45 protein-coding genes and 1 tRNA gene (1 of these 46 running past the window's edge) are annotated in these 57,671 nt (G+C 69.9%); 23 read left to right on the top strand and 23 right to left on the bottom strand.

The features are described from left to right. The 3 genes from secA2 to NYZ98_RS16405 all read right to left on the bottom strand — a co-directional run. On the bottom strand, positions 1 to 275 hold the 5' portion of the coding sequence (gene secA2, locus NYZ98_RS16415; RefSeq protein ID WP_262843700.1) for an accessory Sec system translocase SecA2. 1,972 nt of this gene lie to the left of the window's left edge; only the first 275 of its 2,247 coding nucleotides appear in the window; its start codon is at positions 273 to 275; the stop codon falls past the left edge of the window. Positions 276 to 331: 56 nt separating this feature from the next. Next, entirely contained in the window at positions 332 to 1,861 is a 1,530-nt protein-coding gene (locus NYZ98_RS16410; protein WP_262843648.1) for an MDR family MFS transporter, read from the bottom strand. A 268-nt stretch (positions 1,862 to 2,129) separates the two neighbouring features. Then, on the bottom strand, positions 2,130 to 3,125 hold the full coding sequence (locus NYZ98_RS16405; protein WP_262843647.1) for a DMT family transporter: 996 nt from the start codon (positions 3,123 to 3,125) through the stop codon (positions 2,130 to 2,132). 432 nt (positions 3,126 to 3,557) lie between these two features. Between NYZ98_RS16405 and NYZ98_RS41375 the strand changes: the two genes are divergently transcribed. Beyond that, positions 3,558 to 5,156: a phytoene desaturase family protein gene (locus NYZ98_RS41375; protein ID WP_316249571.1), complete on the top strand. Its 1,599-nt coding sequence runs from the start codon at positions 3,558 to 3,560 to the stop codon at positions 5,154 to 5,156. On the opposite strand, the gene fxsT is transcribed toward NYZ98_RS41375, so the two are convergent. Together fxsT and NYZ98_RS16390 are read right to left on the bottom strand one after the other, a co-directional pair. Then, entirely contained in the window at positions 5,144 to 9,049 is a 3,906-nt protein-coding gene (fxsT, locus tag NYZ98_RS16395) for an FxSxx-COOH system tetratricopeptide repeat protein (RefSeq protein WP_262843646.1), read from the bottom strand. The genes NYZ98_RS41375 and fxsT overlap by 13 nt on opposite strands. Then, the gene (locus NYZ98_RS16390; protein WP_262843645.1) at positions 9,046 to 10,332 is read right to left on the bottom strand and encodes a TIR-like protein FxsC; all 1,287 of its coding nucleotides are present in this window, start codon (positions 10,330 to 10,332) and stop codon (positions 9,046 to 9,048) included. The genes fxsT and NYZ98_RS16390 overlap by 4 nt, the downstream gene beginning before the upstream one ends. Before the next feature lie 205 nt (positions 10,333 to 10,537). Between NYZ98_RS16390 and NYZ98_RS16385 the strand changes: the two genes are divergently transcribed. The 4 genes from NYZ98_RS16385 to NYZ98_RS16370 all read left to right on the top strand — a co-directional run bounded on the left by NYZ98_RS16385 (position 10,538) and on the right by NYZ98_RS16370 (position 12,508). Continuing rightward, positions 10,538 to 10,669 carry a hypothetical protein gene (locus NYZ98_RS16385; RefSeq protein ID WP_262843644.1) on the top strand — a complete coding sequence of 44 codons (132 nt, stop codon included), beginning with the start codon at positions 10,538 to 10,540 and terminating at the stop codon, positions 10,667 to 10,669. A 21-nt stretch (positions 10,670 to 10,690) separates the two neighbouring features. Continuing rightward, positions 10,691 to 11,572: a DUF4231 domain-containing protein gene (locus NYZ98_RS16380; RefSeq protein ID WP_262843643.1), complete on the top strand. Its 882-nt coding sequence runs from the start codon at positions 10,691 to 10,693 to the stop codon at positions 11,570 to 11,572. A gap of 148 nt (positions 11,573 to 11,720) precedes the next feature. After that, positions 11,721 to 12,086: a hypothetical protein gene (locus NYZ98_RS16375; protein WP_262843642.1), complete on the top strand. Its 366-nt coding sequence runs from the start codon at positions 11,721 to 11,723 to the stop codon at positions 12,084 to 12,086. A gap of 89 nt (positions 12,087 to 12,175) precedes the next feature. Then, positions 12,176 to 12,508 (top strand): VOC family protein, encoded by a 333-nt coding sequence (locus NYZ98_RS16370; protein ID WP_262843641.1) that lies wholly within the window; start codon positions 12,176 to 12,178, stop codon positions 12,506 to 12,508. Between the two features lie 62 nt (positions 12,509 to 12,570). Here the strand turns inward: NYZ98_RS16370 and NYZ98_RS16365 are convergent, their stop codons facing one another. Next, positions 12,571 to 14,751 carry a heavy metal translocating P-type ATPase gene (locus NYZ98_RS16365; RefSeq protein WP_262843640.1) on the bottom strand — a complete coding sequence of 727 codons (2,181 nt, stop codon included), beginning with the start codon at positions 14,749 to 14,751 and terminating at the stop codon, positions 12,571 to 12,573. Positions 14,752 to 15,031: 280 nt separating this feature from the next. Between NYZ98_RS16365 and NYZ98_RS16360 the strand changes: the two genes are divergently transcribed. After that, positions 15,032 to 15,916 carry a DMT family transporter gene (locus NYZ98_RS16360; RefSeq protein WP_262843639.1) on the top strand — a complete coding sequence of 295 codons (885 nt, stop codon included), beginning with the start codon at positions 15,032 to 15,034 and terminating at the stop codon, positions 15,914 to 15,916. Here NYZ98_RS16360 and NYZ98_RS16355 read toward each other — a convergent pair. After that, complete coding sequence (locus tag NYZ98_RS16355) at positions 15,891 to 17,078, bottom strand: FAD-dependent monooxygenase (RefSeq protein WP_262843638.1); 1,188 nt, start codon at positions 17,076 to 17,078, stop codon at positions 15,891 to 15,893. The two genes, NYZ98_RS16360 and NYZ98_RS16355, sit on opposite strands and share 26 nt — an antisense overlap. Positions 17,079 to 17,133: 55 nt before the next feature. Between NYZ98_RS16355 and NYZ98_RS16350 the strand changes: the two genes are divergently transcribed. The 5 genes from NYZ98_RS16350 to NYZ98_RS16330 all read left to right on the top strand — a co-directional run bounded on the left by NYZ98_RS16350 (position 17,134) and on the right by NYZ98_RS16330 (position 22,547). Then, a complete protein-coding gene (locus NYZ98_RS16350) occupies positions 17,134 to 17,706 on the top strand; it encodes a TetR/AcrR family transcriptional regulator (RefSeq protein WP_262843637.1) in 573 nt (190 codons plus the stop codon). A 248-nt stretch (positions 17,707 to 17,954) separates the two neighbouring features. Next, positions 17,955 to 18,941, top strand: a complete 987-nt coding sequence (locus NYZ98_RS16345) for a phosphotransferase family protein (RefSeq protein WP_262843636.1) — start codon at positions 17,955 to 17,957, stop codon at positions 18,939 to 18,941. Next, positions 18,941 to 20,152, top strand: coding sequence for an acyl-CoA dehydrogenase family protein (locus NYZ98_RS16340; RefSeq protein WP_262843635.1), 1,212 nt, complete (start codon positions 18,941 to 18,943; stop codon positions 20,150 to 20,152). The genes NYZ98_RS16345 and NYZ98_RS16340 overlap by 1 nt, the downstream gene beginning before the upstream one ends. Before the next feature lie 39 nt (positions 20,153 to 20,191). Then, positions 20,192 to 21,370: an acyl-CoA dehydrogenase family protein gene (locus NYZ98_RS16335; RefSeq protein WP_262843634.1), complete on the top strand. Its 1,179-nt coding sequence runs from the start codon at positions 20,192 to 20,194 to the stop codon at positions 21,368 to 21,370. A 70-nt stretch (positions 21,371 to 21,440) separates the two neighbouring features. Further along, complete coding sequence (locus tag NYZ98_RS16330) at positions 21,441 to 22,547, top strand: acyl-CoA dehydrogenase family protein (protein ID WP_262843633.1); 1,107 nt, start codon at positions 21,441 to 21,443, stop codon at positions 22,545 to 22,547. A gap of 75 nt (positions 22,548 to 22,622) precedes the next feature. Here the strand turns inward: NYZ98_RS16330 and NYZ98_RS16325 are convergent, their stop codons facing one another. Next, positions 22,623 to 23,201: a TetR/AcrR family transcriptional regulator gene (locus tag NYZ98_RS16325; protein WP_262843699.1), complete on the bottom strand. Its 579-nt coding sequence runs from the start codon at positions 23,199 to 23,201 to the stop codon at positions 22,623 to 22,625. Between the two features lie 292 nt (positions 23,202 to 23,493). Between NYZ98_RS16325 and NYZ98_RS16320 the strand changes: the two genes are divergently transcribed. The 3 genes from NYZ98_RS16320 to NYZ98_RS16310 all read left to right on the top strand — a co-directional run bounded on the left by NYZ98_RS16320 (position 23,494) and on the right by NYZ98_RS16310 (position 27,413). After that, positions 23,494 to 24,258 (top strand): nuclease-related domain-containing protein, encoded by a 765-nt coding sequence (locus tag NYZ98_RS16320; RefSeq protein ID WP_262843632.1) that lies wholly within the window; start codon positions 23,494 to 23,496, stop codon positions 24,256 to 24,258. A gap of 157 nt (positions 24,259 to 24,415) precedes the next feature. Further along, entirely contained in the window at positions 24,416 to 26,026 is a 1,611-nt protein-coding gene (locus NYZ98_RS16315) for an FAD-dependent oxidoreductase (RefSeq protein WP_262843631.1), read from the top strand. Positions 26,027 to 26,153: 127 nt separating this feature from the next. Further along, the gene (locus tag NYZ98_RS16310; protein ID WP_262843630.1) at positions 26,154 to 27,413 is read left to right on the top strand and encodes a cytochrome P450; all 1,260 of its coding nucleotides are present in this window, start codon (positions 26,154 to 26,156) and stop codon (positions 27,411 to 27,413) included. On the opposite strand, the gene NYZ98_RS16305 is transcribed toward NYZ98_RS16310, so the two are convergent. Together NYZ98_RS16305 and NYZ98_RS16300 are read right to left on the bottom strand one after the other, a co-directional pair. Further along, positions 27,394 to 28,779 carry a vWA domain-containing protein gene (locus NYZ98_RS16305; protein ID WP_262843629.1) on the bottom strand — a complete coding sequence of 462 codons (1,386 nt, stop codon included), beginning with the start codon at positions 28,777 to 28,779 and terminating at the stop codon, positions 27,394 to 27,396. The two genes, NYZ98_RS16310 and NYZ98_RS16305, sit on opposite strands and share 20 nt — an antisense overlap. A gap of 127 nt (positions 28,780 to 28,906) precedes the next feature. After that, the gene (locus NYZ98_RS16300) at positions 28,907 to 29,773 is read right to left on the bottom strand and encodes an AAA family ATPase (RefSeq protein ID WP_262843628.1); all 867 of its coding nucleotides are present in this window, start codon (positions 29,771 to 29,773) and stop codon (positions 28,907 to 28,909) included. 95 nt (positions 29,774 to 29,868) lie between these two features. On the opposite strand from NYZ98_RS16300, the gene NYZ98_RS16295 reads away from it, so the two are divergent. Next, a tRNA-Lys gene (locus tag NYZ98_RS16295) sits at positions 29,869 to 29,945 on the top strand. Between the two features lie 158 nt (positions 29,946 to 30,103). On the opposite strand, the gene NYZ98_RS16290 is transcribed toward NYZ98_RS16295, so the two are convergent. The 5 genes from NYZ98_RS16290 to NYZ98_RS16270 all read right to left on the bottom strand — a co-directional run bounded on the left by NYZ98_RS16290 (position 30,104) and on the right by NYZ98_RS16270 (position 35,024). Next, entirely contained in the window at positions 30,104 to 31,078 is a 975-nt protein-coding gene (locus NYZ98_RS16290; RefSeq protein ID WP_262843627.1) for a threonine ammonia-lyase, read from the bottom strand. A gap of 208 nt (positions 31,079 to 31,286) precedes the next feature. Beyond that, positions 31,287 to 31,889, bottom strand: coding sequence for a hypothetical protein (locus NYZ98_RS16285; protein WP_262843626.1), 603 nt, complete (start codon positions 31,887 to 31,889; stop codon positions 31,287 to 31,289). Continuing rightward, positions 31,862 to 32,515 carry a hypothetical protein gene (locus NYZ98_RS16280; protein WP_262843625.1) on the bottom strand — a complete coding sequence of 218 codons (654 nt, stop codon included), beginning with the start codon at positions 32,513 to 32,515 and terminating at the stop codon, positions 31,862 to 31,864. Before NYZ98_RS16280 ends, NYZ98_RS16285 begins: the two co-directional genes overlap by 28 nt. Positions 32,516 to 32,558: 43 nt before the next feature. Beyond that, positions 32,559 to 33,227, bottom strand: coding sequence for a DUF6879 family protein (locus tag NYZ98_RS16275; RefSeq protein ID WP_262843624.1), 669 nt, complete (start codon positions 33,225 to 33,227; stop codon positions 32,559 to 32,561). A gap of 1,023 nt (positions 33,228 to 34,250) precedes the next feature. Continuing rightward, positions 34,251 to 35,024, bottom strand: a complete 774-nt coding sequence (locus tag NYZ98_RS16270) for an SMODS-associated NUDIX domain-containing protein (protein ID WP_262843623.1) — start codon at positions 35,022 to 35,024, stop codon at positions 34,251 to 34,253. A 262-nt stretch (positions 35,025 to 35,286) separates the two neighbouring features. On the opposite strand from NYZ98_RS16270, the gene NYZ98_RS16265 reads away from it, so the two are divergent. The 4 genes from NYZ98_RS16265 to NYZ98_RS16250 all read left to right on the top strand — a co-directional run bounded on the left by NYZ98_RS16265 (position 35,287) and on the right by NYZ98_RS16250 (position 43,309). Continuing rightward, positions 35,287 to 36,966, top strand: a complete 1,680-nt coding sequence (locus tag NYZ98_RS16265) for a hypothetical protein (protein ID WP_262843622.1) — start codon at positions 35,287 to 35,289, stop codon at positions 36,964 to 36,966. Between the two features lie 394 nt (positions 36,967 to 37,360). Then, positions 37,361 to 37,882 carry a hypothetical protein gene (locus NYZ98_RS16260; RefSeq protein ID WP_262843621.1) on the top strand — a complete coding sequence of 174 codons (522 nt, stop codon included), beginning with the start codon at positions 37,361 to 37,363 and terminating at the stop codon, positions 37,880 to 37,882. A gap of 78 nt (positions 37,883 to 37,960) precedes the next feature. Beyond that, positions 37,961 to 39,184, top strand: a complete 1,224-nt coding sequence (locus NYZ98_RS16255) for a hypothetical protein (protein WP_262843620.1) — start codon at positions 37,961 to 37,963, stop codon at positions 39,182 to 39,184. Between the two features lie 96 nt (positions 39,185 to 39,280). Then, positions 39,281 to 43,309 carry an nSTAND1 domain-containing NTPase gene (locus tag NYZ98_RS16250; protein WP_262843619.1) on the top strand — a complete coding sequence of 1,343 codons (4,029 nt, stop codon included), beginning with the start codon at positions 39,281 to 39,283 and terminating at the stop codon, positions 43,307 to 43,309. 45 nt (positions 43,310 to 43,354) lie between these two features. Here NYZ98_RS16250 and NYZ98_RS16245 read toward each other — a convergent pair whose 3' ends face one another. Both NYZ98_RS16245 and NYZ98_RS16240 read right to left on the bottom strand, forming a co-directional pair. After that, complete coding sequence (locus NYZ98_RS16245; RefSeq protein WP_262843618.1) at positions 43,355 to 44,305, bottom strand: endo alpha-1,4 polygalactosaminidase; 951 nt, start codon at positions 44,303 to 44,305, stop codon at positions 43,355 to 43,357. 348 nt (positions 44,306 to 44,653) lie between these two features. Then, positions 44,654 to 45,058, bottom strand: coding sequence for an STAS domain-containing protein (locus tag NYZ98_RS16240; RefSeq protein ID WP_262843617.1), 405 nt, complete (start codon positions 45,056 to 45,058; stop codon positions 44,654 to 44,656). Between the two features lie 185 nt (positions 45,059 to 45,243). Here NYZ98_RS16240 and NYZ98_RS16235 point away from each other — a divergent pair, with 185 nt between their 5' ends. Beyond that, positions 45,244 to 45,987, top strand: coding sequence for a MerR family transcriptional regulator (locus tag NYZ98_RS16235; protein ID WP_262843616.1), 744 nt, complete (start codon positions 45,244 to 45,246; stop codon positions 45,985 to 45,987). Positions 45,988 to 46,033: 46 nt separating this feature from the next. Here the strand turns inward: NYZ98_RS16235 and NYZ98_RS16230 are convergent, their stop codons facing one another. The 5 genes from NYZ98_RS16230 to NYZ98_RS16210 form a co-directional block, all read right to left on the bottom strand. Beyond that, a complete protein-coding gene (locus tag NYZ98_RS16230; protein ID WP_262843615.1) occupies positions 46,034 to 46,651 on the bottom strand; it encodes a hypothetical protein in 618 nt (205 codons plus the stop codon). Continuing rightward, complete coding sequence (locus NYZ98_RS16225) at positions 46,648 to 48,294, bottom strand: PHP domain-containing protein (protein WP_262843614.1); 1,647 nt, start codon at positions 48,292 to 48,294, stop codon at positions 46,648 to 46,650. Before NYZ98_RS16225 ends, NYZ98_RS16230 begins: the two co-directional genes overlap by 4 nt. 328 nt (positions 48,295 to 48,622) lie before the next feature. Beyond that, on the bottom strand, positions 48,623 to 49,339 hold the full coding sequence (locus tag NYZ98_RS16220) for a hypothetical protein (RefSeq protein WP_262843613.1): 717 nt from the start codon (positions 49,337 to 49,339) through the stop codon (positions 48,623 to 48,625). Positions 49,340 to 49,529: 190 nt separating this feature from the next. Then, entirely contained in the window at positions 49,530 to 49,781 is a 252-nt protein-coding gene (locus NYZ98_RS16215; RefSeq protein ID WP_262843612.1) for an acyl carrier protein, read from the bottom strand. Positions 49,782 to 49,833: 52 nt separating this feature from the next. Further along, complete coding sequence (locus NYZ98_RS16210; protein WP_262843611.1) at positions 49,834 to 50,760, bottom strand: ACP S-malonyltransferase; 927 nt, start codon at positions 50,758 to 50,760, stop codon at positions 49,834 to 49,836. Positions 50,761 to 50,934: 174 nt separating this feature from the next. Between NYZ98_RS16210 and NYZ98_RS16205 the strand changes: the two genes are divergently transcribed. Further along, positions 50,935 to 52,038 (top strand): glucose-1-phosphate thymidylyltransferase, encoded by a 1,104-nt coding sequence (locus tag NYZ98_RS16205; protein ID WP_262843610.1) that lies wholly within the window; start codon positions 50,935 to 50,937, stop codon positions 52,036 to 52,038. Between the two features lie 329 nt (positions 52,039 to 52,367). Further along, the gene (locus tag NYZ98_RS16195) at positions 52,368 to 54,668 is read left to right on the top strand and encodes a glycoside hydrolase family 6 protein (protein WP_316249570.1); all 2,301 of its coding nucleotides are present in this window, start codon (positions 52,368 to 52,370) and stop codon (positions 54,666 to 54,668) included. A gap of 167 nt (positions 54,669 to 54,835) precedes the next feature. Here NYZ98_RS16195 and fdhA read toward each other — a convergent pair whose 3' ends face one another. Then, positions 54,836 to 56,059, bottom strand: coding sequence for a formaldehyde dehydrogenase, glutathione-independent (gene fdhA, locus NYZ98_RS16190; RefSeq protein ID WP_262843609.1), 1,224 nt, complete (start codon positions 56,057 to 56,059; stop codon positions 54,836 to 54,838). A gap of 143 nt (positions 56,060 to 56,202) precedes the next feature. Here fdhA and NYZ98_RS16185 point away from each other — a divergent pair, with 143 nt between their 5' ends. Further along, positions 56,203 to 57,645, top strand: a complete 1,443-nt coding sequence (locus NYZ98_RS16185; protein ID WP_262843608.1) for an MFS transporter — start codon at positions 56,203 to 56,205, stop codon at positions 57,643 to 57,645. Positions 57,646 to 57,671: the final 26 nt, after the last annotated feature.

The raw sequence follows: 57,671 nt of genomic DNA, 5'->3' as shown, positions 1-57,671 counted from the left end.
TTGCCCTCGCCGGTGGCCATCTCGGCGACCTGGCCGGACAGCAGGGCGAGGGCGCCGACGAGCTGCACGTCGAAGGGACGCATGTCCAGGGTGCGGCGGGAGGCCTCGCGGGCGACGGCGCAGAACTCGGCCAGGTCGTCCATGGCCGGGCGGGGAAGGTCGGTGAGCGCGGCGACCCGGTCCTCAAGGGCGCCCGCCTGCGTGGCCACGCGTTGAAAAGGACTGATGTTCGCGCTTCCCGGACGATCCAGGAGATTTCTGATCACTTGCGTTATCGAGGCCACGTACCCTCCAACGCCTCCTATTCTAACGGCGTTCCCGACCCTGATCGTCAGCCGCTGTGCGCGGGGACGTCCCGATGGGCCGAGGCGGGGCGGTTGGAGAGCGGGATCTCCTTGATGAAGAACGCGAGCACGAACCCGACGGCCACGATGGGCGCCACGTACAGGAAGATCGGCGGCAGCGCGTGCGCGTAGGCCCGCGCGATGGCCTCTCGTACGGGCGGCGGCAGGTGGTGGACCATCTGCGGGGTGATCGCGTTGACGTTGCTCACCGGCAGCCGGGTGCCGCTCGACTTCAGGGCGTCCGACAGGCGGTTGATGAACAGCGCGCCGACCAGCGAGGTGCCGAGGGAGGCGCCGGTCTGCCGGAAGTAGTTCACCGCGGAGGTGGCCGCGCCCACGTCGCGGTGGTCGACCGAGTTCTGCACGATGAGCACGAGCGTCTGCAGCACCATCCCGAGCCCGAAGCCGGCGACGAACATGTAGCAGCTGTTGACCACCATCGAGGAGTCGGCGGTCATCCGCGACAGCAGCACCAGGCCGGCCGCCAGCAGGCCCATGCCGAGGATCGGGAAGATCCGGTACCGCCCGGTCGCCGAGATGACCCGGCCCGAGCCGATGGAGGTGATCGTCATCCCGGCGACCATCGGCAGCATCAGCAGGCCCGACTGGGTGGCGCTCGCGCCGTTCACCATCTGCAGGAACGTCGGCAGGTACGCGATGGAGGCGAACATGCCGACGCCGACGAACACCGAGAGCGCGGCAGGGAACACGAACAGGTTGGCGCGGAACAGGTGGAGCGGGATGATCGGCTCCTCCGCCGCGCGCTCGGCCAGCACGAAGCCGACGGCGAGGACGACCGCCCCCGCCGCCAGAGCGATGATCATCGGCGAGCCCCAGGCGTACTCCGTGCCGCCCCAGCTCGTGACCAGCACGACGCAGGTGGACGTGGCGGCCAGCAGGGCGGTGCCGAGGATGTCCAGCTTCGGGTGCTTCTGCGGCCGGGGGAGCTTCAGCCCGACCACGGTGATGACCAGGGCCAGCAGGCCGAGCGGCAGATTGACGTAGAAACACCAGCGCCAGCTCGCGTGGTCGGTGAAGAACCCGCCGATCAGCGGCCCGATCACCGACGACAGGCCCCAGACGGCGCCGATGATGCCGGTGTACCTGCCGCGCTCCCTGGGGGAGACGAGGTCGGCCACGATGGCCTGCACGCCGATCATCAGCCCGCCGCCGCCGAGTCCCTGAAGCGCACGGAAACCGATCAGCTCGGGCATGTTGCGCGCCAGCCCGCACAGCACGGACCCGACCAGGAAGATCACGATGGCGGCCTGGAAGACGATCTTCCTGCCGAACAGGTCGCCGAGCTTCCCGTAGATCGGCAGGCCGATGGTCGAGGCCAGGATGTAGGCCGTGACGATCCAGCCGATGTGCTCCAGGCCCTTCAGGTCGCCGACGATCGTCGGCAGGGCGGTGGACACGATCGTCTGGTCGAGTGCCGCGAGCAGGAGGGCCACCATGAGCCCGGCGAACACCAGATTGACCTGATGGCGGTTCAGCCCCGCCTCATCGGCACTCATCCAACGCCACCTCTCCCATGGGGCTGGACGATCCTATCCAGCGTACGCACCAGAACAACCTTCGTACCGCGTCCGGCCACCGGTTGCCCTCCTGTCCACAACGTCTAGCATGTCCGACCCCGGCACCGGGCCCCCGCTCCCGGTATTTGCCCGCCTCCGAGACACGACATGACCCACTACGAGGCCCCGACCGGTTCACCGGCCGGCGCCGACCGGCTCACCGGCCCCGAGGCGGTCGGTGGCCCGCCCCTGCCACGCTACGAGGGCTTCACAAGGCGCGGCGTGACTCGCCGAGGGTCAGGAACGCCACCGAGGCCAGCAGCACGGCCGCGCCCGCCGCCGAGGCCGGCGTGAGCCGCTCGCCCAGCGCCAGGACGCCGATCGCCGTCGCGCCCGCCGGCTCCAGGAGCGCCACCATCGAGGCGGTGGTCGCCCGTACGGACGCGAGCCCGGTGAAGAACAGGCTGTAGGCGAGCGCCGTGGGCAGGGCGCCGAGGTACCCGAGCAACGCCAGCGTCGTCACCGGGCCCCCGCTCGGCACCAGGCCCTCGACGGCCGCGATCGGCAACAGCAGGACCCCGCCGACGGCGAACCCCCACATGGCCGTCCCGTACGCGTCCCCTCGGCCCATCGCCACGTCCCCTTCGGTACGCCCCGTGGGGCGGGCCGAGGCGCGGGAACGCGGCGTAACGTCTGCGGGCCGGGTCGAGGCGCGGGAATGCAGGGTGACCCCGGCGTAGGCGACCGCCGACAGCAGGGCCAGGCCGGCGCCGGCGGGCGAGACGGCGGACGGGCCGCCGACCATGAGGACCAGGCCCGCCAGGGCCAGCCCCATGCTGAACGTCCCGACGCGGCCGAGCCGCTCCGCCAGGGCCAGCCGCGCCCCGAGGGCGACCACCGCCGGGCTCGCGCCCAGCGTGATCACGGTCGCCATGGCGACGCCGGTCTCGGCGACCGCGGCGAAGTAGGCGGCCTGGGAGATCGCCAGCCCGGACCCGACGAGCAGCAACCCGCCCCAGCGCGCCCTCGGTACGGCCACGCGCGCGGGCGTGCCGGGGCGCGGGAGGGTGGTCGTGCCGGGGCGCGGGAGGTGGGCGGCGGCGAACAGCAGGGCGGCGCCGAAGACGAAGCGCCAGAAGGAGACGGCCACCGGGCCGAGGCCGCTGACCTTGTACAGCAGGGCCGCCGCGGGGCCGCCGGTGCCCCAGATGGTGGCGGCGATGGTGACGTACAGCATGCCCCGTCGTACGGAGACGTGCGTCATGAACTCTCTCCATGGAGGTGGTGGGAAAGAAGGGCCCGTGAAACGGGCAGCCGCCACCGACCGGACCTACCAGGTCCGGATTTATGGAGAGAAACCGCCCGTTATCGGGCGGTGGGGGGAGAGGTGATCAGAGTCCGGCGCATACGCCCCAGGCTAACCACCGGCCACCCCCACCGACCACCGGATTAGCCCGCCGCCGAATGACCGGCCGCCGGATGATCGCGCTGGATGGTCGGCCCCTCTTGCATCCTGACTGACTATCCAGTCAGTCTATGGAAGGACACCACACTGGGCCCGCGCGGCGGCCGGACCATGAGCGGGACGCCCCGTCCGATCGTCGCCGCCGAAGGAAAGCGGGATCTGCGAGATCCGGGATCCGGGATCTGCGGGATGTGCGGGATATGGGCGGAAGGGATGCGGGATATGCAGGCAATGAACGAGATCGCTGAGCGGCTGGGCGTGGTCGGGCTGCCCGAGCCGGTGCGGTCTCTGGCCGCACGGCGCTGGGACGTGATAGTCGTCGGCGGCGGGCACAACGGGCTCACCTGCGCGGCCTACCTCGCCAGAGCCGGCAAATCGGTGCTGGTCCTGGAGGCGCGCGAGCGCCTCGGCGGCGCCGCCACGCTCGACCGGCCCTTCCCCGATCCCCGGTACGTCGTCAGCCCGTGCGCGTACGTCGTCGGGCTGCTCGACGAGACCGTGATCCGCGACCTGCGGCTGCACGAGCGCGGGCTGGAGGTGTACCTCGCCGACCCGCAGCTGTGGGTGCCGTTCGACGACGGGACCGCCTTCGCGCAGTGGCTGGACCACGACCGGACGCTTGCGGGGCTGCGGGACCTCGGCTTCTCTCAGAAGGACATCGACGGATATTTCGCTTATGAGGATCTGTTCGACCAGATCCGCATCCGGCTCCGCAAAGGGGCGCGGGACACCTGGTCGGGCGACTCCCCGTCCAGGGCCGAGCTGGAGGAACTGCTCGGCGGCGAGCGCCTGATGACCGACGTGCTCTTCCACGCCTCGATCGCCGAGGTCCTGGACGAGTTCGTCGGCGACCAGCGGCTCAAGGACGCCCTCTTCGGCCAGGGCATCATCGGCACCTACGCGGGCCCGAAGGACCCGGGCACCGCCGCCGTCAAGTTCATGCACTTCGCCGGCGAGGTGAACGGCGAGGGCGCCGTCTGGGGCTACGTGCGCGGCGGCATGGGCGTCGTCAGCTTCGCCATCGCCGACGCCGCGCGCGAGGCGGGCGCCGTACTGGCGACCGGCGTCCCGGTGGGCGAGGTGCTGCCCGGCGAGGGCGTCAGGCTGGAGGACGGCACGTTCATCGCCGCCGCCACCATCGTCAGCAACGCCGACCCCAAACGGCTGATGACCATGCTCCCCGGCGACGCCGTGCCGCAGGACTACCGGCGGCGCATCGAGGACTGGGACATCCGCAGCCCCGTCGTGAAGTTCAACGCCGCGCTCAGCCGGCTCCCCGACTGGACGGCGGCCCCCGGCGAGACGTTCATGGCCCGGGGCGTGGTCAACACGACCACCGGCTTGGAGGACGCGCAGAAGGCCTTCGAACGCTGCGAAACAGGCGAACCAGCCGTCGGCTTCGGCGAGATCTACGTCCAGACCGGCCACGACCCCTCACCCGCCCCCGAAGGCCGCCACCTGATGAGCGTCTTCGGGCAGTACGCCTCCTACGACCTCAACGGCGGCTGGGACAACCGCAGGGAAGACGTCGCCAAACAGTTCATCGACCTCATCGAACGCTTCGCCCCCGGCTTCTCCGACTGCCTGGAAAGCTACGAGGTACTCGGCGCCCCCGACATCGAACGCCGGGTAGGCCTCACCGGCGGCCACATCTTCCAGGGCGAAGTCCGCCCCAACCAAATGTGGACCAACCGCCTAACCCCCCGCACCCCCATCCCCCACCTCTACCTCTGCGGCGCCGCCACCCACCCCGGCGGCAGCGTAATAGCCCTAAACGGCAAAAACGCCGCAATCGCCATCCTCGCTGACCAGCAGCGTCACCATGGTTGAGGTTCCAGGTCGCGATCGTTCCTGTGCCATTCCGCGAGCGCGATGACGTGCGGATGGTCGTCGCCCAAGGTGTGGCGCATCGCCCGCACCACACGTTCCCGGAGTTCACGTGCCTCTTCGGCTTCGCCGAGAGCGTTCAGGGACACGGCGAGATTGCCCTCACAGATGAGCGTGTCGGAATGCCCGGGTCCCAGCATCCTCGTGAGCCGGGTGAGCGTGGTCCTTTCAAGTGACTCGGCGGCCTCGGGCAGCCCTGACCAGGCAAGGCAGTTCGCCATGTTGATCGCGCAGACCAGCGTCAGCGGGTGTGCTTCGCCGACCCCGGCGATCAGTGCGTCCAGAGTCGCCTTCGTGAGCTCCTTGGCCTCGTCGAGGCGGCCGAGCAGCCGGAGATAGATGGCGACGTTGTTCGCTGTGGCCAGGGCGAGAGGGTGATCGCGACCGAGACTCTCCTGGAACCTGGACATCGCGTCGGTGGCCAATTCGAGGGCGCGAATAGTCTCACCGGCCGCCGCCAGACAGGAGGTGAGCTCCAGACGGCACGACAGGGAGTCCGGTGCCCCGGTTCCGTAGCGGGCGACGTAGCGTTCGTATGTTTCCTCGATCAGGACACGCGCCTCCGCCATGGCCCCGGATCTGCGAAGCGATGTAGCGAGACTCGTGGCGGTCCGGAGGGTATCGATCATGTCGTCACCGAGTACGCGTCGATGGTGCTCAAGATTGACTCGTAACATCTCGACAGACTCGGCGAAGTGCCCGAGTTCCCTGAGATCGTGGGCGAGATCACCTATCGAGTAGAGCGTGTACGGGTGCATCTCGCCGATCATCTGACGCCGGCGATCGACGGTCTCCAGATCGAGTTTTCGCGCCTTCGAGAACTCGCCCGCCAGCCTCAGGCTGACACCCAGATTGTGTGCCGACATGAGCGTGCGTGGATGGTCTTCGCCGAACGACTCCCTGACCCGTACGTACGTCAGATTGTCCACCCGCAAGGCTTGGTCGAAATCGCCGAGGGCTCTCAGATCGGCGGCCAGACCCCCTGCCGTCATCAGAGTGAACGGATGGAACTCGCCGAGAGTGCGAGTCTGAGCAGACAGAACCTCGGTGTCGACCTGGAACGCTTCCTCGTACCTGCCCATCGAACGCAAGGTGTTGGCGATGTGGAAGCGCAGATGAGTCGTTTGCCGGTCATCTTCGCCCAGCTTGATGTTCCATCCGCGAACGAGCCGGTCACCGAAACTCAAGCTCGCCTCGAAATCACCCCGTTTCCACAGGTAGCGCACTCGATCGATCAGCAGGCTCCGGGTGTCCTCCTTCCCGCATTGGTCCGCCATCGAGGGCCCGAGATGAGGCCAGATCTCGTCGTACCGTGGCCAGTTCCCGGGGTCGTCGGTGGCCCCCAACTCTGGCGCGGCCGCGACGAGGATACGGTGCACGTCATGCGCGGTCTCGTCCCTCCGTTCGGGGTCCATTCGATCTCTCACGACACCCTGAATGAGACGATGAACCTGGACGGACCTGTCAACTTGGTCCACTTTGGCCAAGGCGTAGCGGCCGAGGTGACGGATGACAGGACCGAGCAGGACCTTCTCGTTCACCGCACTGTCGTACGGCTTGAGGAGTCCCACCATCGCGTCGCAGTAGACCAGGTCCAGGGAGATCGGCTCCGACGCGAAGAAGGACAGCAGTTCGAGCATCCGTACCGATGCGGGTGAGTGCTCTTTGAGCCGTTCGATGGAAAGGTTCCACGTCGCCGCGACCGCCGTTGGATAGCCTGGCGACAGTTCACCCAGTGACAGCGTCTCGGTCACCTGGGTCCGGAGATGCTCGACGTACTGGCCGGCGGGCATCCCGGTCTGCTCCAGCCAGGCACTGGCGTTCTCGATGGCGAGCGGCAGGTCTCCGAGGGTGGACGCGACCCGATCCGCGTCCGCTGGATCGACTCCTGGTGCGCGGCGAAGCAGGTGCTCCACGCTCTCTTCACGGTTGAAGACGTCGACCTCCAGCGGATCGGCGACGCGTGACCATGCGGGGTTGCGCGATGTGATCAGGATGTGTCCGGATCCACTGGGCAGGAACCTTTCGAGATCGTGTGGATCATCCGCGTTGTCGAAGATGAGCAACCATCGGGAGAAAGGATCGCCGCGACGCAGCGCCTCGTGCGCGGCCCTGGACGATTCGCTCACGCTGTCATTGACCCCCGTTCCAAGCGACCCGGCCAGTTCGGCCATCGTTGGATTGATACGGTCAAGATGCTCTGCGGCGATCCACCAGACGACGTCGTAGTCGGCCATGAACCTGTGGGCGTATTCCAGGGCCACCTGGGTCTTGCCGACACCGCCGAGACCGTGCAATGCCTGCGGCCGGACCACTGCCTTACCACCACTGATGATCCGGTCACGAAGCTTGTCCAGAACGTCGTTTCGTCCGGTGAAAGCGGCGTTCCTGTTGGGGACGTTCCACACCGTCGGACGGGTTCCGGGGAAGCGCGGGCCACCAGGGGGGTAACCCAAGTCGTGGTTCGGGTGATGCGGCCTGCCGAGTTTTCGCAACAATGTCTCGGTGGCCTGCTCCTCCTCCATGAACATCAGATCAAGGGTCACACGGTCACCAAGGACGGCGGGCGGTCGTACGTCGGCGACTCGGACGGGCACCAGCTGGGAACGGATCTCCGTGGCCTCGAACGTTCCCCACAGAGCCTGGGCCTGGGGGGAACGCATATAGGAGATCGAGAGAAGCGCGATGGTGGCGACGATCATGTCAGGCCCGGCGCCGGGACCAGCGGTGGGAGATGCCTCGTCCTGTCGCTGGATCTGGAAGCCCGAACGTCGCAGCAAGGCGGCTATCCAATCCGCCCACATCCGGTCCTCAGGCACGTAGCTGAGGAGCACTCTCGGGGAGGTCGTGGCGGACTTCCGGGCATACTGCTCTCGAATCCGCAGACGGCGGTTCTCGTCGAACGGCGGCATCGACGTGACCTCACCCCAGGTGATCACACCGACCAGACGTTCGAACGCCGCCAGAAGCGAGGTCGGTGAGCCTGGTGCGTCCCCGAACGCGGCCAGTGTCTCCTCGAAGGCGTAGAAGGGTTTGTAGGGAATCTCAATCGCACCCCAGTACTCACGGGTCTCAGCCGGGCTCATGCCGACGGGGAAACCGTCGAAGCGGCGCCTGGCGAGTTCGCGCCCGGCGTCGAGCTTGACCTTTTCTCCGTCCTCGACGCGCATGGGAACCGGAAGGATCCGGATGTGCCGGCTGCCGTACCTGCCATCGATGTGGCGGGCGACGGCGGAGGCGCCTTCGATGCTCTGGTCGTTGAGGGAGAAGCACGTGACGAGAGTGTCCGGAAAGTGGATGGTGCAGATGTCGGCGATATCGCTCAGGCCGGTCCGGCTGTCGATCAGGATGTAGTCGTAATGGCGCTTCATGTCGGCTTTCAACGCGTCGAGGTACTGCCCGCCTCGGCGCCGCGTATAGAAGTCCTCCCAATCCATTGAGGCCACGAGCGAGGTGTAGTCGCGACTCTGGCGACCGGCGAAGACGACGTCGACCGTTCCCTCGCCCGGAAAATCGCTCCAATCGACGGACACCGCGTTCTGCTGCACTTTGGCGTAGTCGACATGCCAGTCTCCTGGACGTGGATCACGAGACGTCGCGATCACGTACTCGGTGATCATGTCGACCACCCCTCCGGTCGAGCTCATGATGTTGGCGTCGAGGAAGGGATGGAAGTACTTGTGCAGTCCGGGGGATTCAAGATCCCAGTCGAGCGCCAGCACCCTCTTGCCGTTGCTCGCGAGGATCCACGCCGTGTTGGCGAGAGCCATCGTGCGTCCGGTTCCTCCCTTGTAGGAGTAGAACGTGATGATGTGGCCCTCGGGAGTGTCGCTCATCGCCGAGCCTCCGTATCGTCGTCGCCCAACGGGAACGGGACACCTTGCAGTCTGGGAAATTCGAGGGACGGGAATCCTTGAGGGGGATGCGCCGGGGATCGTAGACGGTGCTGGATCACGGCGGTCTGTGCCACTTCCGGGATCGCCTTGGTCAGCTGAGGAAGGGTCTCGATGTCCATGGCGATCGAGAGCTGCGTGGGCCGCCCTTCCGCGGCTTTGTTCTGCAAGATCGACATGAGATTCGCCCGCAGCCGGGATCTGGCGTCCATGGTCTGTGCGTCATCTGGATTCCACGGCGCCAGCACTGTCAGCCACGGTCTTCCGGCCTCCCCCAATCGGCGTAACTGTTTCAATGACCTGTCCGAAACCGTCGCCCACGCGTCTACGAGAACGATCCCGGGACTCGTTCGTGCCGCGTCGCCGAAGAAGTCGCCGGCGTCCTCCTCTGATGTTCCGAATTCCACTCTGAAGCCGTGCTGCCGTACGACCTCGGCGACATGTTCGGCGAGGGGTCTGCCGAGCACCGGCCGGTAGGGGTTCCATTCGAGCGGCGTGTACCCGTAGTGGTAGGGAAGGCGGTCCTCCGGCAGATGAGAGATATCCGGGGCGATCACCGAGATTCGTATGCTGAGGCCGTCGGCACGGTGGGGATCCAGCTGTCCGAAGGCATTGCTCAGAGACTCGTAGTCGGGTGGTGGATCGCTCGGTGTGAGCATGGCGGCCTGCCCTACCTCGACGATTCGGCGCGCCAGCCGGTAAACGGCCATCTGGTATGCGTCACGAAAGCGCCGTAATTTCATGATTCCGTAGAATCCATGCTCCAGGTACGAGGTTCCAAGTCCGGAGTGACCGAACTGGATGGATCGTGCGACCTCCGGCAGGTCGTCGTGGGGAACCGGCACCCAGAGGGCCGGGACGATTCTGTCGACTCGCGCGGATCCACGTGCGTGGTGGCGTAGAATTCGCTGGGAAAACGCGGTCCACTCCCTGCCGCAGTGCTCGCTGTCAAAATAGTGCCTGGAGTACAACGGGACGAACACCCGGCAGGATGAGATGCTCTCGGCCAGCCGTCGAGGCCAATCGCTGCCGGAGTTGAGCTGCCGATCCATGAATCCCGGCGGTGCGTTCCGATTGAGGCCGCTCAGCACCGTCACATGCCGACACAGGTCGGTGAACAGCCGCTCGACCCATTGGTCCGGATCGTATCCGGTGTCGAAGTCATGCCGAGGGGTGTGCGCATAGCTGAGAAAGAAGTAGGGGCCTGCTCCGGAATCGCCTGACACGTGTGGAGCCTCCCCGCGTGGATCTTGCGAAGTCGCGGACCGTAGACAGGTAGGTTAAGCCTGTGACTTCGGGTAGGCAATGTCGTGTACCGGAATCGTGCTCGGTAGATTAATGCCGCAGCCGAAGTTTGAAATAGACCGGTGCCGGGCCGATCGTTTCCGGCCGACGACCGTATGGTCCCTACCAGGGGCCCTGGCACGGGTCATGTCGATCAGGCACCGGATCCGCCATGAGGGCGTGACCGCGAGACGCGAGCCGGGCCTTGCAATGGTTTTCTGGATCTTCCTGATGGCCGATGTCGCGATGGAAGTCAACCGTCGTCTTGACAGCGTTTGAATTAGCCGTTCCAGTGAACGCATGGAGGGGAATCCGGAGGCTGGATTTCCGGCGCTCTATCGGGCTGCCGACCAGGGTGCCGTCGTGGGGCAGCGGCGGTTGCTCGCTGCCACGTGTGTGCGGCTCGTCTCGTTGGTGGTCGCCGCGATCTTCGGGTCGTTCAGTATCGACGCCGGGCGGGTGGACCTGGCGGCGATGGCCGCGGCCGGGGCGCTGGCGACGGCGCTGGTGACGGAGGTGTACCTGCTGACGGTGCGCCCGGACCGGCAGTGGTACGAAGCGAGGGCGGCGGCCGAGTCGGCCAAGACGCTGGCGTGGCGTTATCTGGTCGGCGGGGAGCCGTTCGGCTGCGACGTGAAGGATGAGGAGGGCACCGACCTTCTGCTGTTGCGCAGGTTCTCCGAGATCACCGGCGGGATCCACTCGTTCGCCCCCGTCCCCACGCTCGAGGAGGAGTGTCAGGTCACCGCGACCATGCGCAGCATCCGGGCGCTGTCGCTGGACGAGCGCAAGCAGCACTACATGAACGGCCGCATCAACGACCAGCGGGTCTGGTACGTCACCAAGGCCAGGTACCACGAGCGCCGGGCCTCGCAGTGGTCGATCGCGTTCGCGGCCATGGAGGCCGTGGGCCTGATCGCCGCTGTGCTCAACGCCACCCAGTTGGTTAACCTGGATCTGCCGGGCATCATCGGCGCGATCGCCGCAGCCGGGATCGCCTGGCTGCAGACCCGGCAACACCAGCAACTGGCGACCTCGTACTCCATAGCGGCGTTGGAGCTCGGGGACATCGTTTCTCGCGCGGAATGGCCTCGCACCGAGCCCGAGTGGGCCCATTTTGTTGACGAGTCGGAGGAGGCCATCTCGCGTGAGACCATGCTTTGGCGAGGCTCCCGTAGCTGAAGGATCGTTCCGCCCGCCGGGGCCGGCCAGGGGCCGTCCGCTTCGTATCGCCATCTCGGGTCACCGCGGGCTGCCGTCGCATACGGCGACGCTAGTCGAGGACGCTCTCCGAAGGACGCTGGCCGAGCACGCCCCCCAGGTGCGAGGGGTGTCCTGCCTGGCCGACGGGGCCGATCAGATCTTCGCCCGGGTGGTGCTGGCCCTCGGGGGCACCCTGGAGGCCGTCGTCTGCTCGGCCAGCTATCGCGATGACCTTCCCGTCGACACACACGACGAGTACGACATGTTCATGAGCGCCGCCGAGGAGATCCACCGGCTCCGGTACGCCGAGTCGTCCTCCGAGTCCCACATGGAGGGCAGCCGGGTCATGCTCGACCTCGCCGAGGAGCTGTACGCCGTCTGGGACGGGAAGCCCGCGCGGGGGTACGGCGGCACGGCGGACGTCGTCGCCGAGGCGCGCGAGCGGGGGATCAAGGTGCGTGTCATCTGGCCCGAGGGCTCCAGCCGTGAGTGAGCCGCGTGTCACCTCTGCCATACCTGACGGGGGGTGACAGGTATGCGGGGCAGGGTGGGGTCATGACAACGAAGGCGAAGCTCATTGCCGTGACCATTGACTGTGCCGAGCCGAAGAGGCTCGCGGAGTTCTATTCGAAGATCACTGGGTTCGAGGTGCAGTACGCCGAGGAGGAGTACGCCGGGATCGGGGACGGGACGACGAGCATCTACTTCGGGCGGGTGCCCGAGCGGAAGCCGGCCGTGTGGCCCGGGCCGGACAAGCAGTTCCACCTCGACTTCCGGGTGCCGGACGTGGACAAGGCCGTGGCGGAGTACGTGGAGCTGGGGGCCACCAAGCCCGAGTTCCAGCCCGGGGACGGCTGGACGGTGCTCGCCGACCCCGAGGGTCACCTCTTCTGTGTCTGCCCGGAGAGGACCTGATCTTCTGCGTCTGTCGGGAGAGGACCTGATCTTCGGTGTCTGTCCGGAGAGGGCCTGATCCGTCAGGGGGTTCCGGGGGTGGGGCGGAGGTTCACGCGGCGGAGGAGCTGGGCGTTGAGGGCCACGACGATGGTGGACAGGCTCATCAGGATCGCGCCCACCGCGGGGGAGAGCGTGACGCCCACCGGGGCGAGGACGCCCGCGGCGAGGGGGATGGCGACGAGGTTGTAGCCGGTGGCCCAGGCCAGGTTCTGCAGCATCTTGCGGTACGTGGCCCGTGACAGCCGGATGACGCCGACGACCGCGCGCGGGTCGTCGCCGGCGAGTACGACGCCCGCCGACTCGATCGCCACGTCGGTGCCCGCGCCGATCGCGATCCCCACGTCGGCCCTGGCCAGGGCGGGGGCGTCGTTCACCCCGTCGCCGACCATGGCGACGCTCAGCCCGCGCCCCTGGAGCTCGGCCACCTTGGCGTCCTTGTCCTCGGGCAGGACCTCGGCGAAGTGGTCGTCCACCCCGACGTCCTCGGCCACCGCGCGGGCCACCTGGGAGGCGTCCCCGGTGATCATGATCACCTGCTTGCCGAGCCGGTGGAGTTCTTGTACGGCCGCGCGGGACTCGGGGCGGACGGCGTCCTCCAGCGCTATGGCGCCGGCCACCCGGCCGTCCACGACCACGTGGAGCACGGCGGCCCCGCGATTCCGCCACGCGTCGATCTCGGCTCCGAGAGACTCCGGCCCGCCGAGCGGGGAGATTCCGCGTGCGCCGGGGGTGGAGATTCCGCGTCCGCCGAGCGGGGAGACTCCGCGTCCGCCGGGGGCGGAGGGGGTGGGGAGGTTCAGTTCGCGGAGGAGGGCGGGGCCGCCGATCGTCACGGTGTGGCCGCCGGTGTCGGCCTGGACGCCTCGGCCGGTCAGGGAGCGGAAGCCGGTGGCACGGGGCACCTCACCACGGGCGCGGGCGGCCGCGACGATCGCCCGGGCCAGTGGGTGCTCGCTGTCGGACTCGACCGCGCCGGCCGTCCGCAGCAGGGCGTCCTCGTCGCCGTCGGCGGCGGCGATCCCGGTGACCTCGGGTTCGCCCTTGGTCAGCGTGCCGGTCTTGTCGAACAGGACGACGTCCACCGTCCGCATCCGTTCCAGGGCGATCCGATCCTTGATGAGGATGCCGTTCCTGGCGCTCAGCGACGTGGAGATCGCGATGACGAGCGGTATGGCCAGGCCGAGGGCGTGCGGGCAGGCGATGACCAGCACCGTCACCGTCCGCTCGACGGCCTGGCGCGGGTCGCCGAGGGCCAGCCAGGTCACGAAGGTGAGCGCTCCCGCCGCCGTGGCGACGTAGAAGAGCAGGGCGGCGGCACGGTCGGCCAGCGCCTGGGACTTCGAGCGGGAGTACTGCGCCTGCTCCACGAGGCGCCGGATGCCCGCGAGCGCCGTCGCCTCGCCGACGGCGTCGACCTTCACGCGGAGCGCGGAGTCGAGCGCGACCGTGCCCGCGACGACCCGGTCACCGGACGCCTTCGGCACCGGCCGCGACTCGCCGGTCAGCATCGACTCGTCGAGTTCGGCCGTGCCTTCGACGACCGTGCCGTCGGCCGGCACCCGGCCACCGGGACGTATCAGGACCACGTCTCCCGCCCGAAGCTCACCTATGGGCACCAGTTCCGTGCCGTCGGTGGGTGTGGTCGGCGAGGTGCCCGTTTCCGTGCCGTCGGGGGGTGTTGGACGAGAAGGGGTGGTCAGGCGTTCGGCCTCGTCGGGGAGGAGGGCGGCCAGGGCGTCCAGTGCGCTGGAGGCCTGGCCGAGGGCACGCATCTCCAGCCAGTGCCCGAGCAGCATGATGTCGATCAGCAGGGCCAGTTCCCACCAGAAGTCGAGCTTGAACACGCCCAGCGCCGTGGCCGCGCTCGCCCCGAAGGCGACGGTGATCGCGAGGGAGATCAGCGACATCATCCCCGGTGTCCTGCTACGGACCTCGTCGAAGCCGCCCCTCAGGAACGGCCACCCGCCGTACAGGAAGACGATCGTGCCCAGTACGGGCGCCACCCACGCCGAGCCGGGGAAGCGTGGCGGGGTGAATCCCAGCCACATCTGGACCATCTCGCTGTAGAAGACGACCGGTACGGAGAGCGCCACACTGATCCACAGGCGGTCCCTGAACTGGGCGGCATGATCTCCGTGACCCGCATGACCCGCAGGTTCGTGGTGGTCGTGGGCTCGGTGTTCGCCGTGGTCGTGCCGCATGCTCGCTCCCTGATCAATATACCCATAGGGGGTACCTTCGGAAACGTCGCTGATTGTGTTCTCATTCCCAGGGAAGCTGTACCGACCATGCGCGGCAAATCAGGTAAATCATCCCGTTTGGCCGCGCACGGTGCCATCAGCGCGTCAGCCCCAGATCTAGACGTAATGGTGGGATTGGCGAACTGGCTACTCATGTTTGTCCCTAAGCTGGCGGGGTGCTCCCTCTGATGACCTCACAATCGCCCTCCCCTGCCCTCGTGCTCGCGTCCGGTGGCCGGCCATGATCTGGCTGGGCGTGTCGATCGCGCTCGTCGGTGCGCTCGGGTACGCCGGGGGCGCGGCCCTGCAGCAGTTCGAGGTGGTCCGCGGGGGTGCCACCCTCAAACTGATCAAGCGACCGCGATGGTGGATCGGTGGCGTCATCGGCTTCGCCGGAGCCTCGCTGCACGCGCTGGCGCTGAGCTTCGCGCCGCTGGTACTGATCCAGCCGGTCAGCGTGGCGACGCTGGTCTTCGCCGTCCCGCTGGCGGCGGTCCTGCACGGCAGGCGCCCGCACAAGGCCGAGGTGCTCGGCTCGATCGCGGTGGCCGCCGGCCTGCTGGGACTCATGCTGCTGATGCCGCACAGCAACACGCGGCCCGTCCTGTCCACCCCCGCGGCGCTGGGTTTCCTCGCCTGCGTGGGCGTGGTCGTCGTGATCTGCCAGCTCGCCTCCCGGCGCGCCCGAGGGGCGGGGAAGGCGCTGCTGCTGTCCATCGGCGCGGGGTCGGTGACGGCCTCGGTGTCCACGTTCGTCCGGGTCGTCGGCGGCGGGCTCGGCGGGGACCTCTCCCGGCTGCTCCACTGGTTCACGATCGCGATCCCGGTGCTGCTGGTCTTCGCCGTCGTGCTCCTGCAGAAGTCGTACGCGGTCGGCTATTTCGGGATCGCGTACGCCGGGGTGCAGGTGGTGGACCCCATCACTTCGGTGCTCGCGGGGACGGTCCTGCTGGGCGAGCCGGTGCCGAGCGGCATGGGGAACGCGATCCCGGCCCTGGTCTCGGCCGCGGTGCTGATCGCCGGGACGATCACGCTGAGCCGGCTCACTCCAGAGAGTACGCAGGCGGTGTCGCCGCCGCACCCCGAGATTCCCATCCCCGTCACGACACGGGCGGCCGCCAGGTGAAGACGTCGTCGAACTGGCGCAACGCGATGTCGTCCCCGAGCCGCCCGGCCAGCGACATCCCGAGCTCCCTGGCGCGTACGGCGAGCGGATTCGACCACAGGGTCACCCGGCAGACGGCCCGCGACCTGCGCATGATCTTCGCCGTCCGGGCCAGCCGCGCGGCCGTGTAGGCGGCCAGATCCACTCCGGGCCGGTGACCACTCCCGCCCGTCACGTGGGCGAGTACCACGGCGTCCTCGATCGCCTGGCAGGCGCCCTGGCCGAGGTTCGGGGTCATCGCGTGGGCGGCGTCGCCCAGCAGGGCCACCCGGCCCACGTGGAAGGCGGGCAGGGGAGGATCCAGGAAGAGAAGGTCGTGCCTGAGGATCCGGTCCTCGGCCGCCGAGGCGATCAGCCGGGGGATCGGGTCGTGCCACCCCGCGAACAGCCGCGCCAGCTCGGCCTTCTCCCTACCGCCGTCCGGATCGTCCCTGCCATTCGAACCGGTCGCGGAACCGAGGCCGTCCCGGTCGGCCGGTGCGGTGGCGTAGGCGTACACCAGGCCGTCGGCCAGGGGCATGATCCCGAACACCTGGCCGCGCCCCCAGGTCTCGCTGCCCCGCACGTCCCCCTCCGGCCGGGGGACGACGATCCGCCAGCTCGTCACCCCTGAGTGCACCGGCTCCGGGTGGGCGGGGAACAACGCGCGGCGGACCGCCGAGTGGATCCCGTCCGCCGCGACGACGAGATCGCCTTCCAGGTCGCCGTCGCCGGTGGAGACCCGGCCGGTCTCCGGGTCCACGGCGTGCGCGGTCGTGCCGAGGCGGAGCGCCGCGGGGCCGAGCCGGCCCGCGAGCAGGTTCACCAGGGTCGAGCGGAGCAGCAGCACGGTGGGGTCGCCGTACCGCGCCGCCGCCGCCTCGGCGCTCGTACGCGTCAGCCACCGCCCGTCGACCCTGCGCAGCCCCGCCGCTCCTTGCAACGCCGACAGCTTGCGCACGTCGTCGCCGACGCCGATCGTGTCGAGCGCCCGCAGCGCGTTGGGGGCGATGGCGATGCCGGAACCGACGGGGTCCAGGGACGCGGCCCGTTCGAGCACCGTCACCGACCAGCCCCTGAGCGACAGCGCCGCCGCCGCCGTCAGGCCGCCGATCCCGCCGCCGATCACGATCGCATGGGACATGACCCTCTCCTTCACTACATCTGTAGTTAGCGTACTACACATGTAGTGTGGGTCCATGCGCAGGGAGGAAGTCATCGCGGAGGCGGCCATCACGCTCCTGGTGGAAAGGGGTATGCGCGGTCTCACCCACCGCGCGGTGGACGAGGCGGCCGGCCTGCCCGCCGGTTCGACGTCCAACCTCGCCCGCACCCGGGCGGCGCTCCTCGCGCTCACCCTGGCCCGACTCACCTCCCTCGAAGAGGGCTACTTCACCGCCGTGCCCTCGAGCGACGCCGCCCCCTCGCCGGACGAACTGGCCGGGCTGATGGCGCGGTTGCTGCACGGCCAGCTCACCGGCGGCCGGCGCACCACGCTCGCCCGGTACGAGCTGGCCCTGGAGGCCACCCGCCGTCCCGAGCTGAGGAAGGTCTACGACGAGGCGGGGCGCCGCTTCCGTGAGGTGGCGATCGCGATGCTCGACGCGGCCGGTTCGCCCGATCCGGTGCGGCACGGCAGGCAGCTCGTCGCGTTCGGGGAAGGCGTGATCTTCGACGCGGTCGCGGGCGCCGGCACCGTGCCGAGCCTCGCGGAGCTCCACGCCGGCATGCGCGAACTCCTCCACGGCATGCTCACCGTCCCCCGCCCCTGAACGGGCGCCGCAAGACGGCCAGGCGGAACGCCGCAGGAACGCCGCAGGACGGCCACGCGGAACGCCGCGGAATGGCCGAACGGAATCAAGAAGATGGGGTCCACGCTCCCAACCCCCGAGTGGGTACGGGCAGAATCGGGTAACGAGACCGAGCCGGGGAGGCGCTGAGCGTGACCCGGCAGAGTACTGGTCGACAGGCATACCGGCCGGTCGGTACGCTCCAGGGACCGGGACGAATGGGGAACGCGATGCCCGCACATGTCGAGACCAGCCCGCCGGGTCTCGATCTCGACCGCCTGAGGGACCACCTGGCGCGGCACGACCTCGCCGAGGGCCCCCTGTCTGCCGAGATCATCCACGGCGGCAAGTCGAACCTGACCTACCTCGTCCAGGACGGCGGGCACCGCTTCGTCGTACGCAGGCCGCCGCTCGGGCACGTGCTCGCCACGGCGCACGACATGGGCCGGGAGTACCGCGTGATGACGGCGCTGCGCGGCACCGGCGTGCCCGTGCCCCGCACCGACCACCTCTGCGAGGACCCGGACGTCGTCGGGGCGCCGTTCTACGTGATGGAGTACGTCGAGGGCGGGCAGCCGCCGGCGACGCCCGCCATCGAGGCCGACCTCACCGACATCCTCGCCCGGCTGCACGCCCTGGACCCGGCCGCGCTCGGGCTCGCCGACTTCGGCCGGCCCGAGGGCTTCCTGGAACGCCAGGTCAAGCGGTGGAAGCGGCAGCTCGACGCGTCCCGCAGCCGTGAGCTGCCCGACATCGACGAGCTGTACGCGGGCCTGGCGCGCGCCGTGCCCGTGACCCAGCGCCACGCGATCGTGCACGGTGACTTCAAGCTGGGCAACACGCTGATCGCCGGCGGCCAGGTGCGCGCCGTGCTGGACTGGGAGATGTCCACGCTCGGCGACCCGCTCACCGACCTGGCGCTTTTCCTGCTGTACGCCGACTTCGCCGCCCTGGACATCAGCGTGCCGGAGGACGAGGGCGAGCACACCCCGGCCGCCGAGCTCGCCGAGCGGTACGCGAAGGGCGCCGGTCTCGACGTCTCCCGGCTGGGCTGGTACGTCGGCCTGGCCTGCTTCAAGCTCGCGGTGATCTCCGAGGGCATCCACTTCCGCTACACCCAGGGTCTGACCGTCGGCGACGGCTTCGACGAGATCGGCGAGCACGTCGCGCCGCTCGTGACCCACGGACTGCAAGCACTGGAGTCACTGGAGGGCTGATGGAGTTCGCGTTCGACACCACAACCGAGGAACTGCGCAAGCGGCTGGCCGAGTTCATGGACGAGTGCGTGTACCCGGCGGAGGAGGCCTTCGAGCGGCAGGCGGGCGAGAGCGGCTGGGGCACGCCGCCGATGATGGAGGACCTGAAGGACGAGGCGCGCAAGCGCGGCCTGTGGAACCTGTTCCTGCCGGGCGAGCACGGCGCCGGGCTGACGAACCTGCAGTACGCCCCGCTGGCCGAGATCATGGGGCGCAGCCCGCGCATCGCGCCGACGGCCACCAACTGCGCGGCGCCGGACACCGGCAACATGGAAGTGCTGTCCATGTTCGGCGACGAGTGGCAGCGCAAGACGTGGCTGGAGCCGCTGCTGAACGGGGAGATCCGGTCGGCGTTCGCGATGACCGAGCCGGACGTGGCCTCCTCCGACGCGACCAACATCGCGACGTCGATCGTCCGCGACGGTGGCGAGTACGTCATCAACGGCCGCAAGTGGTTCGCCTCCGGGGCGATGAACCCGCGCTGCGCGATCTTCATCGTGATGGGCAAGACCTCGCAGGAGGGGTCGACCCACCGCCAGCAGAGCATGGTGCTGGTGCCGCGCGACACCCCCGGGCTCACCGTCAAGCGGGGCATGCACGTCTTCGGGTACAGCGACGCGGACCACGGCGGCCACGCCGAGCTGCTGTTCGAGGACGTCCGGGTCCCGGTGGACAACCTGATCGGCGAGGAGGGCGGCGGGTTCGGCATCGCCCAGGCGCGGCTCGGGCCGGGCCGCATCCACCACTGCATGCGGCTGATCGGGATGGCCGAGCGCGCGATCGAGTTGATGTGCACGCGCGCGCTCGCGCGGACCACGTTCGGCAAGCCGGTGGCGCAGCAGGGCGTCGTGCAGGACTGGATCGCGGAGTCGCGCGTCAAGGTGGAACAGCTCCGCCTGCTGGTGCTCAAGACCGCCTGGCTGATGGACACCGTCGGCAACCGGGGCGCGCACGCCGAGATCCAGGCCATCAAGATCGCGACGCCGCGGGACGTGGAGTGGATCCTTGACAAAGCGATCCAGGTCCACGGGGCCGGCGGCGTCAGCCAGGACTTCCCGCTGGCCGGTCTGTGGGCGGGTGCCCGCACGTTGCGGCTCGCCGACGGGCCGGACGAGGTGCACAAGCGGTCGCTCGCCTATCGCGAGCTCAAGAAGCACATGCCCCCGAACTGACCCACCGCCGGGATCCGACCAGACCTGAAGGGATTTTTCGTGACAGTGGATGAGGCGGCGCTGCAGGAGCGCGCCCGCGCTTTCCTCGCCGGGAACGACCCGGAGGGCATGGAACCGCTCGACTTCCTGCGGGCGCGCTTCGATGCCGGGCTGGCCTGGGTGCACTTCCCCGTGGGCCTCGGCGGGCTCGGCGCGCCCCGCGAACTGCAGAGCGTGGTGGAGAAGGAACTCGCCGGCACGCCGCAGACCGAGATCGGCAAGCTCACCATCGGCCTCGGCATGGCGGCGCCCACCATCCTCATCTTCGGCACCGACGAGCAGAAACAGCGCTTCCTGCGGCCCCTGTGGACGGGGGAGGAGGTCTGGTGCCAGCTCTTCAGCGAGCCCGGCGCGGGTTCCGACCTCGCCACGCTCGCCACCAGGGCCGTGCGTGACGGGGACGAATGGGTGGTCGACGGGCAGAAGGTGTGGACGTCCGGCGCCCACCACTCCCGCTGGGCGATCCTCGTCGCCCGCACCGACCCGGACGTGCCCAAGCACCGGGGCCTCACGTACTTCGTCTGCGACATGACGGCCCCCGGGGTCGAGGTGCGCCCGCTGCGGCAGATCACCGGTGAGGCCGAGTTCAACGAGGTCTTCCTCACCGGCGTGCGGCTGCCGGACGCGCTGCGGCTCGGCGAGGTGGGCGACGGCTGGCGGGTGGCCCAGACCACGCTCATGAACGAGCGGGTCGCCATCGGCGGCGCGCCCGTACGGCGTGGCGGCGGGGTCATCGGCCTGGTCGCCGACACCTGGCGGCAGCGGCCCGAGGCCCGCACGCACGACCTGCACCAGCGCCTGCTCCGGCTCTGGGTCGAGACCGAGGTCACCCGCCTCGCCGGGGTGCGGCTGCGCCAGCAGCTCGCCGTCGGCGCCCCCGGGCCGGAGGGCTCGGGGATGAAGCTGGCCTTCGCCCGCCTCAACCAGGCGCTGACCAGCCTCGACGTGGAGATGCGCCGCGAGGAGGGCCTCACCTACGACGACTGGACCTTCCGCCGGTCCGACTCCGTCGACTTCTTCGGCCGCGACCCCGGGTACCGCTACCTGCGGGCCAAGGGCAACTCGATCGAGGGCGGGACCTCCGAGATCCTGCGCAACATCATCGCCGAGCGCGTCCTCGGCCTGCCCTCCGAGCCCCGTGTCGACAAGAACGTCCCCTGGAAGGACCTCCCGCGATGACCCTCGGCCGGTGTGGTGATGCGCGAGGGGCGAGTGCTCCGCGCGGTGGACAAGGAGTGGTGAGCGACCGATGACCCTGCTGTACTCCGAGGTCGAGGAGGAACTGCGGGCGGCGGTCCGCGACCTGCTCGCCGATCGGCTGCCCCCGGCCGCGGTGCTCGCGAGGGCCGAGAGCGTCTCGCCGTACGACGCCGACCTGTGGAAGGCGCTGGCCAGGGACATCGGCGCCGCCGGGCTGCTGATCCCCGAGGAACTGGGCGGCGCGGACGCGACGGCGCGCGAGGCGGCCGTCGTGCTGGAGGAGCTGGGCCGCGCGGTCACCCCGGTGCCGTTCCTGACCAGCGCCGTCCTCGCGACGCGTGTTCTGCTGGACGCGGGCACCGGCGCCGCCCGCGAGCTGCTCACCGCCCTCGCGAGCGGGGAGACCACCGCTGCGCTCGCCGTGTCGTTCGCGACCTCCCCGTACGCGCCCGGCGGCGGCTCCGGGGGAGTGACCGCCGAGGGCGGGACGCTGACCGGGCGGGTCACCTCGGTCGCGGGCGCGGACGCCGCCGACGTGCTCGTCGTCCCGGCCTCCGGCGCGCTGTACGCCGTCGACGCCGCCGCCGCGACCGTCGAGACGGTCGTCTCGCTCGACGTCACCCGTCCGATATCGACCGTGACGTTCGCCGGCGCGGAGGCACGTCAGATCTCGGCCGACCTGGCGCCGCTGCGCGCGGCCCTGGAGTTCGGCGCGGGGCTGCTGGCCTCCGAGCAGCTCGGGGTGGCCGAATGGTGCCTGACCACGACGGTCGCCTATGTCAAGGAACGTCACCAGTTCGCCCGTCCGGTCGGGTCGTTCCAGGCGCTGAAGCACCGGATGGCCGACCTGTGGCTGGAGATCGTCCAGGCCAGGGCCGCCGCGCGCAACGCCGCGGACGCGCTCGCGTCGGGGGTGGAGGCGGCCACGGCGGTCGCGGTGGCGCAGGCGTGGTGCGGCGCGGTCGCCGTGCACGCGGCGGAGGAGTGCGTGCAGCTCCACGGTGGTATCGGGATGACCTGGGAGCATCCCGTGCATCTGTATCTGAAGCGCGCCAAGGCCGACGAGATCGCCCTCGGGACGCCGGGTGACCACCGCGACGCCCTGGCGTCCCTGGCCGACATCCCGGGCCCGCCGCCCACCGCCGGGCCCGCCTAGGCCCACCGCCGGACCCACCCGGACCGCCACCGGACTCACCTGGAGCGGGCGGGTCCGGGCTTTCGGGTTCGGCTCTCAGGGGCGGAGCGAGGCGAGCAGCAGGTCGGCGAAGTGCCGGCCGACCTCCGTCCCCGAGAGCCGGCCGTCGGTGTGGTACCACGTGCCGAGATGGTGGACCGAGCCGAAGAAGAAGTCGACCACCAGGTCGGCCGGTACGTCGTCGCGGAACACCCCGGCCCGCTGGCCCTCGACCAGCAGGTCACGGAAGCGCTCGTGGTAGCGCCGGCGCTCCGCGCGCACGGCCTTCTGGTTCTCCGGCGCGAGCTGGTGCATCGAACGGAAGAAGATCTTGGAGTCGTCGAGGTTGTCGACCGTGGTGACGATGACGTCGACCGCGGCGGCGTGCACGCGGTCGGGGATCGGGCCGGGCGCGTCCGCGAACCGGACGAGCCTCTCGATCTGCATGCGCAGCACGCGCGCGTAGATCTCCCTCAGGAGATCATCCTTTGAGCCGAAATAGTGGTACATCGCGCCTTTGGTGACGCCGGCCGCCGCAACGATCTCCTGCACGGAGGTGCTCTCGAAGCCCTTCTCCGCGAACAGCCGTGTCGCCTCGGCCAGCAGCCGCCGTCGTACCGGCTCGTCCTTGCCCATGGGCGGCCTGCCGCCGGGCCTTTCTTCCCCTGTGGTGGCCGGTTCCCTGACCCCGCTGCGCGCCATCACGCACGCCTCCCCTGATCGGTCGATGCCCCCTCAGCATACCGACTGGTCGGTTAACGGGTTGTGACATTCATATTCCAGCGTGCTCTTTACTCCCCGCGGCGCATGTCCCGCACGATGCCGCTGTGTCGCAGGTGCGTTAGTTCCGTAACCTTAGGAAAGTTGGAGCCCCGGGTTGGGTATCCCACAAGGTAATCGACTGAGCCCGAAATCGTGGGGGTTTCCGGTGCCCAATGGGTCCATCTACGTCCCGCAGGACGACAAGTTCAAGTGGGGCTCGCCATCGGTGATGTACGAACTCCGCTGGCGCGAGACCAGGTCCGAGCGCCGCCGCAGGCGCAACGTCATGGCGGGAGCGGGCTTCGTCCTCATCACCGCCCTCGCCTTCTACCGGTCCTTCCCGCTGCCCTTCCTGATCGGGCTCCTCGGCGGCGGCGCCGTCTGGGGCGCGGACGCGTTCATCTCCTGGCGGATGTTCGAGGCCACCGCCGTCTGGCGCGGCAAGCGGAGCGGCGCCGTACGGACCGGCCGGCTGCTGCGCCGAGGGCTCGGCAAGCACGGCTACCGCGTGCTCGACGGCCGGGCCGTGCCAGGGAAGGCCTCGATCGACCACCTGGTGATCGGCCCCGGCGGCGTCTGGATCGTCGACAACGAGGCGTGGCCCCCCGACACCTACATCGCCGCGTACGGCGGCAACCTGTTCTTCGGCGAGCGCTCCGGCGGGACGGTGGCCAAGGGGCTCGTGGACGCCGCCGCCGCCATGGGCGAGCTGCTGTCCCGCGAGTCCGGCATCCCCGTCGAGATCACGCCGCTGCTCGTCGTGCACGGCGGCCACGTGACGGCGCCCGCCGTGTCCGCCCAGGGGCTGACGCTGTTCCTGCCCCGCAGGGCCGCCAGGTGGATCCTCGGTGACGAGCACGCCGACCTGCACGAGGACGAGGTCGAGATCCTCTCCCGCACCGCGGCCCGCATCCTGCGGCGGATGAGCTGACGAATCAGCGTGGCCCGCGGAGGATGAGCCGGCGGGCCTGCGGCGGATGAGCCGACCGATCGGCGTGCCCGGGGCTAGGGCACGCGGATCCGGGTAACTATCCGGTATGCCGGGGACCACCCGGCATGCCCTCCCCCTCAGTGAGGGGGTCGCGCCCGTGCGAGTCGTCGTCGATCTCACCCGGTGCCAGGGGTACGCGCAGTGCGTCTTCGCCGCGCCGCAGGTCTTCGAGATGCGCGGCCAGGAGGCGCTGCGGTACGACCCCGACCCCGGCGACGCCCAGCGGGACCGGGTGCTGCGGGCCGCGGCGGCGTGCCCCGTCCAGGCGATCCACATCGACCGGCTCGCCACCCACCTCACCGGCGCGCGGCGGGTCCGCCCCCCGGGGAACGGCGACGGTCCCGGACATCGCGGGCGCGTCGTCATCGTGGGCGCCTCGCTGGCCGGCCTGCGGGCAGCGGCGGTGCTGCGCGCCGAGGGGTTCACCGGCTCCCTCACCCTGATCGGGGACGAACTGCACGAACCGTACGACCGGCCGCCGCTGTCCAAACAGGTCCTGGCCGGAACGGTGGCCGCCGACCAGACCGCGCTGCCCCGGCTCGACGACCTGGACGCGACCTGGCTGCGCGGGCGGCAGGCGACCGGGCTGGACGTGGCCGGCAAGCGGGTACGCCTCGAAGACGGCCAGGAGATCGGGTACGACCGCCTGCTCATCGCCACCGGCGTGCGCGCCCGCCCGTGGCCGGACCCGGCACAGGCCGCCCTGGACGGGGTGCTCGGACTGCGCACGATCGAGGACGCGGCGCGCTTGCGGCGGCGGCTCTCCGCCGGGACCGGCCGGGTGCTGGTCATCGGCGCCGGGTTCACCGGATCGGAGGTCGCCTCCGCCTGCCGCGAGCTCGGCCACCCGGTGACGGTCGCGGTGCGGGGACGGTCGCCGCTGGTCGGCGCGCTGGGCGGGGTGATCGGCGCGGTCACGGCGGACCTGCAGCGCGAGCACGGCGTCGACCTGCGCTGCGGCGTCACGGTCACGGCGCTGGTCGGGGACGACAGGGGACGGCTGCGGTCCGCGCGCCTGTCCGACGGCACCACGCTGGACGTGGAGACGGCGGTGGTCGCGCTCGGCACCCTGCGCAACGCCGAATGGCTGCACGACTCCGGGCTGGCGGCCGGGGTGTGGGGCGTGGCCTGCGACGCGGGCTGCCGCGTGTTCGACGCCAACGGCCTGGTCACCGACGACATCTTCGCCGCCGGGGACATCACCCGCTTCCCGCACCCTGTCTACGCGTACCAGTTCCTGGCCCTGGAGCACTGGGGCAACGCGGTCGCCCAGGCCGAGGTCGCCGCGCACAACATGGTCAGCGACCAGACCCGGCGCTGGCCGCACCTGTCGCTGCCGGTGTTCTGGTCCAGCCAGTTCGGCGTCAACATCAAGTGCGTCGGCGTCCCGACGTTCGCCGACCAGGTCATGATCACCCAGGGCTCGCCGGCCGAGCGCCGCTTCACCGCCGTCTACGGGTACCAGGGACGCGTCACCGCCGCGGTCACCTTCGACCAGGGGATGTGGCTGGAGTTCTACCAGCGGCTGATCGAACGGGCCGCGCCGTTCCCGCCGGACCTCGACGGGGCGGCCGGGCCCGCGGACGGGGCGCGTCCGGTGCCGGCCGAGATCCCGGACCGGGTCTACGCCGCCCAGGGCGCCACGGTCGTGGTGACCGGCTACAACCCGAGCGAACGCCGCGCCACCCTCGTACGCCGCCCGCCATGATCGTCCGCGGTCGGCCAGCCTTCAGTGATCGCCCGCGGTCGACCGGCCGTCAGTGATCGTTCGCAGTGAAAGGTCGTGCCCTCCTCGGCACGGCCGACGGGAACTCCGATGCCCAGGGAGCGTCGTCATGGCACCGACCAGCGTCTTCGACCAGATCCTCGACCACGCCAACCGCGCCGACCCCTACCCCCTGTACGCCGAACTCCGCAAAACACCGGTGGCGCGGCACGCGGACGGCTTCTACGTGGTGAGCACCTACCGGGAGATCGTCGCGCTGCTCCACGACCCTCGGGTCAGCTCCGACCGCGTCGAAGAGCTGAGCGGCGGCCACAAGACGGGCGGGGACGGCGGGCCGAGCGTGCGGCCGTCCTTCATCAACCTCGACCCGCCCGAGCACGACCGGCTGCGGCGGGTGGCGATGCGGCACTTCGGGCCGCCGTGCGCGCCCGGCCGGCTCGACCGCATGCGGGACGAGGTCGCCGAGATCGCCGCCTCGCTGGTCGACGCCTTCGACGGCAGGACCCGGGCCGACATCGTCGAGGACTTCGCCTACCCGCTCCCGGTCACGGTGATCTGCCGGCTGCTGGGCGTGCCCCGCGAGGACGAGCCGCTCTTCCGAGGGTGGGCCACGGCGCTCGTCGAGACGATCGACCCGAGGGCCAGGGCGAACCCCGCCGAACTGGAACGTCAGCGCGCCGTCGTCCAGACCGAGCTGGGCGGCTACCTGAACGAGCTGGCCGGGCGGTGCCTGCGGCGGCCGGGCGACGACCTGATGTCCGCCCTGGTCACCGACGACGGCGCCGAAGGCAGGATGTCGCGGGAGGAACTGCTGGGCACCGCGTCGCTCCTGCTGGTCGCCGGGCACGAGACCACCGTCAACCTTCTCGCCAACGGCGTGCTGACCCTGCTGCGCCACCCCGCCACGCTCGACAGGCTGCGCCGCGAACCCGGCCTGATCGTCCCCCTGGTCGAGGAGCTGCTGCGCTACGAGCCGCCCGTGCACATGGCCCTGCGGCGACGGGCCCTGGCCGACATCGAGATCGCCGGCACCACGATCCCCGAGGGCGCCTCCATCTCGCTGGTCCTGGCCGCCGGCGACCGCGACCCCGACCGGTTCCCCGATCCCGACCGGTTCGACCCCGAGCGGCGGGACAACGAGCACCTCGCCTTCGCCGGTGGCATCCACTACTGCTTCGGCGCCCCCATGGCCCGGCTGGAGGCCCAGGTCGCCCTCCCCGAACTGGCCCGCCGCCTGCGGAACCCCCGCCTGGTGGCCGACCCGCCCCCGTACCGCCCCAACCCGCTCCTGCGCGGCCCCGAGCACCTGCTCGTCACGTTCGACGGCGTCGCGCCCCGGGCCGAACCGGCTACGCGAGATCCTCGATGAAGGCGGCCAGTTGCGCGACGTTCCGGCATTCGTGCATTTCGACCACGGTGCCGTACGAGGTCGCGATCGAGTCGCCGGTGTCCCACTGCGCGTGGGGCTCCGGGTTGAGCCAGTACGCGTGCCGTGCCTCGCCCGCGAGCCGCCTCAGCGTGGCCAGCGCGGGACGCTGGTAGTTCGAGCGGGCGTCCCCGAGGATCAGCAGCGAGGTCCTCGGGCCGATCGCGTCGCCGTACTTCTCGGCGAACCCCTCGAAGGAGTGCCCGTAGTCGCTGCGGCCGAAGCGGGATATGTCCGCCTCCCGGGTCATCGTGGTGATCGCGTCCACCACGTCGGTGCCCGGCGCGAAGAACCGGGTGATCTCGTCCACCGTGTCGACGAAGGCGAACGCCCGCACCTTGGTGAACTGCTCCCTCAGGGCGTACGTCAGCAGCAGCGTGAAGTGGGAGAAGGTGGCCACCGAGTCGCTCGCGTCGCACAGCACGACCAGTTCTGGCTTGTGCGGGCGCCGCGGCCTCATGTGCGTGACCATCGGCACGCCGCCGGTGCTCAGCGAGGCCCGGACCGTGCGCCGGAAGTCCAGCCGCCCCCGCTGCCCCAGCCTGTGCTTGATCGTCAACCGGGCGGCGAGGCGGCGCGCCAGCGGGTACACCTCGCGCCGCAGCGCCGCGAGGTCGGCCTTGGTGACCCGGAGGAAGTCGATCTGGTCGACGGGCGGCTTCACCACCGACCTCGCGATCTTCTCCACGCCGGAGTCCTCGGCGATCCTCCTGCGCACGTCCGAGGCCACGGCGTCCTCGAAACCGGTGATGTTGTCGGTCAGCCGGCGGCGGGCCACCTTCTCCGCCAGCCCGCCGCGCTCCTGGCCGCGCAGCACCTCGTCCAGCATCCTGGCCATCAGCGTGCCGGGGGACAGGGCGCGCATCACCGAGTAGGAGAACCAGTTCTGGCGCCCCGCGCCCGCGGGCTGCCGGCCGAACCGCTCGACCATCGCCCGGACGAACTCGGCGAACGCCGGATCACCCGTCGCGCCCGCGTCGCCGAGCAGCAGCTCCGCCAGCCGGTCGCGCAGCCGGGCGAGGTCCGCCTGGCCGAGGTCCAGCTCGTCCGCGTCCGTCCCGGTCTCGCGGGGTGCCCGCAGGGCGCTGGTCACGGGCGGGAACCACAGGTCGAAGAGCGTGTCGAAGCCCGGACGGTACGACGGGCGTTTGACCATGGTGGCCGCGTACGCCTCACGGAGCGTCTCCCGCTCGGTCAGCTCGATCACCGCGAGCGCGCGCGCCGCGTCCAGCCCCTCGGCCAGCGACACCGGCAACCCGGCCCTGCGCAGCGCGTCCACGAACCCCACATGCCTGTCGACCAACGACACCCCCGCCCCCTCTCCCCGGCCTACCCGGATTCCGTACCTGCCGACTTACCCGACCCCGCCCGGGACCGGCCACCGCGCCGGAGGGCCCCGCTCCTCGGTCACCGTGCCGGAGGATCATGTCCCTCGGTCATCTGGCCGGGAGGCCGAGTTCCTTGATGGCCCTGGTCTGGTCGGACGCGTGCTTGAGCACCACCCCGAGCGTCCCCGTCGTGGTGCTCTCGTCCAGTTCGGTGCGGCCGAGCGCGAGAAGCGTGTGGGCCCAGTCGATGGTCTCGGCGATCGACGGCGACTTCTTCAGCTCCAGCGCCCGCAGCGTGGCGACCGTACGGGCGAGCTGCTCGGCCAGCGACGCCTCGATGCCCGGCACCTGAGCGAGCACGATGTCCCGCTCCCGCTCCGGCGACGGGTAGTCCAGGTGGAGATAGAGACAGCGTCTCTTCAGCGCCTCCGACAGCTCCCGGGTCGCGTTCGAGGTCAGCACCACGTACGGCTTGCGCGTCGCCACGATCGTGCCGAGCTCGGGGATCGTCACCTGGTAGTCGGAAAGGATCTCCAGCAGCAGGCCCTCGACCTCGACGTCCGCCTTGTCGATCTCGTCGATCAGCAGCACCGTCGGCGCGGTCCGCCTGATCGCCTTCAGCAGCGGGCGCTCCAGGAGGAACTCCTCGCTGAAGATGTCGTCGTGCGTCTCGGCCCACCCCTGGTCGCCGGAGGCCTGGATCCGCAGCAGCTGCTTCTTGTAGTTCCACTCGTACAGCGCGCGGGCCTCGTCGAGCCCTTCGTAGCACTGGAGCCTGATCAGCTCGGCCCCGGTCGCCGCCGCGACGACCTTGGCGAGCTGGGTCTTGCCCACACCCGCCGGCCCCTCGGCGAGCAGCGGCTTGCCGAGCGCGGCGGCCAGGAAGACCGACGTCGCGATGCCGTCATCGGCGAGATAGCCCACGGCCGCGAGCCGCTCCCCGGCATCGGCAGGCGAGGTGAACCACGACGTCATCGGTGCTCCCGTCCGTAACCCGAATGTTGTTCTAGTCTAGCGTGCCCGATAGGTGCGAAGTGGTCCACAGGGTGCGCTAATCTTGAGCTGCTTCCGCGCCGCTAGCTCAGTTGGTTAGAGCAGCTGACTCTTAATCAGCGGGTCCGGGGTTCGAGTCCCTGGCGGCGCACCATATCTGATCAGGGCCGACAGCACTTGTCGCTGTCGGCCCTGTCGGCTTGCCACGGTCGCCAGGCGGCGAGGACGTCCGGTTGAACACGTGGATGTAGGTCCATGCGGCCCGTACCAGCGCGAACCTCACCTCGGATGCGATGCCTCACGCTGAGTGGATCATTGTGTGAGCAGGTCTACCAGCATTGCGGGATCGATGTTGCCGCCACTGACCACGGAGGCGTACACACGGCCGGCCGGAAGGGCGTCCGGCTGATACAGGTAGGCCGCCGTCGCGACGGCGCCGGACGGCTCAGCGATCAGGTGCCCCTCCCGGGCCAGCACTGCCACTGTGGCCCGGATGTCGCTTTCGCGGACCGTGATGATGTCGTCCACATAAGCCTGGATGTGTTCGAAGGGCAGTGCGCCCACCGAGCTGATACGCAGGCCATCGGCGATGGTCCGTCCGGTTTCGGCAGCGGGCCAGCTGACCCGCTGTCCGCTGTGGAAACTCTCCCGGGCATCGGCCGCGAACTCCGGCTCCACCCCGATGACCCGGACCTCAGGCCTCTGGAGCTTCATCGCCGCCGCGACACCGGAGATCAAACCGCCACCGCTGACCGGCACCAGCACCGTGTCCAACTCCAGTCCCAGCGCCGTCGCGTCCTCACAGATCTCCAGGCCGACAGTACCCTGACCTGCGATGATATGGGGATCATCGAACGGGGACACCACGACGTACCCCTGTTCCTCGGCCAGCCGGCCGGTCACCTTCTCACGATCTTCAGGCGGTACCAGCAGTACCTCGGCTCCCTGCGCACGGGTGGCCTCGATCTTCACTCTCGCGGCTGTGTCCGGCATGACCACCACCGCTTTGACTCCCAGGATCCGCGCTGCGTAGGCCAGCGCCTGTCCGTGATTGCCGCTGGACTGGGCGATGACCCCCCGGGCACGTTCCCGTTGCGACAGAGCAGACATACGGTTATAGGCACCGCGGATCTTGAAAGCACCGGCGAGCTGCAGGTTCTCGGGCTTCAGAAAGAGAGACCGCTCACCGTCCGAGGCCCACGGACAGGGCAGTAGCGGTGTACGCACCGTGATCCCGTGGATCCTCCTGCGTGCCTCAAGAATGTCGTCAAGGGTCGCAAGCGCCATGAGCCGCTCCTAGTATCGCCACCATTTGAAATAGGTGTGTCCGCTGAGCTGCGCGGTCGTGTCCCTCCATGAATGGTGAAGCCGTCCGGCAGCTTGCGCGACTCACAGCCGAGTCTGATGTCATGACCTTGTACAGCTCAACCATTACGGCATCGAGGCCGCGCTCTTGGCGGTCGGGGCTCGCCGGCATTCCAGAGGGTGCCCACGGTCATTTTCGGCCGCTCTGCGTTGCTCCCCGACGAAGGCGGGCCCGCCGGAGCCGGGGGGCGTGGCGGCGCCACCAGGTGTGGGCCCACAGGGCCTGGAAGGCCGCGATCGAGAGGATCACGGTGGCGGCGTCCAGGGTGGCGAGGGGGTCCGTTGGGGAGGTGAGTGCGGTCGTCGCTTGGGCGAGCAGGGTGAGCGTCGCCGGAAGTGTCACCGTGAACGCCACGCCCAGGCAGGCCGTCGTACCCGCGACCAGGAGCACCGTGTAGCCGCGCAGGCTGCGGCGTTCGCGGCGGGGCAGCGCGGCGAGTGGGTCGCGGGAGGGGCGGGCCAGTGCCCGGAGCGCCAGGTGACGGAAGTACGCGGAGGCGTCGCGGTACATGTTGCGGCAGCCGGTCAGATCCTGGAGCAGGAAGTAGACGTCGGTGCGCATGAACACCAGGAACTGGGTGGCGAGCATGGTGATCGAGGTCAGCGCGATCAGGGACAGCACGGGGTGGCCGCCGAGGACGGCGCTCAGGACGAGGGCGGCCGAGCAGGACACCGCGTCCATGGCCATTCCGGCGAGGTAGACCGTCAGCGGATCCGCCGTCCGGCCAGCCACACGCCGGACACCTCGGTCTGGACGGCCAGGAACTGCAGCCGGGTACCGAGCCGGATCCTGCCCGGCACGCCTGCGGCCCTGGCCGTGGACAGATGGGCCAGCTCATGCAGGAGGATGAGCGTCCAGCCGACGGCGACCTGGGAGAGGAGAACCAGGGTGCCGTGCTCGCTCCACAGCAGATCCCGCCAGCCCGGCACCGTCTCCGGCCGCGTCACGGCCATCGCGATCCCAGCCGCGACCACCAGGGCGACCGCCACGTGGAGCAGCGGGCTCAGCGTCCATCGCACGTGCCGGGCCCGCAGCCAGGGGAAGGTCGGCGTCCGCTGTGGCCTGCCGGGCAGGGCGCGTCCGCCGACGGTGTCCACCAGCCCGAGTTCGCCCAGCGTCCGTACGAAGTCGTGGACGTCGAGGTCGGCGCCGGTCTCCGCGCGCATTCGCCGTTCGGCCTCCTCGACCGTGGCGCCGTCCTGGAGGAGCCGGATGGCCCGCATGCCCTCGTTCGGGACGGAGACGAACTCCTCCCCGTCGACGCGCCCGACGATCCACTCCGGCCCGTCCTGCCGGAATCCGAGGTCACGCAGGCGGACGGGGGTACCGGTGGGCGCCTGTCCCGTGTTCTCGCTCATTGCCTGACCTCCAGACGCGTGAAGCGTGCGCCGGCCGTGTCGTTCAGGGGTGGAACGTCCCTGTGTGGTGGGAATGGTCCGGCAGGGGATGGCTGGTCGCGGAGGAGATATCCGGTGGCGGTAGCGGGGCGATTTCCCGGTCGAAGTAGGACATCAGCTCCTCACCCTGGTCGTAGAGCTCCTGGATCGCGGCCCGGCTGGGGCCGGTGACGTCCGGATCGGTGATCCGCCGGCCGCCGAGATGGCCGCCGACCTCGTCGTAGAGCACCTCGTAGAGCAGCGAGGGGCCGAGCGAGACGAGCTCGGGAAGCGGCGCGGTGTGCTCGAACTCCCGTACGGCGCCGGTGGGAAGCACGCGAGGATGCTCGCCCGCCGCCGCGCGCACGGCCAGCACGTGCATCTCCCACTGCAGGTACGCGGTCGGAGGACTGTCCACGATACGGATCCGGCGGACCCCGGGCCGGTTGCGGTAGAACTCGGCCAGGATCGGTCCCGTCGCCGCGAGAAGGGCGAGGGACTCCTCCCAGTCGCCGGCCATCAGCGCCCGCCAGCTCGCCACGTCGGGTTCGTAGAACTCCTGGGCGCGTTCGAGTTTCCACACGGCGGTCGCCCGTTCGAAATCCTCGGCGAACGCGGTCTGGTAGGCGTCGACGGACAGGGTCCATGCCTCGGCATGCCGTACGCGGTCAAAGACATTCCGGACGAACTCCACAGGTCCTCTTTTTAGATATGTTGAAATAGGGCGGAACGTAACTATGGAAGATTGATTCCGGGTGTTCGGCGTGATCTCACGGTCCCAAACCGTGTGGGTCGGGAAAGCTCCTTTCTCTCGAACGACCGGTATCCATTCGAAATCCGCTGCCGCCGGTCCACCAAGGTTTCCTGACTTGAACGGACGGGGGATGTCCGAGGAACGACAACCGTTCCGTGACGGGGCCGAGCGAGGAGTAACGGTCTCAGGTCGATGAGTTGCTTCACTGTGATGGCCTCAGGGATCGGTTCAGTCTCGTCGTCCTTCGGCCGCATCGCCTCGAGTCGCGATGTGTAGAGCGGTTCTGACGCGAGATTCTCCATGGACTCGGGCGGCGGCCCGTTACTAGATCGATCTCTCCGCCTCGAAGAGGTCCTATGACGTGTGTCTGGAACACTTTGGTGTGCCTTTCGTGCTCGCCGAGTGCTCGCTTATGGATCTTGAAGGGTTTTTGGAGAGGCAAGATTACAGGTGAGATGAATCAGGCGTGCTGCGGGAGAGAGGCCAAGGTGATGGCGGAGCTGCCAAGTCTCGTGGCTCCAAACCACAGGTTGACCATGGGACGCGCGTAATCGAGCACATCATTTGCCGAACTCAGTCGGCACAAGCCGCCCGTTGTTGCTCTCCTATGTGATGAAGAAAGAATATCTCTTCGCCTTCGAGAGAAATCTCTCGCCGACCTGGCGAGAGGATTGCCTTCTTCGTCCAAGGAGACAATTTCTCCTAGCGACAGGAATCTTCTCGCTCGTCAAACCTAGCTAAGGGACCAGGGGTGGACAAAATAGGTCAGGACCGCCATCGACACCGGCGGTCCTGACCTGGAAGTCCGGGACTCGCGGAACCTTAGGAGCTCGCCATGCCGTCTCGTTTCGAGAGTAAGGCTACTCAACAGCGGTGGATAGGGTCGAAGTACCTAACTCCCGGACCAAGCAAGCGAGCTTGGGGCAGACGGTGGAGGGGGCCGTTCTTCGGTGGCCGGCGTACTCAGGCGCTCGTGAGCGGCGGGATGTCTTGACGATAGCGACGTGTACCGAACAGGAACGCCGACTGCGGGCCGATGAACAGTTCGCCGTAGCGCCCACCGATGATGTCCTGGCCCGCGGCGAGGATCACCTGTTGGTCGCTTGGGGTTCGTGCGAGTTCCAGCAGGCGGCTGCGCAGCCGTAAGGCCGACTCATCTGCGGCTTCCAGGTCGTACACCTCGAATATGCGTACCTGCCGGTAGTCCGTGCCTGGCACGCTGCGGGGCGGCTCCAAAAGCCTGCGGACGAACCGGAAGGCCATGGTTTCGACCCCGGTCGCGACCTCGGGGTGGCCTACCTCCGCGAGTTCTTCACGCAGTTCGCGACGTAGGCATTCCATGGCCGATTCCCGGTTGGATCCGCCGTGGAACCAGCGCAGGAAGGGCGCGAGTCGGCGCGCGGGCATGAAACCACGCAGGTCATGTTGCATAACGCCAGCGTGGGAGGCACGCCGTTCCTCCCGGAATGAGAAACGATCCAAGTCTTCTTGCGCCAAGTGGTGAAATTTGAAGACACCGCCAGGTGGTCCATACGAACCCGGCGTGTACGGCGTGTGCAACAGCACGTATTGGTCGCCCTCTTTGATCCGTAGCAGGGCGCTCAGTGAGACCCGGACGGTCCCGATCGGCACCAGGATCACGGTGAGGATGGCGAGGAGGTTGCGGTTGCGCCAGGCAAGGGCGCCGATCCCGGCTAGCACGCTCGCGATGAGGCTGGAGACAATACCGGCGATCATCGATGCTCCGACTCTCGTGTCGAATGATAGAGCGCAACGTCAGCTTGACATAGCGCACTCGCCTGGCCAAGACCGCCGTTGCCCGTCTCGGCGCCGAGTGGCAGGGTGACGCCCGCACGATGCCGGAACGGTCCCGAGCACACCTAGAGATTCCGGAACACCACCAATCGGGAAAGACTGGGGCCTTTTCCGGCACCCCACGACCGTCGGGCATTAGTCTTGCGTCGGCTATCAATCTCCCTCTCTCCCCTAGGACGGAAACGTGGGTAACCGGTCCGGCAACGGTTGGGGAGAACTGCCGGCCGACGTGCTCGCCGCACTCGACAACTGGTGCGACTCCCACGACGCGGACATCACCCTAGTGCGGTGGCTGGAGGGCGGGCTCAGTGGTTCACCCGTCGGTGTACTCCGCTGGTTCGAGCGAGGGAGCGACGATCGCCAGCTGATCATCAAATTTCTCCCGGATGGTCCACAAGAGGCGCGGCTGACCAAACGAGCGCTGAATCTGTCGCCGGATGAGTTCCGGCGTAGCCACCTCGTGGAGCCGGTCGGTGACCCCGTGCCCGTGGGGAGATGGTGGATGCTTCGCCAGCACATCGCCGGCGGTGACCTGTTCACGATGCGGCCGCTGGCCGCCTTCTTGGATGAGGACGACACGGCGGTAATCTGTCGCGTCATAACCGAGTCGGTGTTAAGGGAGTGGAATCCCCGCGCAGAGCGCCCAGCCCGGGTGCTAACGGCCCGTCAATACATCCGCGAGCAGCTCGGCGCCAAGCTTGCTCCTCAGGGTGGTTTGTCACTATGGGCGGACGCCAACGCGCTGACCCCCGACGAGGACTGGGTGCATAGCGACGCGTTCAGCTGGTTGCCGAACCCACTCGCCTTCACCGCCGATCGGTCCTTCAAGGGCGCCGACAAGGAGTTCTATATCCAGCGCGGATGTGCTCACGGTGACCTCAACACGGGCAATGTCCTGCTTCGCCGCGGCCGCCTGGAAGAGTTCCGGCTGATCGACCTAGGCAGGTTCTCCGACGATGCACCGCTCGCCCGTGATCCGATGCATCTGCTGCTGGCGATGGCACGCAGGTGGGTCGAGCAGGTCAAGCCGCACTCCTCGAATCGCAGCGCGCTCATCCGGGCGATCGTCACCCCTGAGGAGGCGGGTAGTACCGCGGTGACGGGATACGGCGCGGTCAGCCAGGCCGTTCACGAAGTGGGGCAGTCATGGGCGGATGGCAAAGGCTGCGGAGATCAATGGCGCATTGAGTCGCTACTCTCCCTGGTCGGCGGTGGCTTGCTGTTCGCCGGACGGCATGAGGTCGCCGACGATCGAGAGTGGTTCTTCGAACTCGCCGCGTACGCCGGTCAGGAGTATCTCCGGGTGGTCGGTTTGTTGGGAACACAGTCTCCTCCACCGCTTCGGGCCACCATCGAACCCGAGCCCGCTGAGCCGGTAGCAGGAGATCCGGGAAATGGACGCCCCAGCCCCGCCCCGGTCGGTATCCCGCGTGACCGTGCCTTGATCAGCCGCGCGCTCGATGTACAACTCGTCTACATGCAGCGCGTGCTCGGCAACAAGAACAACCTCGTCGAGATCGTGATGCGCTTGTTCGAGGAGGACGAAGCCTTCATCCGCCTGGCTCCCTGCCGTCTTTCGGGATCTACGCCTGGGTCCGCCATCATCGCACTAGGCGACCAGCGCATCTACATAGTTGACCTGGATGCGATGGACCGGTTCTCCAGTAAGACCGCCATTGCTTATCGCGACATCTTGGACATCGTCCTTTATAACGACCGCAGATTGGGTTTACTCAACACGGCCGACATCGGGCTCTCAGCCACCTCCGGTGACTTTCTCGTTCGTGGCCTGCTCCGCTGGCAGGCGGAAGCGATCGTGTCCGAGTTGGAAGCCCTGACCGGACGTCGTCGTCGGCGCAGCTGACCGGACCCGAAGCGTCGTTCCTCAGTTCGACCAGGTGACGCTGGCTGCCATCTGCCGCTGCCACCGGCGAGCAGGCGGACGCGAGTGAGTCGCACCGGCAGCCTGGTCACCGTGTCAACGTGTGGTTTCTCCTGTAGCGGTCGAGTTCCGCTCACCCAGTTCTCCGACGCGGACGGTGCCGTCGTCGTAGCGGTGGGGCCGGTGTTCGGGCTTCAGCCTGGGCAGGCGCATCCCGGGATCGTGAGCCGTCGTGCCGGGTCGGGTCAAGAGGGCCTTCGGGTGGGTGAGGGATTGTTCGGCGTGGTCGAGGGGGGTGCTGAACAAATGGTTCGGGCTTTAGACCTGGTTGCAGACCCCCGGTGATGGATCGGGGGAACGAGACGAGGAGACCACGATGGCGACATCGACGGGCACGATCATCCGGCGTACGGGTGTGGCGGTGACGGCGGGGCTGCTGGCCGGTCTGGTCGGGATGGGGATGCCGGCGGCGGGGGCCGCCGCGCTTCCGGGGAGCGCGGCGGCCCTGCGGGCGTCGTCGTCGTCCGGGTCCTGCAGCAAGGGGGGCGCCTCGATCAACTTCTCGGCGTACTACCACAACAGCAGCAGGTACCACGTGTTCACGTCGTTCGCCTGGACGATCGCGGGCAGCGGCGTGCACAACAAGAACAACGTCCAGGTCCGCGTCAAGTACGACAACGCGCGGGGGCACGACCCGATCTACTGGACCTGGATCTCGCCCGACAACATCCGCAAGGGGCGTTCCACGCTGAACAGCGGGACGAGGAACGGCGGGAACCCGGTGCCGGCGAGCGGCGTGCGCGTGCCGAAGAGCAAGAAGGCGTACACCGAGTTCAAGGCCGTCTTCGACAAGTCGGGCACCGACCCGAGGTGCACCGGGCACACCCGGAACATCTGACCATCATCGGCGACCGTCGGCGCCACCCCGCCCGGGCGGGGTGGCCCGGCGGGGGTCGTGACGTAGTTGGGGGTCGGGATGTTCGCGCGTGTTGTCGTGTTCGGGGTGTGTGTTGTCGGGGTGCTGGGGTTGGGTGGTTGTGGTCCGGAGGGGCCGGTTGCGGGGTCGTCCTCGGGGGGCGCCGCGGCCGGTGCGGCGCTGTTCGCCGGGTCGCGGCCGACGATTCTGGCGGCCTCCGCCGGCGGGGCCGTCGTCGCCGATCCGGTCACCGGGTCGTACCGCGGTTACACCTCGGCGGGACGCCTGGTCTGGGCGGATCGGGAGGCGTATCGGACGGACGCCGAGGTGACGTGCGCGGCCCGGTGCCCGGACGCGGTCGTCTCCACCTCGGGCGAGGACGGCCGGCCCGGGCCCGCGTGGCTGCGGTCGGGCGGCGGCGTCCGGCCTCTGGTGGGCACCGGCGGTCCGGTACGGCGGGTGCTGGCCATGCGCGGGCCCTCGGACACCGTCGTCGCGGAAGGCGGGCGTGATGGGCGTGGAGACCTTGTTCGGGTGGAGCGGACCGATGGGGCGGGGTTTCGCGTTCAGGTGCCGAGTGTCGCCGATGTCCTGTGGGTGGAGGATCTCACGCGTTCGGTGGCCCTCGCGCTGTACGGGAGGCATGGCGGCACCGCCATGACCGTTCTGCGGTTCCGGCGGGACGGCCATGGGTGGCGTCCGGACGGCCGCGGTGTGCGGGTGGACGGTGTCTGGGGGGCCTGCGACGGGGGCGAGGGGGGACCGGCCGTGCTGGCGGGGCCGAGGGCGGTCCTGCTGAGCGGTGGCAGGGGGGCCTTGCTGGGCGGTGGGAAGGAGGGCCTGCTGGGTGATGGGCGGGGGGCCCTGCTGGGCGGTGGGAGGGAGGGCCTGCTGGGCGGTGAGAGGTCGGGCCTGCTGGGGGGTGGGCGGTCGGTGCCGCTTGTTACCGGGCTTCCGCAGGTGGGGGAGTGTGTGGCGGGCAGGTACGGCGCCGTGTTGCTGGCTCGTCGGCTGGACGGGGACGGCACGCCGCACACGGACCTGCGCGGCGTGGATCCGGCGGGTCGCCAGGTGTGGGCCCGCGAGGTCCCGGCGGAGGTCGAGGTGGCGGCCAACCCTTCGGGCCGGCGTTTCGCCCTGACCGGCGCCGGGATCATGGAGATCGTCGACCAGGCTGGGCGTACGGTCTCGCGGCGGGCCGGTGTAGCCTCCGCGCTCTATACCGGAACGGGGGAACTGGTCGTCGCGAGCGCCGCCGGCGTGATCGAATGGCTGAAAGGCTGACCGCCGGGTGATGTGGCGCTGGACGGGCTTCGGGCCTGACGGGGAGGCCGCCGCTTCGTGCCGGATGTCCGGTCGCCTGAGGGACGCAATCTGCGGATGGGACGTCGTGAGAGCCCGCTGGACGCCGATGCCGGGCCGGTCCAGCGTTTCGCGTACGACCTGCGGGCGCTGCGCCAGGAGGCCGGCGGCCTCACCTACCGCGACATGGCCGAGCGGGCGGGGTTCGCGGTCACCACACTGTCGCAGGCCGCGGCGGGTGAGCGGCTGGCGTCGCTCCCGGTCGTGCTCGCCTACGTGCGGGCGTGCGGCGGCGACCTCACCGAATGGGAGCGGCGCTGGCACGAGGTGGCCGGGGAGGCGCTGCTGCGCCCGGCCGGCGAGGACGACGACGGCGAGGCGCCGTATCTGGGCCTGGCCCAGTACGAGGCGCGGGACAGCGACCGGTTCTTCGGCCGGGAGCGGCTGGTGGAAGAACTGCTCGAACTCACCAGGAAGCGGCGTTTCGCAGCGGTGTTCGGGCCTTCCGGCAGCGGCAAGTCCTCTCTCCTGCGCGCGGGTCTGGTGCCGGCCGTACGGGAGGGACGGCTGGGCGAGCCGCTGAGCGTCGTGCGGGTGCTGACGCCGGGGGACCGGCCCGCGCGTACCCACGCCGCCCGGTTGTCGGCCACCGACAGCGCGCTGGTCGTGGTCGACCAGTTCGAGGAGGTGTTCACGCTCTGCCGTGACCCGGCCGAGCGGGCCGAGTTCATCGACCTGCTGCTGGCGGCGGGCGAGCCCGGCAGCCGGACGCGGGTGGTCGCCGCCGTCCGTGCGGACTTCTACGGACGCTGCGCCGAGCATCGCGGGCTCACCGAGGCGCTGCGCGAGGCCAACCTGCTGGTGGGGCCGATGGACGGGGAGGAGCTGCGCGAGGCGATCGTCAAGCCGGCGATGGCGCGGGGGTTCATCGTCGAGCGCACGCTCACCGGGAAGATCATCGAAGAGGTCCTGGACGAGCCCGGCGGCCTGCCGTTGATGTCGCACGCGCTGCTGGAGACCTGGCGGCGACGCCGGGGACGGATGCTGACCCTGGAGGGCTACCAGGCCGCGGGCGGCGTCCACGGCGCGATCGCCGCCACCGCCGAGCAGGTCTACACGGCGCTGTCGCCCGCGCAGGCCGAGCAGGCGAGACGCATCCTGTTGCGGCTGGTCAGCCCCGGTGACCGGGCGCAGGACACCCGGCGTCCCGCCGCCCGCGCCGAGCTGGACCCGCACGGCTCGCCCGATACCGCCCTGGTGCTGGACCACCTGGCCCGCGCCCGGCTGCTGACGCTCGCCCAGGACACCGTGGAGATCGCGCACGAGGCGCTCATCGCCTCCTGGCCGAGGTTCCGCGTGTGGATCGAGGAGGAGCGCGAGCTGTTGCACGTGCAGCGCCGGCTCACCGAGGCGGCCGCTGCCTGGCGGGAGCTCGGGTCCGATCCCGGCGCCCTGTACCGGGGGACGCGGCTGGTCGCCGCGGAGAGGCTGCTGGCCCGGCCGCAGGACCTCACCCCGCTGGAGCTCGAATTCCTCACGGCCTCCACGCGGGCGGCCGAACAGGCCGGGAAGGCGGCGGCGCGGCGCGGGCGGCTGGCGCGGGCGGCCGTGGCCGCGCTGGTCGTGCTGGCCGTCACCGCGTCGGTGGCGGCCGTGGCGGCGAACACCTTCCAGCGGCAGGCGACGGCGCAGCGCAACAGTGCCGTGGCGAGATTGGTCGCGGAGGAGGCCGCCGCCGTACGGGGTGGCCAGCCGGGCCTGGCCAAGCAGCTCAACATGGTCGCCTACCGCATGGATCCCCAGGCCAACGGCGCCTCGCTGTTCGCCGCGCAGGAGACCCCCGGGGTGTTCGACGGGCAGGACCGGGTGATCGACATCGCGCAGAGCCGTGACGGGAGGACGCTGGCGCTGTCCACCGGATCGGCGTTCGTCCTGTGGAGCGCCGACGGCCGGGAGAAGGGACGCATCGCCATGCCCGGGGCGGGCGCGGTCGCACTGAGCCCGGACGGACGAACCCTCGCCGGTACGGCCCCAGGAAGCGGGACGGCGTCAGGGACGGCAGGGGGTGGGCAAGGCGCGTCGGCGTCGGAACAAGGGCAAGGCGCGACGGCGGCAGAAGACGGGCGCGGCGGGACGGCGGCAGGGGTCGCCGGAAGCGGGCAGGGTGCGGGAAGCGGGCAGGGTGCGGCGGACGGGCGGGGCGCGGGAAGCGGGCAGGGTGCGGGGGACGGGCAGGGTGCGGCGGTGGTTCATGTGTGGGATGTGGGCGATCCGGCGCGCCCCCGGGAACGGGCCCTTCCTGGCGCGGGCCCGCTCGTGGCCGCCTCGCTGGCGTTCAGCCCCGACGGGCGGCTGCTCGCCCTCGGCACCGGCGGTGGCGGCGTCGGCCTGTGGGAGGTCCCCCCTTCGGGGACGGTGCGCTCCCTGCCCAGGTTGACCGGGCGTGGCGGGCAGGTCGGCTCGCTCGCCTTCGCGCCGTCCGGCCGCGTCCTCGCCGGCTCCGGCACGGACGGCAAGGTGCGGCTCTGGAACCTGGCCGAACCAGGCCGGACCTCCCCCTCGGCGACCGTCGACGGCGGCCGTACCAGCGAGGAACCGGCACGCGAGCCGCTGCATCGGCTCGCGTTCAGCCCCGACGGCCGCGTGCTGGCGGGCCCGGGTGACGGCGACACCAGCGGGCTGCGCTGGTGGGACGTCCGGGATCTCGCGCACCCGAGGCTCGCGGCGGCGGACGACCTGCGGAGGGGGACGGGGGCGTGCGGCGACCGGCTCGTCTCGGTCGCGTTCAGCCCGGACGGGCATGACCTGGCCACGGTGTGCGGTACCGACCTGCAGTTGTGGCAGACCGCCGACCCCCCTCGCTCCAACGTGATCGTCCGCGTCAACGACCTGCCCGCCCCCGGCGACGGCCCCGCGGTGTACGCCCCGGCGGGACACCTGCTGCGGCACGCCACCGACAGGGGCGTGCGCGAGTGGGACGTCGGCAACCCGTACCGGGTCGGCGCGCTGGCCAGCCTGGGCTCGGCGCCCGCGGGTTTCTCGGTGACCACCGCGTTCAGTCCAGGGCCTCGGCGGATGCTGGTGACGGAGGGCTCGACCGACGGGGCGCTGTGGGACTTCGGCGGTCCGACGGCGCCGGGCAAGGTGGCGAACCTGCCCGGAAGCGGCCACCCTGCCATCTCCGGCGCCGCGTTCAGCCCCGACGGTCTCGTCCTGGCCACCAGCGAGATGGACCCCGGCGACCGTTTCGTCGTCCGGTTGCGGAGCACGGTACGGCCCGGCGCGCCCCCGGTGGCGACCATCCGCGATCTGGACATCGCGGCGCGGGCCCTGGCCTACAGTCCCGACGGCCGGACGCTGGCCGTGGCGGACGGCCTCGGCGACGGTCAGGCGCACGCCCCTGATTCGGTGAAGTTGTACGACGTCAGGGACCCCGCCCACCCGAGGCGGCTCGTCAACCTGATCGGCCAGGCCTTCAACCTGGCGTTCTCCCCGGACAGCCGCCTGCTGGCCGCCGGTGGCGCGGACATGTTGCCGCTGTGGGACGTGTCCGATCCCGGGCACCCGGTCACGCTGCCGTCCCGGCGGCTCACCGCCGGGTCGGTCGTCTCCAAGCCGGCCTTCCGTCCCGACGGGCGCCTGCTCGCCGTCACCGACAGCGAGGACACCACCCGCCTGTGGCGGGTCGGCGCCGGCCGTCTCGAGGAGGAACCGGTCACGGTGCGGACGGTGGGGTCCGGCGGCGGTGTCACCTTCAGTCCCGACGGCCGCACGCTCGCGTGGTCCAGTTCGGGGGACGTCAACGGTTTCCCGTCGAGCATGCCCGGTCACATCGAGCTGTGGGACGTCAGCGACCCGCGCGTCCCCATCTTCCAGGCGGCCTTCGCCTACGCGCTGACCCTCTCCCCGCAGGACCTGTCCTACAGCTCCAACGGAGCGCTCCTCGCGACGACGAGCGACACGCTGGACGTGTGGACGACCCGGCCGCGGACCACGCCGGACCGGCTCTGCGCGAGCATCGGTGACGTCATCACGCCCGAACAGTGGGCCCGCTACGTACCGGACACGCCCTATCGGCCGCCGTGCGGGGGACCGCGAAGGTCATAGGGTCGTGGGCGTCCTCCGTGCCGAGGACGCCCACCGGCGTTCAGGTCAGCAGGGGAGGAACAGGGTGTCCGGCACCTCGTTCTTCACCAGGGTCGAAAAGTGGTCGGCGCGCGCCGACGGGCAGACCTCGGCGGCGACCTTGGCCGGGGTGTTCAGGCCGTCGTCCCTCCAGTCGTCGACGTACTCGGTCTGGAAGACCGCCTTGCCCGCGGCGATGAACGGTGTGGTGGTGTCGCACTCCTCGTAGTAGTAGCACTCCTCGTTCAGGGCCCAGTCGAACGCGGCCACGGTGTCGGCGTCGACGACCTCGACGCCGTTCTTCATCCCGACCGACAGCCCCCGGTCGTGCGCCTGGCGGGCGACCTCCAGGTACCACGCCTTCTCGTTGGCCTTCGTGATCGGGAAGCCGGGGTTGTTGCCCAGCGGGTTGTTCTGGTCGGGCTCGACGCCGTCGCAGCCGATCTCCTTGGCCAGGTCGAGCCGCGACCACATGATCGGCGCGAACGAGCTCAGCGAGGCGGGCCGGATGTCCAGCCAGTTCTCGTCCTCCCAGCCGCTGTTGTTGCCGATGACCGAGCGCGGGAAGAGGCTCGCGTCGGGGCGGTAGCCCTCGTAGGCGCCGGTGTCGAGATAGCAGATCGCGATCTTCCCGGCCGCGTGCAGGCGGTCGACGATGCCGGCGTTGTCACCGGCGGGCCAGGTGACGCTCCCGAAGCCGGGGATGGTCTTGGTACGCGCCGACGGTACGGCGTCCTGCAGGTCGATGTCGTACATGGCGACGTTCTGGAACGGGGCCCGCACCTGCTCGGTGATCTGCCACTGCCAGGTGGTGCCGGGTGCGGGACGCCACACCTCGGCCGCTTCGGCGTGAGTGGTGGCCGAGGCGTCCGCCTGGGCCGCGGGGCCGGTCACCGCGAGTGCCAGTGCGGCCGCCATGATCGCGGCCGTCCGTACGCCCCGCTTGGATCGTGCTTCCTGACCGATGCTGATCTTCAACGCTCGTGCTCCTTGCCCACGGGGGACGTCTGCGTGCGTCCCCCGTTTCCCCTCGAACGGATCCGGATTCGGAACGAGCCGGGGTGCGTGACCGTGGACCTGCGGAGGCCCCCGGGAAGCCGGTCGCCGGCCTCCCGGCAAGGTGACCATGCCTCAGGTTTTAATCCCCGCGCCCCGGCATTTTTGATCACGACGAAAGTAGCCGCTGCCGGTTTGCCGTCGAGGATGAATCCAGCAAATGATCAAATTTCCAAGAATTGGAGCGCACCATCCCGGCGGGACGGCCGGCGGGCGTCCACGGCTGGTCCCGGTCGAGCCGTAGAGGGCACCATCCCGGCGGGACGGGCGTCAGGTCGCCTCCGGCGGGGCGGGCGGCGGGGGCAGGCCGGCGATCGCGTCGGCCACCGTCGGGTAGCAGGTGAAGATGCGCACCAGCCCCGTCCTGAGCAGCACCCGTTCGCACATGCCGTGCACCCCAGCCAACGCCAGCAGCCCGTCCGCCTGACGCACCTGTTTGTACGCGCGCACCAGCGCGCCCAGCCCGGAGGAGTCGCAGAACTCCAGCTCCGACAGGTCGAAGATCAGCCGGGGCGGGTGGTCCAGCTCGTAGACCACCCCCAGCTCACCCGCCAGCCGGGGTGTGGTGGCCATGTCCAGCTCCCCGCGAAGGCCGACGACCACGGCGGCGGGGGAGGTCTCGACGGTGACCCGCAGACGCGGCGGATCCTGCTCGGGATGCTCACGGGAAGGCAAGTGATCACCTCATTCCCAGAGCACCCTTCCCCAACAGCCGTACCTATGCCATCTGAACGCCGTTCATCCGAAAACCTTCGCCGAACGGCCCTCACGCTCGCCGGTATCCCTGCCCTGCGGTCTCGGGGCCGGTCTGGAGAGGGCTTTCGGGGCTTGTGCCTCACGTGGCGTCAGGGATTAGCGTCGTGCGTGTGGACGAACGGCGCTGGCGGGTCGGGGAACTGGCCACCGCGACGGGCCTCACCGTGCGGGCACTGCACTACTTCGACGAGATCGGGCTGGTACGGCCGGCCGGGCGTTCGGCAGCCGGACACCGCCTCTACACGGCGGAGGACGTCACGCGGCTGTACCGCGTCGTGGCCCTTCGCCATCTCGGGATGCCGCTGGCCGGCATCGCGGGCTCGCTGGACGGCGACATGGCCCGGCTGGAGACGGTGCTGCGCGCGCACATCGCGCACGTGGACCAGGCCGTCGCCACCCACCGCCGGTCACGGCGGCGGCTCGACGCCCTCCTGCGCGCTCTGGAGGAGGGCGGGCGGCAGCCGTCCATCGACCGGCTCATCGAGACGATGGAGGAGACCATGAAGGCGACCCACTTCACCCCCGAGCAGCTCGCGCGGCTGAAGCATCGTCACCAGGAGGGCGGCGACCAGGGGTTCGCGGCGTGGTTCCAGGAGCTCGGCGAGATCGCGGGTCAGGTCGGGGAGCGGATGCGCCAGGGCGCCGACCCGGCCGACCCCGATGTGCAGGCGCTGGCGAGGGCCTGGAGCGACGCCGTCGACCGGATGATCGGCGGTGACACGGCGGTCCTGTCGGCGATGTACGCGAAGATCGACGCCAAGGGCCCGGAGGCCGCGACGCGCGGCCTGCTCACCACCGAGGTCTGGGAGTACCTGAAACGCGCCTTCGCCATCGGTTTCGCCCGATGACGACCCCCGCCCCGCCGGAACCACCGGAACCAGGAGGCGCGGGCGGTCAGGCGTGGTCGGCGCAGCAGGGGGTCGGGTTCGGGACCTCGGCGGGCATGAGGCGGTCGCCCGAGGCGGGCATGGTGAGCAGGGCCACCCGCCCGTCGCGCCACTGCGGCCGCACGTGGTCGTTGGTCACGACGAGCGCGTCCGGCGACGGCCCGTCCGGCACGGCCAGCACAACGACGTGGTCGATCGCGGACCGGGCCAGCACCTCGGTGACGCTGAGCGTGCCGGTGAGGTGGGCGTGACCGGGGAAGACGACCAGGCGCCCGCCGGTCCTGGCCGCGTGCTCGGCCGCCGCGAGCGCGGCCCCCTCGGCGAGGCCGTGCGGCCCGGCCCGGCGCGCACCGGCCGGCCCGGTCTCCCCACTGAGCGCCGCGCCCACCGGGACGGGGTGCGCGGCGGCCAGCTCCGGACCCAGCCGGGCGGGGAGAGCCGTCAGGTCGACGGGGTGGCCCCCGGTCGTGAGGGAGCACGCGACGTGCGGCGGACCCGCGGAGGTCCGTACGAAATGCGTGCAGCCGACGGTGCCGGCCGGGAGGCCGAGCACCTTCACCGTGATGTGGAGAAGGTGCTCGGCCTCCGCGACCGTCCGCGAGCCCGCGTCCAGGCCGAGGATCATCCGCGCGGCACGATCCAGATGGGGTTGCTGTAGAACCAGAGGTCCTTCCACGGGTCGGCGTCCCCGAAGACGTCGATCTGCGGTCCCGACGGGTCGACGGCCGCGCCGAGCAGCCCGGCGGCACCGCGGTTGCCGTCGGTGCCGCGCAGGCGGACGTAGATCGGCCGGTCGATGGCGCCGGCCTTGTAGGTGAACGTCACCGTGCCGGTGTTCTTGCCGACCTCGAAGGAGGTGACGACCTTGGTGGACGGGGTGGTGAAGACGTCCTTGTCGCCGGCCGGGCCGGTGACGTCGCCCTGGATGACGTCCACGCGGGCGAGCGTCGGGATGAACTGCGCCCAGTTCGGCACGTTCGCCAGCGTGATCTCGATCGCGACCTCGACCTTCGCGCCCTTGCGGACGTGGAGCGTGTCGCCGAGCGCGACCCCGCGCTGCCCGGTGCCGGACTGCCGGGCCCGCACGACCAGGCCGCTGATGAGCCCGCCGTGGTCCACCCAGACGCGGCCCTGGCGGATGCCGTCCATGACGGCCGTGTAGGAGAAGTCCTTCGCGCCGACGTGCGTCCGGCTGTAGAAACCAGGCCAGAAGTCGCCGTTCGCGAGGTTCGGGACACCCTTGTACACGGGGTCGTTGTACTTGCCGTTGGCGTCGAAGTCGCTGCCGGGGCCCCGGTCGCTGGCGTCGCCGTACACCGCGTGCGAGTCGGAGTTGGCGGTGATCCACCAGCTCTTGCCCTCGGCGAGCAGGCTGTCCCACAGTCCGCCGACGGTGGAGGTCATCCAGTCGAACCCGCCGAAGGTCTTGTAGCTCTCGGCCGGGTAGGACGGCCAGGAGTCGGCGCTCGGGCTGTTGTCGTAGAAGCCGCGCCCGGAGCCGCCGCCGTTCGGCTTGGGGATGCCCGCCGCCTGGTGGCCGGGCGCGCCCTCCATGCCGACCGCGATGCCCGGTTGGGCGTCGCGCCAGCCGCGGATCTCGTGCGGGGAGTCGAGGCCCTTGCGCGCGGGATGGTTGGCGAGGAACAGCGCGTCCTCGACGCGCCGCCGCTTCACGGCGTCGGCGAGGAAGTTGAGCCCGGCGATGGCGAGGGCCTCGTTCTGCGGGGTGCTGGCCGTGGCGTTCTTGACCGACCCGTCGAAGGAGTTCTCGAAGTCCTTGAGCGTGGACAGCTCGTTGCGGCCGGGGGCCACGAACACCGTGCCGTGCTCGGCGGCCGGGATGTTCCACTCCAGGCCCTGGAAGACCAGGGTGTCCTTGACGATCTTTCGCGCGGCGACGATGTCGGGGTTGACCTTGTCCACACCGATCTTGGCGTGCGCGACGCTGCCGTGGTCGGTGATGACCATCCAGTCCAGGCCGTACGCGTTGGCGTGCCTGACGTGGTCGCTCACCTTGTAGAAGCCGTCGCTGCTGTACTGGGTGTGGATGTGGTGGTCGCCGGCCAGCCACAGGTAGCCGTCGCGCGGCTCGGCGCCGGTCCTGACGCGCTCAGGGGTGGCGGCGGCTGCGGTGCCGGGCGTGCTGAGGACGCCGGCGGCGGTCAGGCCCGCACCCAGGATCCCGGCGCGCCGGAACATCTGGCGCCGGGAGAGCTGCCCGGGGGACAGCTCGGAGTCGGGGACCGACAGGTCCACGACCGGGGCCATCTCGCCCTGGTCGAGGGCGTGCCCGTCGCCGTGAGAATGGTCGTGAGGGTGCGCATGAGAGTGATCGTGAGGGTGATCGTGCCCGTGGCCCATGTCCTGCCTTTCCATCCCGCCGGAGAGATCTTGCTCCGGCTACCTAGGCACCATGGCAAGGGCGGTTGAACCGGATGTGAACACGCCGGATCGGCGGGGGGTCGAGTGGCTTTCGGTCTTCATGTACCGAGGATGCTGGTCACGGGCCCGCCGGTCACGTCGCGCGTTCGCACGACTCCTCAGAGTTTACGACGGCCGCCATCTCGCGTTCACCCGGCGGTGGCCGGACAGTTCCTCAGGAACCTTCGGCGGGGGTGCGCGGCTCGGCGAGGATCATCGCCCGCGCGTCGGATACCCCGGCCAGCCGGGCGAAACCGACCGCGTACTCGTACATGTTCCCCTGGAGCCGGCGCAGCTCGGCCCGGCACTCCGCGTTGTCCGGCCAGCTCGCCTCCCCCTCGCCCGGGTGCTCCTGCTCGAAGCTCCGCAGCCGGGGGTGCCAGCGCCCGAGGAACGGCCGCAGCTCGGCGTTGAGCATGTGCACGGCGAGGTGCTCGACGCTCTGCCCGCCGGGGACGCGCGGCGAGGGACGGCTCGCTTTCAGGGTCTCGCGGGTGCTCTGGAACAGGGCGTACAGCGAGTTCATGGCCTCGCGGACGATGCCCTCGTCGTCCTGGAGTGGCTGGGTGGAGATCCGGGTGACCGTGTCCACGAAGAACTGCCAGGCCGCCTGCCTGCTGTCGTTGTTGACCAGGAAGGTGAGCTCGCTGACCTGGGGGACGATGACCTTGACCTCGGTGAGGCGCCCGCTGCGGCGGTACACGCGCATCACGGCCGCCGTGACGATCCCGGCGATGCCGCCGGTGACCAGGAACAGGCTCCTGCCGCTCACCAGGGTGACGCCGTGGACGACCAGGCCGGTCGCCGCGCCGACACCGGCCGAGACGACCAGGCGGACGGCGCCGCCCAGCGCGGTTCGCCACCTGCCCCGCCCTGCCCACGTCAGCGGCACGTGACCCCCGGTTTCCCGTTCTCTCGCGAATTCGAGTACAGGACCGGACTTTAACAAATCATGGATGCCGGCGGCCCGGAGTCGACGCCCCGCAGGCGTCGCCCCGGTGTGATCTACCCGGCGCCGGCGCCCACAGGGGTGAGAGCGCCGGCGCCCGTGACCACGACTCGGGTCCGGCCGGTGCTCATCGTCACCGGCTGGTCTCGATGCGGCTGATGAAGTCCTGAACCGTCGTGAGCTGTACGAGCTCCTCGTCCGGGACGAGGACGCCGAGCTCCTCCTGGATCGCGACGGCGATCTCCACAACCGACAGCGAGTCGACGTCCAGGTCCTCCAGGAAGCGCTTCTCCGGAGAGACCTGCTCGGTCGGAACGGCGGTCACGGTGAAGATTATCCGGCGCACGGTCTCCAGGGCGCCCGGCTCGGTCTGGGTCTGGGTCATCGTTGTCTCCTTAAAGGGGATGCGGGTGGTGCTGAACGAAGAGGGGACCGGCTCATACCGTCTCCACCGCGAAGAGTTCGCGGACGGCGCCGGCGTCGGCCGGGGTCTTGACCGCGTGGCCGGTCGTGCCGGGCAGGGCGCGCCTGGCCAGGTTCACCAGGGTCCCGGCGGGCGGGAGCTCGACCAGGGTGGTGACGCCGAGGCCGGCGAGGGTGTCCTGGCAGGCGTCCCACCGCACCGGCGAGGTGACCTGGACGACCAGCCGCCGCAGGTACTCCGCCCCGCTGGTCACCAGCGTGCCGTCGTGGTTGGACAGCAGCGGCGTACGCGGGTCCTCGGGACGCAGGTCGCGGGCCGCGGCGGCGAGGCGCTCGGCGGCGGGCGCCATGTGCGGCGTGTGGAAGGCGCCGGCCACCGCGAGCGGCCGGAGGCGGGCCCCGGCGGGGGGCGCGGCGCGGAGCGCGTCCAGTTGCCCGGTCGTCCCGCCGGCGATGACCTGGCCCGCGCCGTTGTGGTTGGCGGCGACGAGCCCATGGCGTTCCAGCGCGGCGGCGACCTCGTCCGGGTCGCCGCCGAGGACGGCGAGCATGCCGGTGGGCGTGACGGCGGAGGCCTCGGCCATCGCCCGGCCGCGCTCGGCGACCAGGGCGACGGCCTCCTCCGGCCGGAGCACGCCGGCGAGCGCCGCGGCGGCGAACTCCCCGACGCTGTGACCGGCGACCACGGCGGGGATCGCGGGCCCGGCGAGGTCCCCGAAGATCACCTCGGCGGCGACGAGGGCGGCGGCGGTCAGCAGCGGCTGGGCGACCGCGGTGTCGCGGATCGTCTCGGCGTCCGCGTCGGTCCCGAGGGTGATCAGATCCAGGCCGGCGCTCTCGGAGTACGCGGCGAGCCGCCGCCGTACTCCCGGGACCTCCAGCCACGGGGTGAGGAAGCCGGGCGTCTGGGCGCCCTGACCGGGCGCGACGATAGCAAGCATGTCCGAGTTCTTAGGCACGCCCGGTCGAGGATCGCTCGGGCGTGCCTAAGAGACCCAGCTCAGAGGCATGTTCGGCGGCGCGATCGACCACGGCACCACCGGCACTCGACTGAGAGTCCGTTCCCTCCGGTTACCCAGGTACAGGTTCATCCGACCGACCGAGATGGGAACGCGATGAAGGCTCTCGTGCTTTCTGGGGGTACGGGCAGCCGCTCACGCCCGTTCAGTTACTCGATGTCCGGTCAGCTGGTGTCCGTGGGGGGCCGGACAGTGCTGGAGCACTGCCTGGACAACCTGCTCCGGCTCGGCATCACCGACGTCGGGATCGTCGTCGGGGCACAGTGCGCGGAGATCAGCGCGCTGCTCGCCGCCGGCGCCGAGCGCGGGCAGCGCGTCACCCGCATCCCGCAGGCCGAGCCGCTCGGCCCGGCCCACTGCGTGCGCCTCGCGCGCGACTTCCTGGGCGACGACGACTTCCTGATGGTGCTCGGCGACAACATCCTGCTCGGCGGCGGGGGCATGGCCCGGATGGTCGAGTCCTTCAGGAACCGCCGCCCCGCAGCCCAGGTGGAGCTGGTGCCGGTGGCCGACCCCGGCGAGCACGGCATCGCCGAGCTGGACCGGGACGGCCGGGTGGTCCGCCTGGTGGACCGGCCCGCCGTCCCGCGCGGCAACCTGGCGATCATGGGCGTCTACCTGTTCACCCCGGCCGTCCACGAGGCCGTTCGTGCCGTCACGCCGAGCGCCCGGGGCGAGCTGGAGATCACCGACGCGATCCAGTGGCTCGTCGAGCACGGTCACGACGTGCGCGGCAAGGTGTTCGACGGCTACTGGAAGGACACCGGGCGCATCGACGACCTGCTCGACGCCAACTGGGTGCTGCTGGCCGCCGCGACCCCGAAGAACGACGGCGAGGTGGACGAGGCGAGCACGCTGTCGGGCCGGGTCGTGATCGAGGCCGGTGCCAGCATCGTCCGCTCCAGCGTCACCGGCCCCGCGTACGTCGGCGCCGGCAGCGTCGTGGTCGACAGCCGGGTCGGCCCGAGCACCGCGATTGGCGCGGGCTGCGCGATCACCCGCTGCGGCATCGAGAACTCCATCGTCCTGGACGCGGCCATGGTCAACGACCTCCAGGGCGTCGACGGTTCTGTCATCGGCCGCTCCGCGCAGGTGGAACGGGGCGTGGGGGAGTTCGCCCAGGTGGAGAGGGGTGCGGGGGAGTTCGCCCGGCACCGCCTCGCGATCGGCGGGCGCGCCGGCGCCGAGGTCGCCGCCTGACCCCGGGGCCGGGCGGCCCGGCCACCGCCGGAATGAATGTTTCATCGGGCTGTCTGATGATCGGTTGAGCGGCCGTACGCGTTTCCCGAGGCCAATGGGGGTGCGGGGGGCGTACTCCCGGTAACGGCCGCTCACCGGGCGGTAGCAGTCCGCAATGTGCTGTACATCCTCCGGAAACAACCACACGATGGGAGCGCTCCCACCGCCGGATTGTCGAGCTGGGCGCTGCTTGGCCGTCTCAAGAAGACGGCGGAACCCATCAGTTTCGTGAGGGAGAAAAACAGACAATGGGACCCCACAAGAGTTCCTGGCGCAGAGCGCTGACGGCGGTGACAGTGTTGCTGCTCGCCGCCCTCGGGCTCGTCGCCAGCCCGATCTCGGCCAACGCCGCCGTGGCCTGCGAGGTCACCTACGCCAAGGCCTGGGAAGGCGGCACCGGGTTCGGCGGCAACATCACCATCAAGAACCTCGGCGACCCGCTCACCAGCTGGGCGCTGACCTTCGCCTTTCCCGGTAACCAGCAGGTGAGCCAGGGCTGGACCGCCAACTGGTCGCAGTCCGGCAGCAACGTCACCGCGTCCAACATGTCGTACAACGGTGCCCAGGGCACCGGCGCCTCGTGGAGCATCGGCTTCAACGGCACCTTCACCGGCACCAACACCAACCCGAGCAGCTTCGCGATCAACGGCACGACGTGCACCGGCCAGGGCGGCGGGACAACCCAGTCGCTGGTGGTCAGCCCCACCTCGGTGACCGTACCCGAGGGCGGCACGGCCACCTACGGCGTGCGGCTCGCGGCGCAGCCGACTGGCAACGTGACGGTGAGCTCGACCGCGGGCAGCGGTGACTCCGACGTCACCGTCACCGGCGGTTCCAGCCTGACGTTCACCACGTCCAACTGGAACACCGCGCAGAACGTGACGGTCTCGGCCGCGCAGGACACCGACACCACCAACGGGTCGCGGACCATCAGCGTCGCCTCCTCGGGTCTCGCCTCCGTCGCGGTGACCGCGACCGAGGCCGACGACGACACCAGCACCGGGACGCAGTCCCTCGTCGTGTCGCCGACCAGCGTGAGCGTGCCCGAGGGATCGACCGCCACCTACGGCGTGCGCCTGTCGCGGCAGCCCAGCGGCAACGTGTCGGTGACCTCGACCGCGGGCAGCGGTGACACCAACATCACCGTCACCGGCGGTTCCAGCCTGACGTTCACCACGTCCAACTGGAACACCGCCCAGAACGTGACGCTGTCGGCCGCGCAGGACACCGACACCACAAACGGCTCGCGGACCATCACCGTGGCCTCCTCCGGCCTGACCTCCGTCGCGGTCACCGCGACCGAGGCCGACGACGACACCGGCGGCGGCAACGGCGGCACTCACGTGGACAACCCGTACGCCGGCGCCACCGGCTACGTGAACTCCGACTGGGCGAGCAAGGCCTCCGCCGAGCCGGGCGGCTCCGCCGTGGCCAACGTCTCCACCGGCGTGTGGCTGGACCGCATCGCCGCCATCGCGGGCACGTCGAGCGCCAAGGGCCTCGCCGCCCACCTGGACGCGGCGCTGACCCAGGACGCCGCCAACGGCAGCGCCCCGCTGACCATCCAGTTCGTCATCTACAACCTGCCGAACCGCGACTGCTCGGCCCTCGCCTCCAACGGTGAGCTGAAGATCGCTCAGAACGGTCTCAACCGGTACAAGACCGAGTACATCGACCCGATCGCCGCGATCCTGAGCCAGTCCAAGTACTCGGCGCTGCGCATCGTGACGATCATCGAGATCGACTCGCTGCCCAACCTGATCACCAACACCAACGTGGCGGCGTGCGCCGAGGCCCAGTCGTCCGGCGCCTACGTCCAGGGTGTCCAGTACGCCCTGAACAAGCTGCACGCGATCACGAACGTCTACACCTACATCGACGCCGCCCACCACGGCTGGCTGGGCTGGGACACCAACTTCGGCCCGTCGGCGCAGCTCTTCGCCAGCACCGCCCGCGGCGCCACCGCCGGTGTCGCCAGCGTCGACGGCTTCATCACCAACACCGCCAACTACTCGGCGCTGACCGAGCCGTACTTCACGATCAACACCAGCGTGAACGGCCAGTCGGTGCGGCAGTCCCACTGGGTCGACTGGAACTTCTACGTCGACGAGCTGACCTACGCCCAGGCGTTCCGCAACCGGCTCATCAGTGAGGGCTTCAGCTCCAACATCGGCATGCTGATCGACACCTCTCGCAACGGCTGGGGCGGCTCTGCCCGTCCGAGCGGACCGAGCACGTCGACCGACGTCAACACCTTCGTGGACCAGTCCCGCGTCGACCGGCGGATCCACGCCGGCAACTGGTGCAACCAGAGCGGCGCCGGCCTCGGCGAGCGGCCCAGGGCGAACCCTGCCACCGGCCTCGACGCCTACGTCTGGATCAAGCCTCCGGGTGAGTCCGACGGGTCCAGTTCGGAGATCCCGAACAACGAGGGCAAGGGCTTCGACCGGATGTGCGACCCGACCTACACCGGCAACGAGCGCAACGGCAACAGCATGAGCGGTGCCCTGGCCAACGCGCCGATCTCCGGCGCCTGGTTCTCGGCGCAGTTCCGCCAGCTCCTGCAGAACGCCAACCCGCCCGTTTCCTGACCCTTCCCCCGACTGCGGGCCCCGTCACAGCCGTCCACCGGCCATGACGGGGCCCGTCCCCATCCCCGGCGACCGCGGCGGCCGGCGAGCGCCGCGGCCGACGGGCGTGCGCCGTTCTTGTTCTCCGCGCACGGCCTTCGCGTGTGACGGCTTATGCGTGAGACGGCTTAGGCGCGTGAGCCGAGCATCCCGTGCGGGTCCAGGACGAACTTGGACGCCGCGCCCTTGTCGAAGTCGGCGTAGCCCTTGGCCGCCTGGGCCAGCGGGATGGGCGTGGCGTTCACCGCCTTGGCGATGTGCACCCGGTCGTTGAGGATCGCCATCATCAGCTGCCGGTTGTAGCGCATGACCGGGCACTGGCCGGTGAAGAAGGAGTGCGATCTCGCCCACCCCAGGCCGAACCTGAGCGACAGCGACCCCTCCTTGGCGGCGTCGTCCGCCGCGCCCGGGTCGCCCGTGACGTACAGGCCGGGGATGCCGATCGAGCCGCCCGCCCGGGTGGTCGTCATCAGCGAGTTGAGCACGGTCGCAGGACGCTCGGTGCCCGCGTCCTGGCCGTGGCCGCGCGCCTCGAAACCCACCGCGTCGACCGAGCAGTCCACCTCGGGGACGCCGAGGATCTGCTCGACCTGGTCCTTCGGGTCGCCGAGGGAGACGTCGGCGGTCTCGCAGCCGAAGCTCCTGGCCTGCGCGAGGCGTTCCTTGTTCAGGTCCCCGACGATCACCACCGCGGCGCCGAGCAGGAACGCCGACGCCGCCGCGGCCAGCCCGACCGGTCCCGCGCCCGCGATGTAGACCGTCGAGCCGGGTCCCACCCCGGCGGTGACGCACCCGTGGTGCCCGGTGGGGAAGATGTCCGCCAGCATGGCCAGGTCGAGGATCTTCTCCATCGCCTGGTCCTTGTCGGGGAAGCGGAGCAGGTTCCAGTCCGCGTACGGCACCAGCACGTACTCGGCCTGCCCGCCGACCCAGCCGCCCATGTCGACGTATCCGTACGCCGAGCCTGGCCGGTCGGGGTTGACGTTCTCGCAGACGCCGGTCTTGCCTTCCTTGCAGTTCCGGCACCGGCCGCAGGCGATGTTGAACGGGACGGACACCAGGTCGCCGACCTTGATGAACTCGACGTCCCGCCCGGTCTCGACGACCTCGCCGGTGATCTCGTGGCCCAGGATGAGGCCGGTGGGGGCGGTGGTCCGGCCGCGCACCATGTGCTGGTCGCTGCCGCAGATGTTCGTCGCGACGGCCTTGACGATGGCGCCGTGCGGGACCTTGCGGCCGACGTTGGCGGGGTTGACCCCCGGGCCGTCCTTCAGCTCGAACTCGGGATAGTCGGTGTCCACGACCTCGACCCGGCCGGGTCCCTGGTACGCGACCGCCTTGTTTCCGGCCATTGCGGCACCTCCCGTGAGCGCGACGACCTGTGTCCTGCCCCGAACTATGGTCATATATCCGCAGGTCAAGGGCATAAATGGGACACGGGGGAGATTGGTTGTACTATGGTAAACATTGTAGTCCTACAACCTCTTGGAGCAACGTGACCCAGCTCAGCCGCCGGAGACGGATGCTGGTCCTGTTGATCTGCTGCATGAGCCTGCTCATCGTCGGGCTCGACAACACCATCGTGAACGTCGCGCTCCCGTCGATCGAGCACGACTTGCACGCCCCGGTCTCGGGAATGCAGTGGACGATCGACGCCTACACGCTCGTGCTCGCGAGCCTTCTGCTGTTGTCCGGCTCCACGGCGGACCGGGTCGGGCGCCGCCGGACGTTCCAGGTCGGCCTGGTGGTGTTCGCGGCGGGGTCCCTGCTCTGCGGACTGGCGCCGAGCCTCGGCTGGCTGGTGGCCTTCCGGGTCATGCAGGCGGTCGGCGGCTCGATGCTCAACCCGGTCGCCATGTCGATCATCACGAACACCTTCACCGACGCGCGGGAACGCGCCCGCGCGATCGGGCTGTGGGGAGGCGTGGTCGGCATCAGCATGGCCCTCGGGCCGGTGGTCGGCGGGGTGCTCGTCGACTCGGTCGGGTGGCGGGCCATCTTCTGGATCAACGTGCCGGTGGCGGTCGCCGCCCTGGTGCTCACGGCCCTGTTCGTGCCCGAGTCGCGGGCGCCGCGGCCCCGCCGGATCGACCCCGTCGGGCAGGCGCTGGTCATCGTCACCCTGGCCTCGCTCACGTACGCCATCATCGAGGTGCCCAGCAGAGGGTGGCGGTCGCCGCTGATCCTCGCGTTCTCGGTCGCCGCCGTCGCCGCGCTGGCCGCCCTGATCGTCTACGAGCGCCGGCGCCGGGAACCCCTGATCGACCTGCGGTTCTTCCACAGCGCGCCCTTCTCGGGGGCCTCGGCCATCGCGATCAGCGCGTTCGCCGGGTTCGGCGCGTTCCTGTTCCTGAACACCCTGTACCTCCAGGACGTCCGGGGCCTGTCCCCGTTCCACGCGGGTCTGAGCACGCTGCCGATCGCGGCGATGGCGGTGGTGTTCGCGCCGCTGTCGGGGCGGCTGGTGGGGGAGCGGGGCTCCCGGCCCTCGCTGATCATGGCGGGGGTCGCCATCACCGCGAGCGGGCTCATGCTCACCCGGCTGACCGAGACCACGCCGCTCGCCTGGCTGCTGGTGAGCTACACGGTCTTCGGGTTCGGTTTCGCCATGGTCAACGCGCCCGTGACCAACACCGCCGTCTCGGGGATGCCGCTGGCGCAGGCCGGGGTGGCCGCCGCCGTCGCCTCGACCAGCCGGCAGATCGGCCAGTCGCTCGGGGTGGCGGTCGCCGGGTCGGTGCTCGCGTTCGGCATCACCGGACCGCTGCGCGAGGGCTTCACCAAGGCGAGCCTGGCCGGCTGGTGGATCATCGCCGGGTACGGGGCGATCGTGCTGCTGCTCGGTATCATCACGACGGGCCGCTGGGCGCGCGGCACCGCGGAACGGACCGCGGCACGCCTGACCGTCGACAACACAAGGATCCCCATCAAAACATGACCCCCGACCCCGAACCACCCACCCCA

It is taken from the genome of Sphaerisporangium corydalis, assembly GCF_025506355.1.
GTDB classification, from domain to species: domain Bacteria; phylum Actinomycetota; class Actinomycetes; order Streptosporangiales; family Streptosporangiaceae; genus Sphaerisporangium; species Sphaerisporangium corydalis.
The sequence above is the reverse complement of the archived record's forward strand: the minus strand, read 5'-3'. Positions and strand labels throughout refer to the sequence as shown.

What these genes read in the sequence shown, in the direction of transcription:
- NYZ98_RS16350 (WP_262843637.1), top strand. Translation starts at nt 17,134, where the DNA reads ATGCGCAGGGAGGAAGTCATCGCGGAGGCGGCCATCACGCTCCTGGTG.
- NYZ98_RS16210 (WP_262843611.1), bottom strand. Translation starts at nt 50,760, where the DNA reads ATGCTTGCTATCGTCGCGCCCGGTCAGGGCGCCCAGACGCCCGGCTTC.
- NYZ98_RS16345 (WP_262843636.1), top strand. Translation starts at nt 17,955, where the DNA reads ATGCCCGCACATGTCGAGACCAGCCCGCCGGGTCTCGATCTCGACCGC.
- NYZ98_RS16365 (WP_262843640.1), bottom strand. Translation starts at nt 14,751, where the DNA reads ATGCGGCACGACCACGGCGAACACCGAGCCCACGACCACCACGAACCT.
- NYZ98_RS16215 (WP_262843612.1), bottom strand. Translation starts at nt 49,781, where the DNA reads ATGACCCAGACCCAGACCGAGCCGGGCGCCCTGGAGACCGTGCGCCGG.
- NYZ98_RS41375 (WP_316249571.1), top strand. Translation starts at nt 3,558, where the DNA reads ATGAACGAGATCGCTGAGCGGCTGGGCGTGGTCGGGCTGCCCGAGCCG.
- NYZ98_RS16300 (WP_262843628.1), bottom strand. Translation starts at nt 29,773, where the DNA reads ATGACGTCGTGGTTCACCTCGCCTGCCGATGCCGGGGAGCGGCTCGCG.
- NYZ98_RS16380 (WP_262843643.1), top strand. Translation starts at nt 10,691, where the DNA reads ATGGAGGGGAATCCGGAGGCTGGATTTCCGGCGCTCTATCGGGCTGCC.
- NYZ98_RS16205 (WP_262843610.1), top strand. Translation starts at nt 50,935, where the DNA reads ATGAAGGCTCTCGTGCTTTCTGGGGGTACGGGCAGCCGCTCACGCCCG.
- NYZ98_RS16290 (WP_262843627.1), bottom strand. Translation starts at nt 31,078, where the DNA reads ATGGCGCTTGCGACCCTTGACGACATTCTTGAGGCACGCAGGAGGATC.
- NYZ98_RS16325 (WP_262843699.1), bottom strand. Translation starts at nt 23,201, where the DNA reads ATGGGCAAGGACGAGCCGGTACGACGGCGGCTGCTGGCCGAGGCGACA.
- NYZ98_RS16360 (WP_262843639.1), top strand. Translation starts at nt 15,032, where the DNA reads ATGATCTGGCTGGGCGTGTCGATCGCGCTCGTCGGTGCGCTCGGGTAC.
- NYZ98_RS16355 (WP_262843638.1), bottom strand. Translation starts at nt 17,078, where the DNA reads ATGTCCCATGCGATCGTGATCGGCGGCGGGATCGGCGGCCTGACGGCG.
- NYZ98_RS16260 (WP_262843621.1), top strand. Translation starts at nt 37,361, where the DNA reads ATGGCGACATCGACGGGCACGATCATCCGGCGTACGGGTGTGGCGGTG.
- NYZ98_RS16340 (WP_262843635.1), top strand. Translation starts at nt 18,941, where the DNA reads ATGGAGTTCGCGTTCGACACCACAACCGAGGAACTGCGCAAGCGGCTG.
- NYZ98_RS16280 (WP_262843625.1), bottom strand. Translation starts at nt 32,515, where the DNA reads ATGAGCGAGAACACGGGACAGGCGCCCACCGGTACCCCCGTCCGCCTG.
- NYZ98_RS16405 (WP_262843647.1), bottom strand. Translation starts at nt 3,125, where the DNA reads ATGACGCACGTCTCCGTACGACGGGGCATGCTGTACGTCACCATCGCC.
- NYZ98_RS16225 (WP_262843614.1), bottom strand. Translation starts at nt 48,294, where the DNA reads ATGGCCCCGGTCGTGGACCTGTCGGTCCCCGACTCCGAGCTGTCCCCC.
- NYZ98_RS16230 (WP_262843615.1), bottom strand. Translation starts at nt 46,651, where the DNA reads ATGATCCTCGGCCTGGACGCGGGCTCGCGGACGGTCGCGGAGGCCGAG.
- NYZ98_RS16255 (WP_262843620.1), top strand. Translation starts at nt 37,961, where the DNA reads ATGTTCGCGCGTGTTGTCGTGTTCGGGGTGTGTGTTGTCGGGGTGCTG.
- NYZ98_RS16385 (WP_262843644.1), top strand. Translation starts at nt 10,538, where the DNA reads ATGTCGATCAGGCACCGGATCCGCCATGAGGGCGTGACCGCGAGACGC.
- NYZ98_RS16250 (WP_262843619.1), top strand. Translation starts at nt 39,281, where the DNA reads ATGGGACGTCGTGAGAGCCCGCTGGACGCCGATGCCGGGCCGGTCCAG.
- NYZ98_RS16330 (WP_262843633.1), top strand. Translation starts at nt 21,441, where the DNA reads ATGACCCTGCTGTACTCCGAGGTCGAGGAGGAACTGCGGGCGGCGGTC.
- fxsT (WP_262843646.1), bottom strand. Translation starts at nt 9,049, where the DNA reads ATGAGCGACACTCCCGAGGGCCACATCATCACGTTCTACTCCTACAAG.
- NYZ98_RS16410 (WP_262843648.1), bottom strand. Translation starts at nt 1,861, where the DNA reads ATGAGTGCCGATGAGGCGGGGCTGAACCGCCATCAGGTCAATCTGGTG.
- fdhA (WP_262843609.1), bottom strand. Translation starts at nt 56,059, where the DNA reads ATGGCCGGAAACAAGGCGGTCGCGTACCAGGGACCCGGCCGGGTCGAG.
- NYZ98_RS16310 (WP_262843630.1), top strand. Translation starts at nt 26,154, where the DNA reads ATGGCACCGACCAGCGTCTTCGACCAGATCCTCGACCACGCCAACCGC.
- NYZ98_RS16270 (WP_262843623.1), bottom strand. Translation starts at nt 35,024, where the DNA reads ATGATCGCCGGTATTGTCTCCAGCCTCATCGCGAGCGTGCTAGCCGGG.